Source organism: Limnoglobus sp. (genome assembly GCF_059499385.1).
The window spans coordinates 146,793-204,063 of record NZ_JCABYM010000106.1 but is presented as its reverse complement, the minus strand read 5'-3'; the positions used below and the strand labels follow the sequence as shown (position 1 = coordinate 204,063).

Genomic DNA, 57,271 nt, shown 5'->3' with positions numbered 1-57,271 from the left:
CCGCACGATGCTGGACGCATGCAAGTTCGTCACCTGCTCGAACCTCAACGCGGCCGCGCCGAAGGCCCTGGCCCGGTGGCTCCTGGAACGGGTCTCGCTGCCCCGGAAGGACGGCGGGTTCAGCCACCAGAGCGCCGACTTCTACCGGAAGGCCGCGAAGCGGTTCGTGTGGTGGCTCTCAGTCCGGAAGCGGCTCCCGGTCCGCGCCGACCTGTTCGATGACGTGGTGGGCTTCGACCCGAAGGCCAACCGCGTCCACCTCCGGCGGGTCGGGACGCCGGCGGAGCTGGCGGCCCTGTTGCTGGCGGCCCGCAACTCGAAGGAGGAGTGGCGGGGCCTGAGCGGGGCGGACCGATACCACGTCTACCTGCTCGGCTTCTCAACCGGGTTCCGGGCGTCGGAACTGGCGCGGCTCTCGAAGTGCCACCTAGCGATCGACGACCGGCCCCCGGTGGTCGTCCTGCCCGGCGACCCGCGGAAGAAGAACCGAAAGTTGGTCCGGCAGCCGATACCGCCCAACGTCGCCCAACAGTTCCGGGAGTACCTCGCCGGGAAGGAGGACGGTCCGCTTTGGCCGGGGACGTGGCGGTTTCAGCCGGTGAAGATGCTGCGGGCCGACCTCCGGGCCGCCGGCGTCGCGTACAAGGTGCAGACGGCCGAGGGCGTCAAGTGCCTCGACTTCCACGCCCTGCGGCACACGTTCGTCTCGTGCCTCGCGGCCGCGAAGATCGGCGTGAAGGAGCTTCAGTTGTTGGCCCGCCACTCGGACCCGACCCTGACGCTCGCGGTCTACACCCATGTGGGGGAAGGACAACTGGCCGAATCGGTGGGCAAGCTCCCGCTCATTGGCGACGGCGGGGCTGGGGACGAACTGCGAACACTAAGCCGAGAGGAACTGGAAAACAACCTCCGCCTCTGCGTCGAGATCATCAAGACCTTGACCGGTCAGGGTGTTCCGGAGGGTGTACCGCGACCGTTGAACGCGATGAATACGTGCCAAAAGTCATGAAGATGGCACGCTGCTTTTTATTCATGCTAACGCACAAAAAATCAGTTAACATGGTCTTCGGAACCGAGGGTTGGGGGTTCGAATCCCTCCGGGTGTACTGAACAAATAGTCCCGTCGCTACACCGAGCCGCAACTTGTTGCGGCTTGCATCTTTTGTGGCCCGAAGTCATTCCTGCGAGCCGCGGCTCACGTTCGCGAAAGTCATCGGGGCGGCGTCGTCCGGGGCCGGGGCGTCCGTGCGGCGGAACCACCCGCGAAGCCGGTCGTGATGGGGATGTGGTACGGATAACCCCTGGGCCTGTGACGGGCCACCATTTGAACACCGACCGTCCCCGCCGACAACGAAGACGCGGTCGATGATCTGCTTCACCGGCGACGAGCGCGGGGTGGACCGGCGGCGAAGTCGCGGCACGGTTCCACTGCCGGGCCTGCGCGCGGAACCCGTGGTCCCGGAAACCGGCGCGCGCCGGAGGAAATTGTTACTTCCCGTCGGGCACGGGTTCGCGCGGCGGCGGGGCGGGTTCTCGCCTCGCGGTCAACGACCGGAAGTCGGGCCGGTCGCGGAGCACGGCCAGGTCGTCGTCGGCCGCCATGCGCGCCAGGTCCGAGAACCCGCCCACCTTCGCCCGTCGGAGCAACTCGACCGCGCGGCCGGCGTACTCGTCCCGGCGGGCCGGGTCGGCGGCCGCCGCCAGGGCGACAACACACCCCAAGGCGTACAGCCGGTCGGCCGGGCAGCGCGGGTCGGCGGCGAGATCGTTCGTCTCGGCGACGGCGTCGGCCGACCGGCCGGCCCGTACGCGGGCGTAGGCCCGGAAGGTGCGAATCCTCGGCACCTCGGCCGGGGACGCCAGTTCCAGCGCCCGGTCCCACGCGGGCAGGGCGTCGGCGTGCCGGCCGAGTTTGCCGAGCGCCTCCGCCCGATTCCCGTTCGCGTTCCGCAGGTAGATCCGGACAGTCAGATCGTTGGGGGCGGTCGCGAACGCCGGGGCGAGGGCGTCGGCCGACCGGGTAAAGAGCGCGACGGCCTCGGCGTGGCGGCCGGTGGCGGAGAGCAGCACCCCGAGGTTGCTGAGCAGCCCCGCCACCCGCACGACCGACCCCGGATCGGCGGGCCGGGCGGCCGCCACCTTTTCGGCCGCGTCCAGGGCCGCCCGGTACGCTGCCTCCGCCCGATCGTACCGCCGCAGCCCCCGATGGCACTGGCCGAGGATGCTCTGAATCTCGGCGAACGAAATGAGCGCCGGCACGGACGCCGGGTTCGCCGACAGCGCCGCCTGACGGACCGCGGCTACCGCCTGGAGGAGTGGTTCGGCCTCGGCCGGTCGGTTCAGTTGAACCAACAGTTGGCCGAGGTTACTGTGGTACTTGGCCACATCCTGTCGGTACTCGTCTCTGGTTGGGTGGTCGGCGGCTAGTCGCTCGGCGGTGGCGACGGCGGCCCGAAACGGGGCCTCGGCGGCCGGCAACCGCCCGCCGAGCGCGTGCGCCCGCCCGGTCTCATTTTGTGCCGCGGCCAGCTGCTGCCGGTGGAGGGGGTCCGCGGGGAAGTCAGCGGCGAGCCGCTCGCGGGCGGCCGCTACCATCTGAAAGTCGGCTACCGCGTCCGCCGACCGCCCGAGGGCCAGCCGGACCGCACCGCAGGCGAATACGGCTTCCGCCAGCATCGACCGGGGGATGGCAGCCTCGGGCTGTTCGGCGACGAGCGCCTGAAGCACGGCGACCGCCTTCCCGGCCTCGGCCTCGGCCTCGGCCGCCCGGCCGAACCGGACGAGCACGTTCGCGAAGTTGGACAGGTTTACCCCCCGCTCGATACGGTAGTCGGCCTTGTTTGACGCAGACGCTCCGCTCAGCTCCGAGTCGGCCGAGCGGAAGGCGGCCACCGCGGCGTCCCGTCGGTTGAGGTCGCCCAACGCGCGGGCGAGCAGCGTCCGGGTCTTGGCCCGCCCCCAAGTCGGTTTCGGGTCGTCCGGGGCTTCCGCCACCATCCGGTCCCAGACGGGCAATCCCTCCTGGAGTACGACCTCCGCCTCCGCCGATCGACGGGCGTCGAGCAGGACGATGGCCAAGTTGCCCGCCGACCGACCGAGTAGACTACGGTACTCCAGACGATCCGGGTTCTCCTCCGCTAACCGCCGAAGCTCTTCCCGGCTGATGCGGAATGCTTCCTCCGCGAGGGCCGGTCGGCCGAGTCGATACTCGATCGTCCCAACTTGGAATCGGGCTTTTGCCACCCGCCACCGGGCGGCCTCGTCGTCGGCCTGTTCCTCCGCGAGCGCCCGATACCGGTCGAGCACGGTCGTCAGAAACTTCTGCTGCTCCGGGGTGACTGCCGCCTGACGGATTAGGGCGTCCCGTGCGGTATCAGACGTGACGGCGTCGAGGGCGTCGAGCGCCTGGTCGCGGGCAGCGGCCGCCTTGTCCCGCGCCGTCACGGCGGCCCGACGGGCGCGGTCGGCCCGCACGAGGCCGAACGCCGTCCCGACCACGCCGAGGGCAAGGACGGCGGCCACCGCCCCGGCCCACCGCTGGACGGCCCGCCGCCGGCGGGCCTGCTCGGCCGCCCGGATTTCGGCCGCGTGCCGGTCCCGCTCGGCCCGCTGCGCCCGCTCCTCGGTCGCCAGTCGGAACGCCGCCACGGCCGCCGCCACCTCCCCGCCGTCCGCCGGCCGGTCGGCGGGGTCCGCCGCCAGGCACCGCTTGCACAGCGCGACCAACTCGGGGTCGGCCCCACATTGATCGAGCCGGCCGACCGCGTCGGCCAAGTCTGCTCTGGCGGCCCGCTCGAGCGCCGCCTGCGGCGTTTGCGCGGCGAACGGCGGCTTCCCCGTGAGGATCGCGCACAGGACGCCGCCGAGGCCGAACACGTCGCTCCGCTCGCCCACGCCCGCCACCTCGCCGCGGGCCTGCTCCGGCGGCATGTACGCCGGCGACCCGAGGACGGTCCCGTCCCGCGTGGAATCGAACGTGGTCCCTTCCGCCCCGGCCGGCGTCCACTCCCCGGTCGTGGCCGACCCGTCCGACGCCGTCTCGGAACCGACCGCGGCCGTGGGCGGGGTCGCCGCGGCCGGTTGGCCCCGGCCGCGGGCCAGTACCTTCGCGAGGCCCCAGTCCATGACCTGGACTTCGCCGAACTCCCCGACCATGACGTTCGACGGCTTCAGGTCGCGGTGGACGACCCCCTCGCGGTGGGCGTACCCGACCGCCTGGCAGACCCCCTCGAACACCCCGACCCACCGGCCGCGGTCGCCTGGGCTGTCCTTCAACAGCGCGGCGAGCGTCCGGCCGCGGACGAGCTTCATCGCGAGGAACGAGCGGCCGTCGGCGAACGTGCCGAGGTCGTACACCGGCGGGATGCCGGGGTGCTGGAGTTGGCCGGTGACGTTCGCCTCCTCCAGGAACTGCCGCTCGGCCGCCGATCCGACCAACTGCGGGTGGAGGAGCTTGACGGCGACCTCGCGCTTGAGGACGTTGTCCCACCCGCGGACGACGACGCCCATGCCGCCGCGGGCGATCTCGTCGCGCAGCTGATACCGGTCGGCGGCGTCCACCCCGCCGGCGAGAGAGGAAAGGGCGGCGGACCGTTGCGCTTGCTGCGGGGTGGCGGCCTGGGTACCCGTGGAATCGGACATGGCGGTAACCCTCGGGGTCGCCCGAGGTTACTCGACATCGAGTGGGGCTGCAAGAATTTCCGGGACGATAGAAGGCACACGCCCCGCCGCGCGAACCGAGTTCCGGGAGCGGTCCTGGGCGAGCCTGGACAAAAGAGGGACGACCGGCTTGGAAGGGCACCCTACGTATGAAAAAGGCCCCTGGGTCACCAGGGGCTTTCGAGCAATGCCTCTTTCCATCTTGCAGGAACGGAGAGGGAGGGATTCGAAGCTTCCTTCTCAAGGCTTGCTTCGTATCGTCCTCACGCTGGTTTTGTGCTGAATCGCCGGCAATCACCGCGTTCTCGGCTGGAGCCGCGCTTCGCTCACATTGTAGCCGTGCTGCATTTAGAGGGGCAGTGCTGTCCCCATTTTGTCCCCAAACGTATCTGACGAACCGATGGTGCAGGAACTTGGATGAAGCGAGCCGCTTTCGATTCCGATTCGCCCGAGCGTCACGGGCTCGTGATGACGCCGAAGGGAACGCAGAAGGTTTCCATCAAGTAGTTCTCGGTGACGGCGAGAAGTTCGAGTTGCTCGGAAGTCATCTGGCTCTTTGACGCGCCGGGCTGAACGAGGAACACGCTGAGTACGACGCGTTGCGTGTCGGCCTTTTCGCGGATGCGGAGCAAGTCGTCCTTACCCCCACGCTGATACCGCGTGTACTGCGCGCCCCCACGGGCGGGGCGGTGACTTGCATAGTTGAGGGGCTCGTAGTCGCGCGGGGCAGCCTTTGGTCGGTGTCGAAGGGGATCCTCCCTCACGCAGTGCGGTGACTCCGCAGTCTCTCGCCGCGGTGGCCATAACGGCCAGTTCGTCTACGCATTCAGTCCTAGTATCGCACTTCCGACGCTGCGAAGTCGATGTCGGTAGCGAAGCGATTTTTTTCAGAGGGAAAGAGGTGTGTCGGGCGAAATGAAGTACAAGACCAGTGGGAGCTTACGTGAGCGGGCGGGGTGAACGGGCGTCCGGAAGAAGCCCCTCGTTCCGCACGCGAGTGAGTTCCTCGTGGCTGACGATCCACTCACTCGCAGGCCCCCGACCGCACTTTTTCTTCTCGGCCCGGACGCGGCCGAGTCGGCACCACTCCCTGACGGTGAACTCGGCCCGTCCGAGAAGTGTTGCTAGCTCCGCAGTCGAGTACCACTCCTTTACCGTGCGCTGCTCAACGAGCGCAGAAAGGAGCGTCTCGATCTTCTGTAACCGGACGAGTAGTTCGTCGTTCGGCGGGGTCATAGCTGTCGCCCACTCTCTCCGCCGCTGGCGGCCGTGTTGCTGCGTGGAAAGAAGTTACGTTGGGATCGGCTTAAGGTTCCACAGGCGGAAGGAAGCGGAACTCCGCCTCCGGCTCACAGTCGGGCCAGAGGGAGGAGGTCGGCGAAGGTCGTCCCGTCCCGCCAGAGGATCTCATAGCCCTGCCCGGTCCCGCTCCAGTGCCAGTTCGTCTCATACCGCTCGATGCTCTCCACGAGCGCGAAGAGGCCGAGCTTCTCAAGTCGCTGCTTGAAGCGTTCCGGCTCGGCGTTCGTTCGCACCCGAGACCGGAACCGTGGTGATTCGTTGCCGCCAGTCCTTGAGGCGTCTCGCTCTTCCCAGGTCGTGACTTCACTCGCAAGCGGCAAGGTCACTCCTCCGCGAGTGGATCAGAGGGCTTCCCGCGGATCGAGTTACGAAGTGCCTTCAGGCGCGCGGCGATGGCCTGGTCCACTGAGGGAGGCGGTGACTGAACAGGAAGTGGCTTGTTCGTGAGTGGGGCGTGCCGTGGGACTTTACGACCAGACTCCACCGTGATGCAGAGTGGGTGTTCCGCTGGGATCGGCGTCTCGTTGCGCTGGTTGTACTCGTCTTTGGTGATCGGGAATTCGCACTCGATTTCGACCCACTTCCCGGCATACTGGGTGAGGCCGCCGTCACTGCGGGAGCGAGCAAACGCCCGGAGCGGGTGGGCGCTGACGGCGAGAATCTGTTGCGCCGTCAGCACGGGCCGATACGTTTCTCCGACCGTAGCGAGCGGCGGCTCGAACTCGCCCCGCGGGTGAGCCAGGCGTGGTGAGAAGGCGTCGTCGTCGTTTTCCTTGAATCCGGGGTGGAGCCGTTGTGTGTAGGAGAGAGTCGGCACGCGCTCCTCGCCGCCGTACGCGATCATGCTCTGTAGTGCCGCAAGCGAGCTCGCCTCGAAGTTCAGCTTGAACGTGGTCGAACCTTCGACGACGCTCGCGATGTCCCAGTGTGCGGTCCGGAGTTGATCGACAGATTGGTGGGAGAGGATCAGGTGCACGCCCATCGATCGGGCCATTTCGAGGAGGATCTTGGTGTGCTGGCTGAGCACCTGCTGGGCCTCGTCAACGATCAGGTAGACCGGTACCAGTTTGCGAGTACGACTGACCGTCTTGGCCGCCTGCACCACGCCGAACATGGCGTGCCTCATCACGCTCTTCGCCGTGATCCTCTCCTCCAACGAAGGCAGATTGAAGTAAACCACCTGTTTCCTGGTGACGACATCAGCGAGATCGATCCCGTTCCGTAGAACTTCCGGACGCGCGGCCGGCCGGGATGACTCGCTGATGTTGAGCGGCGCTATCGCGGCGAGTTGCCGCAGCACCATTCGGAGGTGCCGCGCGCTATCCATGTCGGTGTTCGTAGCGATGTAACTGCCAGGCTCTTCGGCGTACCGCAAGAAGTCGGCGTAAGAGCGGATGTCAGGGAACCTCTCGAAAAAGGCGGTTATGATTTCGAGATGTCCAGCCGTGTACCAGCTTGCACCGTACTCGTCGCCGTGATCGAGACTCAATGATGCAAGCTCGCTCTGCGCGCTCGCATTCAAGGTGCGATCCTGGTCATAGGTCTGGGTGAGCGGATTGAAGGAGAAGCTCGCGCACCCCGGCTCGATGGTGAACCATCGAAACGGAAGCCCGGTTCGTGCGGCCTCGATGAATGAACTCCAGAAAAGGGAGCGGTCTCCCTTGGCATCAAGGACTACGACCGACGCATCACCCCGGGCGATGAGTTGAAGGGCGAGCGGCGTGAGACAGAGCGCTGTCTTCCCCGTCCCGCTGCCGCCGATTATGTGGCCGTGCGACGCGAGCAGTTCCAGAGCTAGCAGCCATGGGATGCCGTCGCGGACCGTCCTGCCGATGTAGAGGTGCGGGTCACGGAGGCCGTTTAACAGCCGCTCGACCTTTACGTCCCACGGCGTCGGCGGGCGGCCACCGTCGTGGAGTTGATGCAGGATGGCTCGGAGGCGTTCGGGGTGGATTGCCAGGGCCGCTTCGATTTCTCTACTGGTCATGTCGGGCTCCTTGAAGAGGTTGTGAGTGAAGCAGGAAACAGAGAACAAGCTTGGCGCGGGCGATGTCACTTGGCCGGTTCGCTGCTGGGGAGAGCCTCGTAGCGGTGGTGGTAGCGCGGGAGCGCCAACATCCCGAGCGTGAAGACCATCGCGTAGACGAGTGAGGGCGGGAACAGAAGAAGGATCAAAACACAGACGACGAAGGCCCCGGCGGACGAGGAGCCGGACTCTACCTCTGCGGGCGGCTGGACCCGCTCCGGGCCGGGGTTCGCGGCTGAAACGGCTGGGACGCTGTCACGATCGGAGTGCCATCTCTCGTACGGTGAGAGCCTATCTGGGGCGGAGAGCGGACGTGGGTAGCTCACCCCATGCGCTGGCGGTGCGACGGCGACTGCTTTGGGAGAGTGTGCCGCGCCGTCGGGCTTCCTGACGGAAACCAGGAGGGCGGTCGTCGAGGTCGAGAGCACGAGGCCGGTAAGAGCGAGCCTCACCCCCAGCGGCCTCAACCACTTCGCGCCGATCCGGTAAGAGAGCGGGTGCGTCGTGTTGGGGTAGGTCAGGAACACGACCAGAGCGTCCCAGGGGAGCCGGTAAGACACGCCCTTCTGGCGTGGCAAGCGGAGCGAACCCAGTGTGGCGTTCATGCCGAACAGGCCGAGAGAGAAGAACACCACACACCAGAGCCGAACGACGGCGGTGCCGTCGAGGAGCCCTCCTGAGAGCGCCGAGGGATCGGTCCACGGTGCCCGCTGTGGCGGCCAAATGACGAGAACGACAAAGAGCCCGTAGGAAAACCCAGTCACGAGGCCGCTTGCGAGCACGCGGACGCGGTGCCTGTCGCTTTCCGGTTTCGTCGCATCCGGCGTGTCCTCGTCCAGGCCCCGGGCCGGGTTCGCCCGCATCCAGGCCACGTGCTCGGCGACGACGAGGGCGGCGTAACCGCCCGCGAGCGTGAAGGCGAGAACGACGGCTGCTGACCGATCAAGCACCTGGCTCACCGCGACCAGTGCGAGTGCAACGAGGAGCCCCGCGGCCGCGAGGGCGAGGTCCCGGACCGGAATTTTCAGGGTGAGAGTCTGGTAGGCGGCGGCGAGCGGTTGGTAGAGGTTCCCCAAGACGGAGACCACGGCGATGACGATGAAGAACGTGCCGAAGAACTCGAAGCCGACCGCGTCCCTCTTCCAGGGTGAATCGCCGGCGAGGTAGAGGAGGCCGGCTCCGACCAGCACCAAGACGAGGAGAAGCGGGAGTTTCTGGAGAAGCTCTTCGAGGCCGAGCCGCTTTGCTACGGCGACTGCGGTGAGGGCGGCCGCGAGAGCGAGTGTGAGCAGGGCGGCGAGAACAAGCGAGCGGGCCGCGAGGAAGTACACCCCGACCTGTAACGGGAGGAAGATCAGCGTGTAGGCGACGAGCAGCCGGAGCACCAGCATTCTCGCGTCGGGCAGCGCGAGGCCTTCCCGCCAGAGCGCATAGGCGGCACGGAAGGCAGACGGGTTGATTGCGTCTTTGACGAGATGCGTCTTCTTGCGGGCAGACCATTCTCGGGCCATGGAGCTTACCTCCGGTTCACGAGGAAGAGTGATTCGAGTTCGGGGTGGGCCTCGACGGTCACGGCGACGGACCGGAGGGGCTTCCGGGCGAACGCGGCAGCCAGGTTCGCACGTTTGCCCTCGGTGGCGGTGAGCACAGAGACCGACAGGCCGCCGTTTAGAACGAGCTGGCGGAGAGCGGGTCGGTCCGTATCCATCATCCGGCCGATGCGCTGGCGGACTTTCTGGACGAGGCGGGAGCTCCGCTTGTCGTGATCGACGACGAAGAGACCCAGGCGGAACGGCACGACAGTCTCGTCAACGAAGAAGTTCTTCACCGACTGGCCCGGCTCGCAGAGGTCCGGGAACTCGGCGCGGAACTCGTCCTCGGTAATGACCCCGCACCCCCGCCGCGTGCAGGCGAGTAGGACCGCGTAGTGTTCGAGAAGAGCTTGTATGCCGAGCGCCCGAGTGGACCGGCGGAGTCCGAAGGCCGCTACAGCCTTGCTCCCCAGAACGAAGTACGGTTCGCCCTCGGGAAGCACGTGCCTGACGAGCCAGCCCCGCTCGACGAGTCGCGCGAGGAACTTTCGTGCTGCGTCGAGAGAAAGAGTTGGGCAGATTACCCGGCGCACAACGTCAGGCGTCGCGAGCCAGTGTCGGCAGACATGGTCAGCCGCAAGCTGCGCGTGTTCGGACAGGTTCGTGTACTCGTCTGCGGCGGTCATTTCCCACCCCCTTCAGGAACGGTCCACATCTCGTAAGGCAAGCCACGTTCTGAGCAATCTTTGTGAATCTCGCGGAGGCGCTCGCCATTCGAGGCGGCGTAGGATGCGCCTGCGATTTCAAGAGCTAGGGCGGGCGTTGAAGAGGAATCGACTATCAGGCAGTCAACTACCTTCTGCCCGTACCCGCGGGAATCGGCGACAACCTCTTCCGCAACCCAACCGCTCGCGAGTGTCGGAGCCGTGTGATGGAGTTGGGCAAAAAGTTGCCCGAGCAAGATCGCGTGAGGAATTGCCGAGGTCGATCGGAGTGGGTTCTGAACAGTTCGCCCGTAGCGGTTCGCGGCAGTTGCCGTCGCGGTGTAGAAGACCGTTCGGCGCGTTTCGAGCGACTGCCACCGTCGAGACAGTTGCCACGCGAGCGCACCGAAGTCAGGCTCCGGCATCCCGGGAACCCAGTGGTAGAACAGTTCGACTCGCGGTGCTGCTTGGACCGGCAGTGAGTAGCGGGCGAGAAGACCTGCCTCGCGGAGTTGCCAGAGGCGGCGGCTCATGTTGTCGCGGCTGGAGTCCGTGTCCTGCCACCACAGCGCGAGGGCTGCCTCCGAGAGAATGGGGACCTTGTGCAGAACCGCGAGGAGGATCGCGCGGTCGCGGTCGGTGATGGAGAACGATCTCTTCATTGCGGTGGCTCCTGGAATTTGCCGGGCCGCGCCCGACTTAATCTGGAAGTGCTCCGGGAGAGTTCGGAGCTGCGAGCTCGCGTGCAGCGGGCGTGTCGTCAGCGGAGGTGATCGGGTCGTCAGTATCCGGCCACCAAAGCGCGAGGACTGACTCTGAATGAGCAGGCACTTTGTGCAGGAGCGCGGGAACGATCTCGCGATCACGGGCGGTGAGAGAAATCTTGTTGTTCATTGCGGTGGCTCCTGGTGCTTTCTCGGACGGCCTGGGCCTCTCCTGACCTGGTCTGTCGCCTCTCCGGTGCCGCTCGGCGTCGGGCCGGTAAGTTGCGGTGGTGTCGGTGGACTCAGCTCTCCGGTTCCTGCCACTGCGGTCGGGTCGAGCGTGCGGGCGAGAGCGAGGAGCGCGAGCGTGGCTTGCTCGTTGGTCATGCCGGAGGGGTTAGCTCCGGACACGAGGGCGTCGTGAACACCGGCTTGGATCGCTTCAAAGGTCTTTCGGCGGAAGTAGGCCCAGAGCCAGTTCATCGAGACCTCCGGAGTCAGTGGTTGGTGAGGATGGGTTTCAGGAGTTCACGAACGCGCGGGGCAACTTCGTAAGGCATCCCCCGCTCTCGCGCTTCCTTTGCCTCCAGAATTTCGCACTGTGCCTCGGCGAGAAGTCGTCGGTACTCCGCGGCGAGGCGAAGGAGGTGATCGCGCCGGTCGGACGCTGCGCCCGCGAGCCGGGAGTGGCCTCGGGCTGTCGCTAGATGCCACTCCAGAAACTCGACGTCGGAACTGTCCTTGTTCTCGTCCGCGAGCTTCCGGTAATGGGCGGCCTCCTGGCGGTGCTCTCGCCAGTCCTTCAATTGCCGAGGGGCTTCGGCTTCGATCGCGTTTACGACGGCCCCGGCTTTGCGAAGGTCCGATTCGGCCCGCTCGAGGTCGGTCGGCCCGAAGAAGTGGGCGACGAGGCCGACGGCCGCCGCGGCGAGTCCGGCGAGGGCGATCGGGACGACGACCGCCCGGTTCTGCCACGTCCATCGGTCCAGGTAGCGGAGCCAGGCGACGAGGTCTGGATCGGAACGGTTCGACGAGCACATGCGTTGCCTCCTTGAAGGGGTCTCGCGGCCGATAGGCGCGTGGACGCCCCGACACGCCGGTTGGCGCGATCGCGAGTCGAGAGCCACCTTGCTGGGTAGCCCTACGCGGATCGGGCGGAGTTCATTGAGTGGCGGGAGAATCGCCGGCCACGAGGTCAGCATTGTCCCAACGCGGGCGCAGTTCAAGTAAATGGCTGTTTTCGGCGTTGCGCGGACATGCGCGGACTCGGCGCTGACGCTTCATTCGCGTTGAGGGCGCGGGTAGGATGGGCTGACCGACCAGGTGACTTACCGGAGTGGCACGCCATGACCGCGAGCCAGCAGTCGAAGAGCAGGCGATCTATCGTTCAAGGGGAGCGGGCACCACTTCACTTGGAGCGGCTCCTCGACCTACTGCGTAGGTTTGACTACGCCCCGAACAAATCTGGGCTTCAAGAGGCGATCACACACTGGAAGCGCCGCGGCGGGCGGTTGAAGAGCCCGCACACCGTGACAAAGTTATTCCGGACCGACAAGCGGGTAGCCGAGGACACGCGGAGAGACCTGTGCGAAATGTTCCTTGCCCTCGCTCGGGGGCACGAGAGCCAGCTTGAGATCGCTGAAGTGCTGCCCAAGCTCAAACCCGACTACTTCATTCTCCGGCACGAGGCCGACGAACTCCATTCGCGAGTGGACGAGCATCTCGAAACCCTGACGCGCGGCTTGGCTCGAAATTACTACGTCGTTCCGGGAGACGGGTGGGGAATCTGCGAATCACTCACGCGCGCACGCCGGCTGCTGCACGACCTAGCAGGGCACCTCGATCGCGGGAGTAGCGACAAACAGCGGCTCCGCGTCGCGAGCCTCGCCCACGCTTGGCTTGAGGCCGCGCATCTGGCGGGGACGGAATCGCCTGTGAACATGAAGGCGGTTCACACGATTGGGAAGCGAGCGCTGGGCCGGGCGGACGAGAGCGGCAAGACAGCGGTGCTCCTCGGTCTGCTCGGGCACTCTTCGCCCGTGGATGCTTCGGCGCGACGAGCCGTGAGCGGTGTGACGTGGCACCAGCCGTCGGACGCTTTCGACGACGAGAAGATCGAACTCAGCCTCCTGAAGCACGTCCGCGCGAGGGCTGATTACCTATTCGGGGTCCGCGGTAGAGAGGACGGCTTCTCGGTGCGCCAGATCGTTCTCGGCGCTCGGCTCAAACTCTGTAGCAATCTGGAATCAAGAACGAACGATGCCCAAAATGACCTGTCGAGGGCAAAGGAACTCTTGAGCGGTACGAACGACCGGACGCACGCGTACTACTACCTCGCAAGCCACTACTCACATTCCCGCCGCCTTGCGGGCATGTCTACCAAGTCTGGACTGCGGCGGAAACAACTCGATGACATTCGCCTCGCCCGGCACCACTACGCCGCCCAGTTCCGCTCCGAGCCGAACCTCTACACCGCCGCCTGTGACATCCGGCTTGCGGAGTTATCGCCCTCTTCGGTCACTCGTGAGGAACTGATCGAAGCCGTCACGACGATACTCGGGATGCCGTTCGATCGGTGCTGCGTCGCGGACCTCTCCGGCGTGTTTGACGGCAGATCGTCGATTTACAAGAGAATTGCATATGACGAAGAATCATTCCGGCAGCGGGCCGACCGGCAGAGGCGTGTGCGCCGTTCGAATTGAAAACCGAAGCGGTAAGTCGGTGTCGCGTGCGTGCTCAGAAAAAATCCGAAGCCGGGTTCAGGGCGGTGGCGTCCTGAACCCGGCGGTAACCAACCGTTCTCCATCAGACGACTCGTCCCGCGGCGATTCCTACAGCCCAGTAGCGTCCCTCTGCCTCGCTGATACTCAGTTCCACCACGGGAAGCGGCCAGAACTCCGGGTAGACCTCCTTGTCACCGACGAAGGTGTCGATCCATTCCTGGATGTGGACCAGGATGTCCCAGATGATGAACATCCTGCCTTCGTTAACGTTGATCGCGTCGTTCTCCCACGCGTCTTCGAGCCACTGTTGCGGCCTTCCCTCGTAGAACGGGTGTCCGTTGTCATGGAGGAAGCGGATGACCTCATCTCGCAACGGGTTCCACCACACACGACGCCACCGTTCCCGTTTTCTGTCGCGCGCGATCGTCCGCTCCCACTTCAACGCCCATTGGTCGTAGCGAGACGGCTTGACGATGGGGCGCTTCGGATCGAACGGAACGGGCGGAACGAGCGGGACACAGTCGGCGGGCCGCGGGTGCTTCGAGAACGCCTCGAAGAGCCGCTCAACGAGCGCCCGCTCTTGGCTACCCATCTCGTCCAAAGCGTACAGCACCGCCTCCGACTCGTTCTCGTAAAAGCGCGGCATACACGGCCCCAGGTGATCGGCCGGATGGAGCAGGTCTAAACCTCCTCAAAAACATCCAGTCGGGACCGCGGACACCACGGGTGTGGTACCTCCGGTCCCGACTGGTCGTTGGGCACGCACACGGGGGTTAATTACCACGAATCCTGGGAAATTGATAATCTTGCCCGCGACGCTGAGAGCCGAAGGGAGCTCACCGAGTTGTGTCGGAAAAGAGTAGCGACAGAGGGTCGGCGGCCGTAGCTCGACAGGTCTCGCGCTTCGACTCCGTGCAGGCTATAGTGGATGTCTTCACGTTCACTTGTGCGCGGGATCCTGAATCGGCTCCCGCCGCCCCCGGTCGGCAAATACTTGCCGGCCGGGTTTTTCGTTTCGAGTCCCGCGAACAATCGAAAAGCCGACACGCGGCCCAGCCCACCTCGGCGAGTCGTCGAGAAAAATCGGACTGCACGCGGAGTTGACCTGCCGACCTTCTGTAAGCACCGAGCCGAGCTGGAGAGCTCTAGCTCTTGCCCCGAAAGGGCTTACCGAAGAGGAGCGGTAGCGAGGTCTGTCCGGCTGGCAGTGTCCCGCCCGGACACGCTTGCGGGCCGGAAAACCGACGTGGTAATGCGACTTGGGATTAGAAAAGTGCAGAAGCCCGGCTGGGGCCGAGCTTCTGCGGGGATCTAAAAAAGTGTCCTAATCACCCGGCGGAGGATACCTCCTTCGAGGTGTCGCTTCGCCTTCTTATCAACCTTCTGGGCATCCTGAAGGCACTTGATGGCATTCGGGATTTGGTCTGTGGGTAGCCACTGTGGCACCTCGGGGCGATATCCCCGGTTCGCCATGAGGAACCGATAGCTGTTCCGGATGGGGCACTTCTCAACGTAGAGGACGACGCGCACGGCTCCGCGTTCGATCTTGTCCGTCCACGCGGGGGGCTTCGCCTCTGGCGGGAGTAAATACCCCACCCCCACCGACGTCACGACTACCTTCTGCGCTTCCTGTTGCCCTTTGCTGTGTTGTCTCATTGCAGTGTCTCCAACTTGTTCATTGCAGCGAATCCAAAAACCTCCTTCCGGCTGCTAGCGAATCCAGCCCTCCGTCCACGGCCACCGGGACCACCCCGGCGGAAGTCTACTGACCGTGAAAGCAGGACCTGGAACTTCGCCCGAGAGACAACCCGGGCCTTGGGTGTCGGGACGCGCCCTGCCGGGCGACGACAAAGGGAGGCCCAGACAGATGTCTGGGCCTCGGGGAACCATTCGTTGCAATGTGGTCAATGACGCGAAAGAAAGACTTCCCCCGGCCAGACCACTACGATCCTCGGTGAGCCGTACGAGTCGATGCCTGCAACCGCGTGAAGGTCTACGAGGTCCGGCCAACGCTTGGCAGGCAGGTCTAATGAGCGCTCGAAGTCAGTTACGTACTTTCCGACCTGGAAGCCGAACGCAGCCAGCAAACCAGTTTCAGGAGTGGCGAGCTGCCTGACCCCGTCCCAGAAGAAGCAAAGGAGATCCCAGAGACGACTCGTCTCGCTCTCCCCTTCGAGTCCTGCCGGTACCTTCACGCACTCGTCCCACACTCGCTGCGTTACCGCGACTTCCCATCCCGGAAAGTGCATAACCATTTCTCGTGCGCTGTCTGTCACGTCGATCAACTTAATCGTTTCCATCTTCCGTTGCCTTTTTCTTGGTTAGTAATCACCTCCTTTGAACCGGCGGGTGTCACGTTCACCGGCCGCGCCCCCCAAAATGGGAGCGCGGAAGCTGAACCGTGCTGAGCCGCGCACGCGAACTGAGGGCGACGAAAAGAAACGCTGCTGCCGTCGTCGATTTTTGGAACGCTGTTCGTGCCGACGACGGGGCACGGCGCACCCGGTCTTTTTGTGACCGTCTCCTGGGTGCCTAAGGAGAGGATGTGTCAAAGGGGCGATGCCCCTTATCGAGGGTGATTGTACGCCGCGAGAAATGCGGCAAGTGATGTCGGCGGCCTCGTTTTCAAGGCTTTTCGAGTGTGCAACGCAGTCCCGATGTGAACCACACGCTGTTGCCAACTGAGTGGCGCGAGTTTTTTCCGAGCATCGGCGGCGCTCCGAAGGAGCACCACGTGTCCTGTCGGTAGAGAGCGGCGGGTGACGGCTTACTCGTCCCCCGCCACCTCCGCCTCGAAGTGCATCGCGGCGATGCGCCGTACCTCGTCGAAGTCCTCCCCGTTTTGGTCGCACCAGTGCATGGCGTCCGCGATTAGATCGATCAGATTCGTGTATTCATCCTCGGGGTAGCGAGGCAGGAGTGCCGCGAATCGTTTTGCTCGGTCGTCGTTCGTAAACATCGTGTTTCCTCCATTCTCGCTCTGATTCGACTCCGGGTCAGTCTTCGTCGGGAAGCATCACGGTGATGCACGGGGATAGGTCGTCGTCCGGCCCGCAGAGGGCTTTGAGGCGGACCGGCTTCGGCGTCGTGTCGTCGTTAAAGACGAGCACGTCAAAATACCGGACACTTCCGTCTCCGCTCCGCGCGCGGCAGGCGTGGCCGAGCATTGTGAGCACGTCCCAAAGTCGGCCGGTTTCGTCCTGACCGGTAACGCCGGTGGGAACCGCCACGCACGTCGCCCAGACGGCAGAGGTGAGCGCGACCGGAAAGCGAAACCCGGCTTCTTTCGCCGTCTGCGTTGCGTCGATTAAACCCCCGTCCTCGATGGCCTCGCGGCGGGAATACGAATGGATCAGATAGCTGTCGTCGGTGGTCATTTTGATTTCTCCCAGAAAAGTGCCCGACCGCGTTCCTTATTGCGCTCGGGCGGTTGGTGCGGTGGTCAGGCTGCTTGTTTGATTGCTTGCGGTTGGAGGCTGTGCAGGTAGTCCGCGGCCCGTTGGGCGTAGGACGCCGCCTGGAAAATGGCTCGCTTGTCGTTCCGGAGAACTTGCAACCAGTTCCCGATGTAGTCCGCGTGATCAGGCCGGGGGGTGAGGTTTATCCCGAGATCCGCGCAGAGGAACGCCGCACCGAGTTCGGCAACGAGTTCTTCCCGTGCATAGGTTTGCGGGGTGTAAGCCGACTTCGGAAAGATCCGCGGGCTCCGCTTCGGGTGCCCGGTCCAGTGGGTGAGTTCGTGGGCGAGCGTCGAGTAGTATCGGTCCGCGTGTTCGAACGCCCGGAACGGCGGCATGTAGATGGTGTCTTCGAGCACGCTGTAGCGAGCGGATTCTCTGTCCTCGCGAATCGCAGCACCGGTGTTTGCGAAAAACTCGACGGCCGCTTTGTTCGGCTCGTGCTCGAACCCGTCCACGTCGGGACTTGCCTTCTCGGAGAACTTCGCGGGCAGGTTTTCGATTTGGTCGGCGTTAAAGACCGCGTAGGCCTTAAGAAACGGTATTCGCTTTTCTTCCGGCTCCCGTGCGTCGTCGTCTTCGGTCTTCTGGTAGAGGTTTGCGTAAAGGACCGGGGTTGATTTCTCTCCCCTTCGCACCTGCCCGCCGAGATCCTGCGCCTGACGGTAGGTGAACCAGTGCGGACTTTTGTAACCGGCTAAGTCGGCGGCTCGCCACAGACAGAGGACGTTAATTCCCCGGTAGGCCTCGCCGGTACTCCGGAGTGGTCGGCAGGCATTTTTCGCCCCGCTCACCCAGGGTTTCACCCAGGGGCGGATGCCCTTTTCGAGATCGGCAATTATCGCTTTCGTAATTTCAGTGCAGCAGTCCTTTCGGTTTGTCGTGGTCATGTGCGTTCGCGCTCCAGTGGTCCCGGCGGAATTACCGGGGAGTGTCTCGAACCCCGCTCCCCTCCCCGGAAAATGTTTCCGGAAGGAGGGGCGGTTCATGCCCTCCCGGTGGCGAACCGCCCCTCCTCCCGGAAACGATTTCGATTTCGAGGCGGCCGCAGGCGGACCTCGGCCGGTGGGGTTTGGGCGGGCGAAGCCGGGACGGGTACAAGGTGGAGAGGGAGCGAAGCGACCGGACCTTGACGCGGCCCGGAGCAGCGAACAGGTGGGGCCGGGGGCCGACGGAGGTGGCCGAGTCAACCAGCGGGGAGGCCGAGGAGAGAAGCGGAGCGGCCGAGTGGAGGTTGGGCATTAATTCAGACGAGAAGGTCTCGGCTGGGACTATCCGACGGCCGGGAAGGCCGTCAGTTCTCGGCGGCGCTGAGGTGTTCGGGCCGCTAATTCGACCTGGGCTCGCCGATTCGTATGGGAGCTTCCGGAATCGCCACGTGTTCGAGAAAAACCGTCTTGGCCCGAAGGCGGAATTTCCAAAGGCGGTAGGAGACGGGGTCGGACTTGGGAGTTGCAGACTGCTTTACCCCTCCGAGCGAAAGGTGGTAGCAGTCCGCGACGTGGCTTCAGAAGAGAGTTCGCTCAACAACTTCGGGCTGGTCATCGCCTACGTGTTGCCAGGTTTTACGGCACTCCAGGGCTTTCCACTTCTCGCGCCCGGACAGGCCGCCTGGGGAACCGGCGGAGATCCGAACCCTCCCCTCACCGCTTTTCTCTCCGGCACGGTGATGGCGCTCGCCGCGGGACTGACCGTGAGCGCGGTGCGATGGTTCGTCATCGATCGGCTGCACCACTGGACCGGGCTTCGTAAGTCGGAGCGGGATTTCGCCCGCCTGGAGAAGAACGTCGCCGCGTTCGAATTCCTCGTCCTCGTCCACTACCGCTATTACAAGTTCTACGCGAACATGGTCGTCGCCCTGGTCTGGTCCTACGCAACCCGGGATTATCTCCTCGGGTGGCGCGGGGCGCTTGATCTCCCGCTCGTGCTTCTCTTCTTCCTCGCCTCCCGCGACTCGCTCCGGAAGTATTACGAGCGGACCGGAGAACTCCTCGGGCGGCCCGTGGAGCCGCTCGTCGTTTCCGACTAGCTTTTCTTCTTTGGTTGTTTGGCGTCTTCGGGCATCAGGTCTCGCATGGAGACGCCGAGCGCGACTGCGAGCCGCTCGATGTTCTCGATCGAGATGTTCCGCTTCCCCCGCTCGACGCTTGAGACGTAAGTGCGGTGAAGCGTGGCAAGCTCGGCGAGTCTCTCCTGGGAGATCCCTGCTTCCTCGCGCACCTCCCTGAGTCGTTTTCCGAATCGAACCGCAACGTCAGACAAGCCGTGTCGCCCTCGCCAGGGTCAGAAGATCGGTCGGTTGATCTTTGACCCGACTCTAGGCGGTGCATACCATAGGTCTACATCCTTTAGGTCACGGTGACGTAAAGGATTCAGTCGCCCGACGTGTTCGAAGGAGGAGTCCGATGACGAACGGAGCCGACAAGCACTACGGTCCGAGCGAGAAGAAGAAGGCCGGGACGAAGAAGGCGAAGCCGAAGGACGTGAAGGCGACGCTGAAGCGGAAGAAGCTACTCCCGGCGAGTCTTGGCAGGGAAAAGAAAGCTTGACCTGATGCCGTTTCGCAAGCGACTGGTCGCCCACGAGTGTCCGTCTAAGCGGCCCGAGAGTTGTTCCCGGAGATTGTTTCATGCCTTGCCCCGTCCGGCGACTCTAGTCGCCGGATCGAGTTCCGGACTTGGTCGGACGGAGACCGGCGCACACAGCCTGAAACAGCTCCTCTTCCGTGTTCACGACTCCGACCGACCGAGAATCGAAGGAATCGAGCACGACTCTCAGTGCCACCCGCATCACCGTGTTCGCGGTGATGCGCTCCCCTTTGTCCGTCCTCCGCCGTTGAAGACTCTTTGCGAGAGCTTCCGCACCATCCCGGAGTTCCGCATCGAGAGGGACCGTGACCCGCTCGGTGTAGAGTTCTGACTTCTTCTCGTGACCGTTCGAAACAGGCGGCTGGCTCTGCTCCTCTCTCTTTACGGGTCGTGCTCGACGCGGCACTTCGGGTCTCGGGTCTCGAACCTGGGGGATTTTCTCCTCAGCCGCCGGTGCCGCAAGCGGCGGCGTTTCTGCCGGCGGCGACTTCACCACTTCTATCCGGGGAGTCGCCGCTTGGACTTCGGCGCGGGTGTCACGAAACGGATCTTCACGTCGCGGACGGCTGTTTGTCTCGCCGAGCGCGCCGAACCCGCCGAACGTTTTTAGTCCGGTCGCGAGTTCCTTGTCGGTGACCTGCCCTTTAGCCATTTGCGACCTTCAGCACGGGCTGCTCGCGGACCTCAAGTCGTGCGAGCACTTCCGCGGCCAGTTTCGTGAAGTCTTCCGTACCCCTTCCGCGGGGAGATTTCTCGTAGTCGAAGATCGTTTTTTGAACACTCGGTGCCGACTTGGCCTTGGTGTTCACCCGGATTCGGGCATCGAACACGCTGTCGCCGATCTCGGCCCGGAGCAGGCTTTCGACCTGACGGCAGATCCGTTCGTTGTGCGAGTAGAGCGTGAGAACGACCCCGAGGGCTTTGAGAGCCGGCGCGAGCTTGAACATCTTCGCGATCGAATCGGAGAGGAGCTGAAGGCCGACCATTGGCAGGTATTCGGCGCTACACGGAACGAGGAAGTAGTGGCTGGCAACGAGCGAGTTCATCACGACAAGCGAAATCGACGGCGGGTTGTCGAGAAAGACCAGGTCGTAGTCGGAGAGCGCCTTGGTCTTTGCGAGGCAGCTCTTCAAAATCGACTCTCGCCCGACGACGCTCACGAGACTCAAGTCTGCGCCCGCGAAATCCTCTGTCACCGGCACGATGTCTAGTCCCGGGGTCGGCGTTGGTAGGATCAGATCGTCTATCGAGGTCTCGTCGAGAATGGCGTCGTAAAGGGTTCGTCTCCCCTCCTCCATCGAAACTGGCCCGATAAGGCTCGCGGTCAAGTTCTGCTGAGCGTCGAGGTCAATGACCAGCACCTTCTTCCCCATCCGGGCAAGAGCCGCGCCGAGGTTCGCCGTGACGGTGGTCTTGAGGCATCCTCCCTTGTGGTTTACGACGCTGATGATTATCGGCTTTCTCATCGCGTCCGCCTCGCCTGCCGGTCTTCAAGCCACTCCTCCAGTTCCCGACGGCGGAATTTCCAGCGTCCGCCGGTCGTGAGACGAAACGCCGGGATCTCCCCCTCGTTGATGAGCTTGTAGAGCGTGTTACGGTGGACGTCGAGAAAGTTGCACGCCTCCGGCACGGACATGATGTCGCGGTCATCCGGAAGTCGAGCGGTCGAGGTTTCGATATCTGAGAGAGCGAAAGCTTTCATGGCAAAGTGCGTTGTTCAGTTACGAGTTCCGCATAGCATCTCCCAGTACGGCACACTAGATGTTATTTCTGCACATTCGAGCACAACGGCTCCCAAGTTCTGAAATTCAGAACTTCGCAACATTCAAAGTGCAGAACTTCACAGCGTCAGAACATCACGACTTCAGCACTTCTGAAGATCCGAAGCGCAGTAGTTCACAAGCTCAGAATTCCAGAGCTTCAGAAGTTACGAGAATCAGAATTTGCGATCTTCTGGACTTTGCAAGTTCTGCATTTCAGAGCTTTAGAAGTTCGGAGATTCTGAAGTTACGAGATTCGGAACTTGCGAAACTCTGCACCTCTGAAGTTCCAAACCTCGGAACTTCACATCATCCGAAGATCCGAAATTCACACACATAGCTGCTGCGAAATACTCCTTGCGAGATCGGGCGTCGCAAGTGTAAGAGGGGCTTTAATCGAGTTGAAGCTCGATTATCTAAGTGCTTGTAAACAGGAGAGTATTTGGCGGAACCAAGAAAATAGGGCACAAAAAAGCCAGCTTTGGCGAGCTGGCTGATTTGTCGGGCGGAGGCCCAAAACGACTTCGTGTGTTTCAACGCTCCCGAAGTTAATTCAACACCCTCCGATCCGTCAAGACGCTCTTTGAGCGTCACGGGTTTTTTGCGCCTTCGGCATTCAATTCCGCCTCCGAGCAGGGAGGAGTAGGGGACGTGTGTGTTCAAGATGGCTTCCGGCTTGTCCGGGCGAATCAACTTCTGGCCGCTCTCGCGATGTTAAACGCGGGAGAGATTAGCTTTCGAGCCTTGCGGGTTTACCTCGCTGCTCTGGAGTCCTTGGCTATTCGGGAAGCGGCGGATCGATCAAGGCGTCGAGGACGGAGTGCCCCGCGTCTCTTTCGTCCTTCGGAACTGGCCGCGAGGATCGGCCTCGAACCCGAGGCGTCCGTGTCTCGTGAGCTGTCGCTCCTCCGGAAGGCCGGTCTCTTGACGTTCTCTGAAGCCGCGATCGCGATCACCGATGGCACGCTTCCAGACGGCAACTCGGTAGCGCTTCTCTGCGGCCGCGGAGCACGGCGACTGGTGCCGGTCCCACGGCAAGTGCTCCGGTTTCTCTCAACCTCAACAAAGCCGGCTCTTGTGAAGACGGTCCTCGCCTATCTGCTCCGCGGCTTGTCGCTGGGAGCGGACGGAACGTTGAGAGGAAAGGGGACAGCGAAGATCTCCTGGATCTGTTCTCTCTGTCGGATCTCGGAGCGTGCCGCTCGTTCCGCCCGGGCGGAGCTGATTCGGCTGGGCTGGATTTCGAAGGACACCGGCTCGGTGCAGCGGAAGCTGAATCGTGACGGAGCGTATTTCGTCATCAACACCGCCTGGCGTCGCGCCACATCCTTTGCACCCCTCCGCAGGGGTTTTCGCCGTCAAATTGCACCCCCTACTGAAAGACAGGAAACTCCTTCGGATTCCAAAAACCAGAAACTCGCCGACGCCGTCGATGCTGGTTCCTGTGGGAAGAACAAACCGAACCTGAGAAACATCCGGGCCGAGGACATCCGAAAACCCTCCCGGCTTCGGGACCTCTTCGAGCAGGCTCTCCTGGAGGGCTGGATGGAGAGGAGCGAAGCCGCATGGCTGAACTTTGCCGCTGCCGCCGTGCGGGCCAACCGAGTTTCCGGCGACAGTGTGCGGATTTTCGTAGGGATTATTCGAAAGGGTCTCTGGCATCACATTTCGGCAAGCGACGAAGACCGGGCTCGGGCCGTCCTCGCTACGACCTTAATCCCTGGATGCCGCCGTGAGCCGGAGGCCCGAACAGAGCGAACAGCAAGCTCCGGGCAAATCAACCCGAGTGGTCATCAGCCCGAGGTTCGAACACTGCTGGAGCAGGTTCTTCGGAAAAGTCATCCACTCGCCGCTCGGGTCACACCCCGATCGATTCCGGACGGGGGTTCGAGGTTATGAAACGACCGCGAGTATGGGACGGGTTCATCACAGTGCGCTCCTCGCGCAGCCGAACGGCCCTTGGCGTGCGTGACGAGAATGACCGGAGTGCGGTCGGTTCTGCTAGCACACTTCGGTGAAAGCGGTCGATGTCACGGTCGTGATTCGACGGTCAGGTTCTGTGACCGGGATGTGAAGTTCTGTTTCGAGAGTCGCTCGGGCGTGCTATGCCGGCCTTGCTGTGGATCAACCACGGCGGGTCGTCAGGAACGGCAAACGTTGTTCATGGCGCTCATCGGATCGGCGGTGACTCCCGGTAAACTCGGCTACTACCGAGCTAAGGGGATGGGGTCGCACCTCGTCACGTCACGCCCGTAGAGCCGGATGCGTCGATAGGCGCTCGTCCGGTTCGACGGAGGCTGACCGAAGTAATCCCGTCTGCGGGCCATGCTTCCCTCGTAAGGAAGTGCCCGCCGCGGAGTAATCTCGGTCTTCTATCCGATAGGGATTCTTTTTGGCGTGAATCGACGGGCGACAGGGGAAACCCTCGATGCGTTCTGCGTCGAGGCCGCTGTGGGTCAAAGCGGGTGCGTGGTCTCTTTGCCACAAATCCCGTCGCGGGGGTCCGGGGCTACGGCGGCACTTGCCGCTACGCTCGCTCAACCGCGCTGGCGTGGGGAGTTCCTGTCGTGGCAACACGCGGGACCGGCTTTTACCGAAGCCGGCGTTCGGGCGAAACACCCGACGGCGAATAGCTCAACCACGAGAGGCCGGAAACGGCTTGCCAGTCAGTCCGACCGGGGACGGTGCCGAACCGGGAATAAGCCAATCACTGATGGGTAAGGGGACGCTTCTGTGTTCGTGCCCCTGAAATCGTCGCGCCTTGTCGGCGCGGCGGAAACTGCGACGCCCTGGGAGGGGCGAACGTGCGGTGATTTGCCCGTGGGGAAGCCCACTACCGACGTGACCGATCGGACGGAGACCACAACGAACCTGGGAAGCCTGATCGCGGCCGGGGTCGCGCCTCGGTGCCCGCGCGTGGTGCGCGGGTGATCGAAATGCGGTCGGGTGGGAGAGTGGCCTGAGTAGGAGCCGGCGGGAGCCGGGCCGAACCGCTGCAAGGCAGTGGCGGGGCGGTTTGTCCGCAGACGGGTGGTGCCGAGCGGAATCTTCGACGAAAGGGCCGACGGGCTTACGAAAGCCGATGATGTAGCGTGCCTGTGGATAACTTCCTTGAAGTTATCCACAGATCCCTGGGCGGGAGGAGCGGCGGTCGAGGAGAGCGCTCTTGGGTGAGCGTTCTCCTCGGCAGTGAACTTGCGACGTGCGCCCGAGGTGTGCCTCGGGCTCCGTTTCGGTTCGTGCGCCGCTACCGCTACGAATTGGGGCGTTGCAACTCACAGAACACAGCACGGCGGAGCCGTGCGGTGGGCGCGTGGGTGGTAGCGTGTCTCTTCGAAACGAGGAGCGAGAGTGCCCAGGGTTACGAGGCTTCTGGGGAGTGTGCCGTGAACACTCCCCGCTCATCGGTCGTTCTTTTAAGCGTTGGTAGGGTGGATGCGGTATCGTTGCGAGGCGGTGTCGGTGGAGGGTTTCATCCAGCAGCTTGCCGTGGCCTACGTCGCCCGCGGGTATCTCTTCTACGTGGCCGGGTGGATTCCGGAGACCAAAGACCCGCACCGGGTAGATGCGAAACTCGTCGAACGGTACGGCATCGATCTCACTCGCTGGTCCCGCGCCAGGCGGAAGCAACTCGGTCAGGCGAGTGTGCAGTACCTGCGGCACGAGGACTTCTTCGTCATCCTCGCGACGCACGGGAAGCACCGCTTCTTCGAGCTTGAGGGGGAGAACGTCCGGGACGTGAGACGCCGGGCGATCAAGTACGCCGGCTACGCCGTCGGGTTCCGCGGCGGGCACGTCCAGGTCCGGATCGACCTCCCGCAATACCGACTCCTCAAGGCATGGTTCGAGGAGGAGGCGACGCGGCGGAGCGTCGAGCGGCTTGCGAAGGCGTTTTACGATCTGCCGTTCGAGCCGTACTACCTGGTGAAGCGGCAAGAGTTTCATCTCCTCCGGGCGGTAAACCGGAGGCGACAGACCGCCGGCCTCCCCCTCGTCCCGAAAGAGTGCATCTGGCTTAAGCGGCGGCCGGTGAAGCCGTTTGGGGCCTGACGTCACCCGAGTGGCGCAAGAGGTCACCACCGGGCGGCCAGACTATTCGCTCAACGGACGTTGTTCCGTAGTCGAGGAACTGGCAGTATCTCTTCATAAAATGTCGGAACAACAGCACGGAACGCGGGTTCCGCGGACCGACGAGGTGTGCCGTCGATGTCTGATTCTCGCCTAACCCCCGGCCGTGTCGTCTCCGGACCACTGCTCAGCGAACCGCACCGGATAGAAACCGTCCAGCAGAACGCGGCGGCGTCGTGGACGCTCGGCTTGGTGGGTCTTCGGTCCGAGCGGTTTCGCCGTCTGAATCTGACCACGAGTGACTTGGCCACGCTTCGGTTCGAAGAGGCCGCCTGCAACTACGCCGGGAACCCGACCCGTCTTCGCCTCGGGGTGCAGGCGTACTCACTCGGCATCTCCTACGAGTTCGACCCGTACTTCGGTCTCTCCATATCCCGAGTCGATCCTCTGCCGCACCAGCTAGAAGCCGTCTACGACTACCTCCTCAAGGTGGCCCGTGTTCGGTTCCTCCTCGCAGACGACGCCGGGGCCGGGAAGACGGTCATGGCCGGGCTTCTCATCCGCGAACTAAAGCTCCGCGGTCTCGCCGAGCGCATCCTCGTCGTTTGCCCCGCGAACCTGGCCTTCCAGTGGCAGCGGGAACTGAAGGAAAAGTTCGATGAGAAGTTCGAGGTGCTCAGGGGGGACGTGATCCGGGAGCAGTTCGGCATCAACCAGTGGATGGAGCGGAACCACGTCATCACCTCGCTCGACTTGGCCAAACGGGAGGACATCCTGCCGGGGCTGAAGCAGGTCCACTGGGACCTCATCATCGTGGACGAAGCCCACCGCATGTCGTGGAGCCCGCCGGCGCGGAAGACCGCCCGGTACGCCCTCGGTGAGCTGCTCCGTGACTCCTCCGACCACCTGCTGCTCCTCACCGCGACGCCGCACAAGGGGGAGCCGGAGAACTTCTCCCTCTTTCTCCAACTCCTCGACACGGATGCCTACGCCGATGTGAAGTCCATCAAGGAGGCGATGGAGAAACGGCGAGCACCGTTCTACCTCCGCCGAACGAAGGAGGCGATGGTCTACTTCCCGGAGCGGCAGGAGGACGGCACCTGGGCGGCGAAGAAGATCTTCACGAAGCGTATCCCGAAGACGGCCGACTTCGGCATCGACGGGGACGAGTTCCAGCTCTACCAGGAAGTGACGCGATTCGTGAAGCGACAGAGCGCGAAGGCTGCGGCCCAAGGGGACAACCCCCGAGCGCGGGCCGTTGGGTTCCTGATGTCACTTTACCAGCGGCGGCTCGCGTCTAGCGCCTACGCCCTCCGCCGGTCGCTCGACAGCCGTGCCCGGAGGCTCGAAGAGGGGCTTAAGCGGGCGAACGAGCTGACTGCCGCTGCCCCGCCCCGGATGCCCGACACGGAAGACATCGAGGAGATGGACGATGTCGAGAAGGGGAAGTTCGAGGAGCTGATTGCCGCCATCACCCTGTCGCAGAACGCGGACCAGGTGAGGGAGGAGATTCTCGAACTAAAGGACTTGGCTCGCGACACGAAGAAGGTCGAGGACGACGACGGGGAGGCGAAGCTCTCCCACCTGAAGGACACCCTCAAGAAGGAGGGGTTTTTCGACAACCCCCAGCAGCGGCTCCTCCTCTTCACCGAGTTCAAGGACACGCTTGATTACCTGACGGGGAAGCTGGTCGCGTGGGGTTTTCGCGTCGGGAACATTCACGGTGGGATGGCCCCCGGGGACCGCGAGTCAAAGGGCACCCGCATCTACGTCGAGCAGCAGTTCCGGGACGGCGACATCCAGGTGTTGGTTGCGACCGAGGCGGCGGGTGAGGGGATTAACCTTCAGTGCTGCCACATCCTCTTCAACTACGACATCCCGTGGAACCCAAACCGGCTCGAACAGCGGATGGGCCGCATCCACCGCTACGGCCAGACGAAGGACTGCCTCATCTTCAACTTCGTGGCGACAAACACCATCGAAGGCCGGGTGCTGCACAAGCTCCTCGAAAAGCTCCAGGAGATCCGGGATGCGCTCGATGACGACGCCGTGTTCAACGTCGTCGGCGAGGTGCTCCCCGCGGCCCACATCGAGCGGGTACTCCGAGACTATTACGCCGGAAAACTCGGCGATGCCGACCTCGAAGACAACCTGCTCCGGGACGTGGACGAGGGACGGTTCCGGAACATCTGCAAGAACGCCCTCGAAGGGCTCGCGTCAAAGAAGCTCAACCTGAACATGCTCATCGAACGACGAGCCAAGGCACAGGAGCGCCGCGTCGTGCCGGAGACTATTGCCCGGTTCCTCGCGGACGGGGCCGAGCAGGTTGCGTTCGGGGTGAAGCCCGTGCCGCGGTTCGCCCACACCTACGACCCGCCGCGGACCCCGACCGCCCTCCGCCGTTACGACTCCGAACCGGACTGGAAGTTCGCCCGAGTCGCCGACAAGTACCCCCGCTATTCGACGGACCGGGAGACGGCGACTGCGAACAACTTCGAGTGGGTGACGCCCGGCCACCCGCTCTTCGAGTCGCTCCGGCGGCACATGCTCCACCTGGCTCAGCCGGAGTTCGCTACCGGTGCGTGCCTCTACTCCGTAAAGCACGACCAGCCCATGCGGCTTGACTTCTACCGCGCTCGCGTGGTGGACGGCCTCGGGAAGACGATTCACGAGCGTCTCTTTGCCCTCGAACTTCGTGCCGACGGAACGGTGTCGGCGCACGAGCCAGCGATCCTCGGCGACCTTAGCCCCGCTCCGACCCCGGCCGAACTCCCGCCAGTTGCGCACGCTCCGGAGGCCTCGGCGTGGCTTGACGAGAACGCCTTGCAGCCGTTTCTCGGAGAGGTGCGGGGCGAACGGTTGGAGGAGATAGACCGGATCGCAGCTCACGTTGAGCTGTCGCTGAACGAATTGGTGCAGAAAGCAGACGAGGAAGTCGGGAAGATTGGCCTTGAGATCGACCAGAAGGTGCCGGGGGCCGAGGGCCGGCTCGCGTCGGCCGAGAATCGGATGAGCGACTTGCTCCTCCGCCGAGAGCGCCGCCGCGACGAACTGGGGAGACAGCGGTCACTCTCCCTGCAAGCCGTAGAGCGACTGACCAGCGTGCTAATCCTCCCCCACCCGGAGCGGCAAGCACCAGAGCTGTCGAACCTGCGGCAGAACCCAGAAACGGAGCGGATCGCGATGGAGTTCGTCATGCGGCACGAGGAGGCACTCGGCCGAAAAGTGTTCGACGTGTCCGAAAAGAACCTCGGGTACGATGTAACTTCGCTCGATGTGACCTCGGGCGATCTTCGTCTCATCGAGGTGAAGGGAATCGGGGCAGCATCGGGGAGCGTCATCCTCACTCCGAACGAGCGGAAGACGGCTGAAGACCGGCCGGACTGCTACTGGCTCTACGTCGTCACGAACTGCAACACCACCCCGACGCTCGAACAGATCCCAAACCCCGCCCGGTTCGACTGGCACGAGGTGCAGAAAGTCGCACACTACTCCCTCAGCCTCGACGAGATGCGGAAGGCGAAGGGGGACGGGTCGTGATCCCGAAGGAATGCAAGCGGCTGGCCGAGGTGGACTTCCCGATCCGGGCAGTATCGCAGTATGCGCCGAGTGAGAAGTCTGCTCGCCACGGTCATCCCAGCACACTCCACCTCTGGTGGGCGAGACGTCCACTTGCAGCTTGTCGGGCCGTCCTGATGACCCTGCTCCTGCCGGACCCGTGTGACCCTCGTTGCCCGTCGGATTTCAAAGCAAAGGCACGAAAAGCCTTACTTCGCATCCAAGGCAACGTCCCTGCGGAAGACGCTGCTCTTCAATCGGCTTTGCTCAAGTTCATCGGAGAGGCATCGAACTGGCAGCTAGCGGCGCACCGTCCGACGCTGGAGGTGGCGCGGGAGTTGGTAGCTGCGGCTTTCCCGGACGACACTCCGCTTGTCGCAGATCCCTTCTCCGGAGGTGGATCGATCCCGTTGGAAGCACTTCGACTCGGCTGCGACGTTTTCTCAAGTGACCTGAATCCGGTCGCGCTCATGATTCTTCGAATCATGTTGCAACACATACCGCGCGACGGTGCGGAACTCAGCGACAAGCTTAGGAAGAAAGGCGAAGAACTCCTCCGCGAGACTGTGAAGCGTTTTGAGTCGCTCTACCCCAGTGGCGCGTCCGGCCGCCGACCAATGGCCTATCTCTGGGCAAGGACGGTGCGTTGCGAATCGCCGGATTGTGGTGCCGAAATCCCGATTTTCCGCTCACCCTGGCTCGCGAAGCGGGGCAGTACCAGAGCACGTTTCTTCAAAGAAGACTCCAAGGGCGACTGCACGGTCGTTCTAATCGACTCGGCACCGAAGGGTGGGCCGATCACGTTTCGGATCGCTCGTGGTTTCGGCAGTCAGGAGATGAAACCTGGTTACGAGCCGGCCATGGGGACAAAGGTTCCTGGCCGAACCGCAAGCGTCCTCTGCCCGTGTTGCAAAGTCGTCCTCCCGGGTAAGAGCAAGCAGAATCGGACGGCTGCTCAACTCTCCGCACAGAAAGGTGGGGCTGACGTCGTCTTCGACCCGAAGGGCAATCGGATAGGCGGGGCGTTTCTTCTCGCGGTCGCTGAGGCGGCACAGAGAGGAAAGACGTACCGGCTTGCGGAAGTCACCGATTATCAGGCCGTTCTCAAGGCACAGAAGGAATTGCAACGGCTCGAAGACGCCCGCCGGGAAGACGGTCAATCGGTGATTCCCGAGGAGACACTTCCTCTCATGAGCGGCACCTTTAACGTGCCGATCTACGGTGTCAATCGATGGGGGGACATGTTCTCTGCCCGCCAGAAATTGGCGATGCTCCACCTCTGCGGGGAGGTGGCAAAGATCTCAGATCCATCGCTGAAAGTAGTTATGGCTGCGGTGCTGGGTCGATGCGCGGATTACTGGAGTGCAGGAACTCGTTGGGTAGCGGCCGGGGAATTCATCGCGAATACTTTCGGAAGACAAGCCCTGGGAATGATCTGGGACTTTGCGGAAGCGTGTCCGTGGGGCGATTCTGGCGGCAATCTGGATGGAGCGATCGACTGGGTAGCTCGCGTCATTGATGCGTGGCCGGGCAACAACGGCAACTCGGCTGAGGTTCAACAAGAAGACTCGCAGGAACACCCGCTCCCCGACGAGAGTGTGTCAGTTTGGTTCACAGACCCGCCATACTACTTCGCGGTTCCGTACGCGGATCTCTCGGATTATTTCTTCGTGTGGCTTAAGCGCGCCTACTCGGTGGACGAGTTGGTGAAAGCACGTTTTCGGACTACCGAGGGGTTAGTGCCCAAAGATCAAGAACTTTGCGAGATGGCGCACTGGGACACGAAGCGGTACGCCCACAAGGATCAGGCTTACTTCGAGTCGGGGATGCGGAAAGCCTTTGCAGAGGGACGCAGGGTCCTTAAACCGGACGGGATCGGCTGTGTGGTATTCGCACACAAGACGACCGAAGGTTGGGAAGCCCTGTTGTCGGGTATTGTCGGTGGTGGATGGGTGATCACCGCGTCATGGCCAATCGCTACTGAACGACCGACTCGGCTACGTTCGAAAGATTCCGCCGCCCTCGCCACCAGCGTACACCTCGTCTGCCGTCCACGGCCTGAAGACGCTCCAATCGGCGACTGGACTCACGTCATCCGCGAACTCCCGAAACGTGTTTCAGAGTGGATAGAACGGCTCCAGAGCGAAGGCGTCCGCGGTGCCGACTTGGTGTTTGCCTGTATCGGCCCCGCGCTCGAAATCTACTCCCGCTACTCCAAAGTCGTGGACGCTGAGGACCGCGAGATACCCCTCGGCGGTGATCCTGAGGCGACGACTCCGCACGAGCGCGGCTACTTGGCCGCAGTGTGGGAGACTGTCGGCCGCGCAGCCCTTGAACAGGTGCTCGGCCGCGCCGGTTCCTCGTCTGGGGTGCTCGAAGAAGACGCCCGCCTTACTGCTCTCTTCTTATGGACACTGCAAGCGACAGAGGCAGAGGTGGACGAATCCGACACCGAAGAAGAAGAGAGTGAGGAGGACGAGACGGACGAAGAGGAGGAGGGCAGCGGCGGCAAGAAGAAGGGCGGGTTTAGCCTGGTCTACGACGTGGCGAGACGATTCGCTCAACCCCTCGGGATTCACCTCGAAGACTGGGAGAACCGCGTTATCGAGACGAAGAAAGGGACGGTGCGCCTGCTCCCCGTAAGCGAGCGGGCTGAGCAACTCTTCGGCAAGGATGGTGCGGAGGCGGTTGCCGACAGGCTCGACGCCGGGCCGAAGAAAGCCTCCGACCAGCAGTTGACACTCTTTGACATCCTCGAAGAGGTAGGTGAAGACCCGACCCCGAAGAAGGGGCGGAGAAAGAAGGGGGCAGGAGTCGCTGACGACGCGCTCAAGTCTAAGCGCGAGGCGACGACCCTTGACCGCGTTCACGCGGCAATGCTGCTCCAGACGAGCGGCCGCACCAACGCTCTACGCACTTTGCTCAAAGATGAAGTGGCCCGCGGCGGGGAGTTCCTGCGGCTGGCGAACGCCCTCTCCGCGCTCTACCCGCAGGGGTGCGAGGAGAAGCGGCTCCTGGATGCCATGTTGTTAGCGATGCCGAGGTAACGCCCGATGGAACCGTGGTACAAGCTGGTCACCCCCCGAAAGGAAGTCCGCGAGGGACGCTCGTTCAACCCAGACGAGTTCGCCATCCATCTCGAACAGGTGGTCGCGAAAACTGCCCCCGAGGACTACCGCGACCCGGCATCGTTCTTCAAACGGACGTGCTTCACCCGCGCGCTCCGCGAGCACACCGGCATGGTGCTACGCCGTCTCGCCGGACAAACGAATAACACGGCTCCAGTGATGACGCTCGTCACCCAGTTCGGTGGCGGTAAGACGCACACGCTCACCACGCTCTATCACTTGGCAAGTAACGGTTCAGTCGCCGGCAAGTTCGACGGCATCCAGCAACTCCTCTTCAACGAAGGGCTGCCCGAAGTCCCCAAGGCACAAGTCGGCGTGTTCGTCGGGAACGCTTGGGATCCTCAGCCAGGCCGAGAGACGCCGTGGATCGACCTCGCGCGGCAACTCGCCGGCGATCGCGGGGTGGAGATCCTCGGGCCGGCGGCGAAAGACTCTCCTCCCGGTACTGAGACGCTAAGCAAAGTGTTCGACGCCGCGGGCGGGTGCGTGCTCATCCTCTGCGACGAGGTGCTGAACTTCGTCAATCGGCACCGGAACATGGCCGAGCAGTTCCACGCCTTCATTCAGAACCTCTCGGTCGCCGTGACGGGCCTGACGCGCACCGCAGCCGTCATCAGCTTGCCGCGAAGCCAGGTCGAGATGACCGAGTGGGACCAGCAGTGGCAGGAGAAGCTCACGAAGGTCGTCCGGCGTGTGGCGAAAGATCTCATCGCAAACGACGAAAGCGAGATTGGAGAAGTTCTCCGCCGACGGCTTTTCGACGATCTCGGCAGTGACACAAAGCGGCGAAACATCGCGAAGGCGTTCGCTGACTGGGCATTCGACCGGCGAGCACAACTTCCACCGGAATGGACGGCGGTTGACTCGACGCTCACCGAGAAGAAGGGGAAGGAGTTTCTTCAGAAGCGGTTCGAGGACGCCTACCCGTTTCATCCGGCGACAATCTCTGTGTTCCAGCGAAAGTGGCAAGCCCTCAGTCAGTACCAGCAGACACGGGGCACGCTCGCGATGCTCGCGCAGTGGATCTCGAAGGCGATGGAGGACGGGTTTCGCCGGGCGCGGACGGAACCGCTCATCACGCTTGGGTCGGCACCTCTCGAAATCGTTGAGTTTCGGAGCGTGGTGCTCGGGCAAATCGGCGAGTCACGGCTGAACGCGGCAATTGATTGCGACATCTCCGGTGAGAACGCACACGCCCGTGCGCTCGACGCGGACTCGAAGGGTGAACTTCGAGATATCCACCGACGGGTGGCAACGGCGATCTTCTTCGAGTCCACTGGTGGGCAATCCGACAAGGTTGCTCACCTCCCCGAACTGCGGTTTGCACTCGGCGAACCTGGCATCGACACGACCTCCGTCGATAACGCTGCATTCGCTCTCGAAGGGAAGGGCTACTACGTCCGCAGGCAGGGGTCTGACGGTTTCCGCGTACACCACCAGCCGACTCTCAAGAAAGTGATGAGCGACCGGAAGGCCTCGCTTGACCCTGATACGGAGGTCCGCCCTCAACTCCGCTCACTCGTGCTGAAGCAATTCGAAAGGGCGGCGACGATCGCGCTCACGGCGTTCCCGTCGGATAGCGGAGATGTGGCGGACTCCCCGAAGCTGAGTCTAGTTTTGATGGATCCAGAGACAGAATGGACGGGTACCAGCGCACAACGAAGGACGGTTGCGGAGTGGATTTCGCAACGGAACGGCACGAACCGCCTTTATCCGGCGGCCGCTGTGTATTGCTTCCGAAAGCCAGGGCGGGAGTACCGCGAGAAGGTCGAGAACTGGCTCGCGTGGAAGCGGGTCGCTGATGAGGTGGCGAAGGGCCAACTCGCTGGAGAATTCGGTCCAGGCGAAAAGGCAGACCTCAAAGGTCGGGTCAAAGAAGCGGAAGAGATGGCGGAGGAGGAGGTGTGGGCGTGCTACTCATTCATCGTGTTTCACGATTCGTCTGAGGACGATCGCCTCAAGGTTGTCAACCTCGGGGCCGGACACAGTAGCTCCGGCGAATCGCTGGCCGGACGGGTCCTGACGGCCCTTCGCTCTGGGGGGCATCTGAACGAGGGAGTGAGCGCAGGGTTCCTTGACCGAAACTGGCCGCCAGCACTCAAGGCCGAGGGCGTGTGGCCACTCGTGTCGTTACGACAAAGTTTTCTGAACGGCTCACTGACCCGCCTCGTCGATCCGGACGCCACGCTCCGGCAGAAGCTTGTCGAGTTTGTCGAGAAGGGTGAGATGGCAGTTGGCTCCGGGCAAACCCCCGAGGGTGGATTCCAGCGTCTCTGGTACCGGGAGCCGATTTCACGTGACGAGATCACCTTCGACGCGGGCGTGTTCCTGGTCACGAAGGCGAAAGCCGAGGCGCTTCGCACAAAACCCGTTAAACCCCCTGAGACACAGACGACGCCTACCGCGGCGGTGGTTCAGGAACAAACGACGGTCGTGCAGCCGGGAACTGGTTCGGGCGGTGCCACTACACCTGCGGCAACGACCCCGGCCAAGCCCGGGAAGACGAGCGTCACGCTCTCGGGCCAGGTACCGAGCGATCAGTGGAACCGTATCGGCACGAAACTCCTGCCGAAGCTCCGGAGCGCGGGGGAGGTACAGGTGGAGATCGCGTTGTCGGTGACAGTGCCTTCGGACCAAGCCACCGGACTGACCGGCGAGGTGGCCCAAGTCCTTGCCGACCTCGGGCTCACGGATGCAGTGAAGGTGCGGACGAGTTGATCATGCCTCGACTACGTGTCGGTCGAGAGTTTGGTCAAAGGCAATGCCGCCATGAATTGATCCCCACTGTATCGGGGTCAGCTTGTCGAGGCTTGTAACCTTGAGGTCATGATGGACATCTCGCCCGACAAGCAGAACATCGACCGAGTGTTCTCGAACACGTCGTACTACATCGACTTCTACCAGCGCGACTACCGGTGGACGGACGAGCCGGTGCTGCGGCTTCTCGACGACTTGTTCCACAAGTTTCGCGAGCAGTATGCCCGTTCCAAAGGGCTGGACCCGAGCAAGGAGGCGATTGGCCGCTTCCCCTGGTACTATCTGAACACCTACGTGACGAACGTCGTGGACGGCCGGGTGTACGTGGTGGACGGGCAGCAGCGGCTAACCACTCTGTCGCTCATCCTCATCAAGCTTCACCATCTGGCCAAGCACTACTCGTCCAAGCTCGCCGGCTGGATCGATAGCAAGATCGCGGGTCAGTCCGGGTTCGAGCAAGAGTTCTGGATGAACCACGTGAAGCACAAGGCGGTGCAGCAGGCGCTCTTCGACGGCATCGACCCGAAGAGCATCGACACGAGCAGCGGCATCACCGCCCAGAACATGATCGCGAACTACGGCACGATAAGCGCGTTCCTCGACAAGGAGCTGAAGGACAAGCGAAGCTTCGAGATGTTCGTCTTCTACTTCCTCCACCGCCTGGTGCTCATCAACCTCGCCGTCGAGCAGACAGATGTGTCGATGGTGTTTGAGGTCATTAACGACCGCGGCGTGCGCCTCCGCCCCTACGAGATCCTGAAGGGCAAGCTTCTCGGCCAGATCGACAAGGTGGAGCTGGACAAGGACGACTTCAACGGCCTCTGGGAAGGCCGGGCGATGGCGATCAACGAGTTCAAAGAAGACGAGATGGACAGCTTCTTCCGCTTCTACCTGAAGGCGAAGTTCGCCGCCACGCGGAAGGAAGGGCAACGGTTCGACGGGGACTACCACCGGGCGATGTTCACGCCCGACATGGACGAGAAGCTCGGCCTGCTTCACAACCCGTCGAATGTGAAGGCGTTCCTGAAGGGCGAGTTCACGTACTTCACCGAGCTGTATATCAAGTTGTGGCAGGCCTACTCCACGGACCAGAAGCCACTTCGGTCCGTGTTCTACAATGCGCTCCTCGATCTCGACGCTCCGTTCCTGCTGGTGCTCTCCGCCTGCGTGCTGAATGACCCGGAGGAGACTGCAAAGATCAAGGCAGTTGCCTCCGAGATCGACCGGTACTTCTCGCTACTCCAGTTGCAGAGCGCTTACGACAGTAACGAGTTCGCCGACTCGCTCTTTAAAATCTCGGAGGCAATCCGGGGGAAGCCTGTAAGCGACTTCCGGTCGGCGTTCGACGCCCAGTTGACCGCAACCATCGCAGCGCGGCGGAACGTCAAGGAGGCTGAGCCGCTCAGTTACCCAGCCTTCCGGCAGACAGGCATCAACCTGAACCCCCGCTTCAAGCGTTACTTCTTCTCTCGCATCGACGAGTTCCTGGCGGTGGCGATGAACCTTAACCCGAAGCACCCGATTGCCGACCTGGTGACCAAGACCGGGGCGAAGACGGGCTTCCACGTCGAGCACATCCTGTCGTGGAATGACGAGAATCGCGCCTTGTTCGACGATGACGACGAGCGGTTCGAGCAGGAGCGGAACCGCCTCGGCGGAATCCTTCTCCTAAAGGGCAAGGACAACATTTCCAGTAGCAACGAACCGTACAGCGAGAAGCTGAAGTCCTACGCAAACACCCTTTACTGGAACGAGACGCTGAGAAGCGACAGCTACAAGTCGAAGCTCGACATGAAGGCGCTGAAGGAGAAGCACGGGCTGGATCTAGAGGCCCTCGACGAGTTCGGGCCGGAGCACCTCGAAGCGAGGCACAAGCTCCTTTTCAAGCTGGTAGGCATCATCTGGGGATAACAGGTGGCGACGACACCGGCCGGCGCACTGTGCGCCTCTCACTCGTCAGTGAGGAGTCGATATTGCCGGTGGAACCAGAGCCTTCCGAGCCGTTGCCGAAGCTTGTTCACGCTACGGTTGTGACAGCGACCCAACCTTTTTTCGCTTCCGCACGGACAGCGAGCCTTGTTCGCTCGCCTTCGCTTCAATGACGCCAAACGGACGAATTCTTGGGCCGCCATCCGGTCTGTGACCCTAAACAGACTCGCAAAGTGGTCTCGGAGCCCGTCTGGACCGTGGTCGAGTTCTTTGTACGGCATCACCCCGTATTTCTTGAAATATGAGTAGCCGTAGAGGTAGGGAATAGCGACGGCCTCCACAAACGTGATGAGCGTAGCGGAAGCGTGAAGATGCAGCCTGACCGCGGTCGGCGCGCCGAGACAGAGTGAGCCGCCTTTCAGCTTGTGAAAGTCCGGCGGAATGCGCCCGCCCGTCTCATAGACGTCCGGAATCTCGGCGGGGAAGCCGATCGGTACTTCGAGCGAAACCTCGTAGATGTCTTCGAGCGGCTCACCGAGCGGCCCCTGCACGCGGAACGCAAGCTCCCCCCGGATTTTCAGTCCCGCGTTCTGGGTTGGAGCCACCCGCAGTCCCGGATACCTCTGGAGAAGTTCGTCTAGCTCCCAGCGCCGGTAGCGTTCGCGGACGGTTTCAGTCATCAGCGCCGTCCCCAAGGGCGGGGTGCCGACGGGATGAAGATTGTCGGCGCGGCATTGACGATGACGGGAGCGGGCGTGACCTTTCGCTCGAATCTCTTTGCGTCCTCCTCCGTGAGATCTGCCGCGAAGAGCCTCTCTACTTTTTGGCGAAGCCCGGTGCCGCCAATAGTCGCCGCGAGGTCCGTCACGTCGCGTTTCACTGAGGCGTGCCACTGCCAGAAACTCTCTTCTAGCCTCGGGTCGTCCTTCCACTTGTCGGCGTAGTCCTCTGCCGGGTCGGCGGGATTTGGCACGCGCGGCCTCTGATCCCGCACGAAAGTCGGCATCCTCTCGATGATGTTCTTGAGGGCTGTGGCCAGGTCCGTCTCGCCGAAGTAGGCGTGTGCCGCGAGATTCGTGATGATCATCGAAATCGGCGCAAGCTCAGGTGACTCGCGGAACATCACGTCGCGGTGTCTCTTCAGCAACTGGATGCTCTGCTGAAGCGTCGTCTTCCATCCGTAAGGAGGCACTTCCTCGACCGAAGCCTTCGCATATCCTTCCACGATCGCGCGGGTACGTCCGAGTAAGGCACGCTCTTCGAACCACGCGGCGAACCCCCGGGGATTGCTGCTCGGCCAGAGCGGGGTGATTACGCGGTAGTACTTGTCGCGCTTGTCCGTGATCGCCACCGCCCGACGGGCCAGTTCGCGAGGCACGCCCAGCCCGGCGATTCGCTGGACGATCCTGTCGTCCTCCGGGACGCACGGCAGGGTGTCCAGGTGGAAGTTCACGTCGTCGGCGTACTCAAGCCGCCAGCACCGGTTCTTCTCGATGACGGGCGCAAGCATGTTGTGCGCCTTCGCGTAGCCCTTCACCTCGGCTCCGTAGAGTTCCTTGAGTTGCTGTTGGCTGAGGTCCGCCTTGCGGAGGTTCTTCAGCACGCAGACGTTGTCGAGATCGTAGACATCGTCGGCGTTGATTGGTCGGTTCACGGTGCCGAACCGGAACGATCCTTGCGGCCGCACGTCAGGGTCGAACGTCGCGAGCGCGGACTCCTCCCGGTGCAGCCACTCGGCGAGGGACAGGTGACGGTCGGCCGCTTTCTTGTAAAGCCACTCGGGGATGCTGATGCTCTCGACGATCAGTCCGAGGAGCCTGCTCAAATCGCTTCGCTGGTCAGTCATGTATGTTCTCCTAATGGAAGGTCTAAGGCGTGGACAAACCCACCCTGGTGGTTCACCTGGTCGTAGATGCGCCACGGCATTTCCGCTTTCGGCATCCGCACCCGGCCGAGTTCGATCGCAAGCGACACCGGCGCGACCGGGAAGATATTCAGGAGAGTCGTCTGGCCGTGTGCGGCCTTAATCCGGTCCAAGAGAGGCCTCATCAACTTCCGGAACTCGGAGAGTTGGTCACGGCTCTTGACGAAGTCGTTCCCGGGCTGAGGAACCGAGACTCTCCACACAGACGCCTTCGGGCCGAGCACTGCGGTGAGCCGGTCGTGGGTGACCGTCGCGCTGAGGGAGAGGAGTAGGGCCGGCTGGCCTTCCGTTGTCGGCGGCTCCGTCACCTCAAAGGGCTGCGCTACTCCGCCCGTCGGCCAAGTCCACGACGGTGGTTCGCGGTGCCTCTGATAAACGTCCGCCGAAGTAATGTCCCCGAGGAGGTCGCCAAGAAGAATGAGAAGTGGCTGTGGGGCGAGCGCGAAGACGGAGAGGTGGTGTAACTCTCCTCCGGCAATCCGTTCGCGGACTCTCTGGTCAAAGTGCTTCCGCAGGTGGGCGGACTCCACCCGCCAAAACTCCGGCGACTTGTCCTGTAGCGAGTTGTTCGCGGTCCCGAGGATGACCGGCCTCGGCTCCGTCGGGCGGCGATCCGGAAACATTGCGCCCGCGGTTTCGTTGAACGTGAAGGGCGAGCCGTGATCGCCCACGTTTGTGCCGTACACGAGCACATGGCTCCGCCGTTCGGGCGCGATCCCCGTAGCGATCTCAATGCGCTTCTCGTGCTCCTCTTTCCACGAGCGGAGCATTCCGGCGGTGTACTTCTTGCTACCCTGCGCCTGGTCGATTTTGGTGTGGCACTCGTGGCACACGAGCATCAGGTTCTCGACCTCGTTTAGTTCTTCGTCGGTGATCCCGGCGTGCCCGCGCGGACCACCAGCGCTGAACGCCCAGATGTGGGCCTTCTGGGCGATGTTTGCCTGCTCCTGCGTGACGGACGAGCGGGAGAGAATCCTGTTGCACCCGTCGAACTCGCAGCGACCAGCCGACCGGCCCCAGAGCATCGATTCGACGGGGCGGCGGATGTCGCGGGAAGGCGACGTCACCTCGGACGGGTTGGCCCGCGGAGTGGCGGACTGTTGTTTAGACCGCTGCTTGGGCTTCGTGACTTTCTTCTTCATTCTGGGCGAGTTCTCCTGGGTCCGAAGACACGTTCTCGTAGCCGTAACCACCAATTGGTCACCTCGCCAGTAGCGGGGGGCGCTGGCGGGAGTGGCATCGTGGGCGAGACGGGCGGGGCCGTATCATAGTGACGCTGCCTCTCCGACTTCTCCCGTCGCTGTGCCGCTGCGACCTGCGCGTCGCTCCACGGCAGCGCTTCTTGAACGCTTCCGTGGTCGATGACGTAATGCGATCGACAGGGGAGGGTCCAACTCCCGATCGACGGCCACAGCGAAACAGATTCCCCGTTGAAGGACATCTCCCAACCGACGGGGGATAGCGGAGTCACCACCTCCTCGCCGCAGCCGCAGCAGCAACTGTGCGTGGCCGTGCAGTACTCCACCGAAATGTAAAGGACGCCCGGCTCCAGCACCTCCGGGATGGTTTCTACGAATCGATGTTGGAGCCTTCGGCAGCGTATCATGCGAGGTCACCGTTCAAGAGCAGGTTGCCGTCGGTCGTGTACGTCGAGTGGTGCTCCCGCTCGGCATCGCGGTAGAAGCCGCGAATCTTCTTCCACTTCACGATGGCCAGCACGGCGTTCACGGCATTCAGGTCAGCGACCTGGATGTTCGACGCGTAGATATCGCCCGCGCCACCGCCGGCGAACGAGACTCGCCCGCCGTGAACGTGGTCTCGTTTCTCGGGCGTGCTCGCAGTCACGCGGAGGATACCGCCCAGGGATCCGTCCACGAGTTCCAGCCCCATCCCGACATCAATGAACGCGGCTCCGATGGCTTCGAGGCGGGCCACGACTGCCCGCTTGTCCTCGCCCGCATCCATGCTGAGAAACGCGAACGTCGTCCCATCAAGGAGGTGAAGGTTGTCGGCCTTGAGGAACGTCTTGTGCGCGACGATCCGCCGGTGCATCCGAGAGTAAATGCGCTTGAAGTACTCGACCTTCGGATGTATCTCGCGAAGCTCCTCGATCGAGGGTGCCCCTGGAGCACGAAACGCGTTGTGCTGGAGGAACTCGTCGCCGTCGAAGAGACGGATCTCTCGCACCGGTGTCTTCGCGATGAAATCCAGGATGTACGACCCGGTCCCGCCGACGCCGATGATGGACACGGTCTCGCTCGCCAAGCGATCGCTCAGCGCGCCGATCCCCGCCCGGGCGGACGCCGTGTCCAGGTAGTTAAAAACGCCTTCGCCCTCGTCCTCCGGTGTCCGGAAGACTCGTGGGGACGCGCCTGGCACCAGCACAGCGGCGGGACCGGAGATGACCCCGGCGTAGGTGGTCATCTTCTCGTGGTAATCGGCGTATCCGCCGTCCGGTTTACTCGACAGGTGGAACTTCGCGGTGATGCCGTTGCCGAGGTTGTGGTCGCCGGCACCGTTCCCGATCCCTTTGAGCGGCGTGCCGTCGGCGTTACACGGGAACACGCCGTCGAACCAAACTTGGTGAGAGTCGGGCTTCTGCGTCACGTCCCCAGCCATGTTCAGACTGGAAATGAGCGTCCCCTTCCGCACGCGCCTTTCGGCGGTGACGTAGGGGACCTCGCGCATGACGAGAAGCGCGCCCCGGATTTGGACGAAGTATCCGTCCGTCCGGAGGCGCTTCAGGTCCGGACTAAGATTGAACGGTGCGAGTGACATTGAATCGGGTTCCGTTTCGGACTTCGACAGTTCCGCCCTGGCCAAGCTCACCGGCGGGCGGCGCGGAAGCGGCGTGGCTGTAGGTCACGGAAAACACGACGTTCGGGTCGTGCGAGCCGGGGAATGCGAGTTCCACGACTTCGTCGAAGGTCAGCGGGCTGTGGTTGACCGTCTTGTGCCGCCCGTTCACGTTGATTTCGAACTTCTCGGCGGGGCGTCCTTCCGGACGCGCCGCCCCCGTCTCTTCGGTGGTTGTGTTCGTCTCGTTGCTCATCTCAATAGCCCTCCTTCTTTCCCGCGCACCGCGCCGGGGGTATAGAGGGCTAATCGCAGCGGCTGGAAGTGACCGGTAAGATCAGGACGAGATTTTTTTCGTGAGCGTTCCGGCGGGCAGCCGGCCGCAAATGAAGAAGGACGGGCAGCGCGGGCAGGTGATGGTTTCCTTGAGGGGGAAACGGCCTTCCCGGAGCGCGGTCGCCATTCCCTCAATGGAGGTCTGGCGGTTGCCAAGGACTTTCGTCGTCATCGAGACCGGCTTGATGTCGGCGTCGCCGAGAAAGACGAGTTCGACCGTGCAGCCGGGTGTGTGCGCGGTAGCCGCGAGATGAAATGCGGCGGCGGCGAGTTCGTCTTCCTCTTCGCCGACCCGGTGGCCAGTCTTCACGCGGCGCATGACGATCTTGTCTTTCGCATCGCTCACGACCTGGTCCGGCGTGATGACGATCTCGCCGCCGACGACCGGAAGCCGGAGACGGGGGACGGCTCGTGTTTCCAGTCCGGCAACACTTTCCGCTAGAAACTTGAGAAGCTCTGACCCGATTCGCTTGTACTCGGAGGAGTAGCCGTCGTCCGCCGGGCCGTGTTCGTCCCAGACTCCATCGAGCGACGACTCAAGCTCAGAGTGGGTCGGCCCGGATCCAACGCGGGATGCGGCACCGTCCACGACTTTCTGGACGGCAACGTGAAGTCGCATGAACGAGGTTTCAGTTCGACGTCCCCCGACCTGAAGAATGTGCGTGTAGAGAAACCGGCGCGGACAACGCTCGTAAAGACCGAGCTGGTTGTCGGTGAATGAAAACGACCCTTCGATTGTCAGGGAAACCGGTGCGCCGGCCTCGTCCGGCGGGAGCTTCAACTTGGGAGTAACCGTGCTCGACGAGACGTGCGCACCGAGTCGGTCGATGAATGGCGAGCGGGGCCGGGACCTTCCGTTGGATGTCTTTGTCGGGGAGTAAAGGCAGAGACGGTCGCGCGCACGCGAGAGGGCCACGAAGAACAAGCACTCCTGCTCCTCGCCGAGTGCGGCATACATCGCGTCGAGGCTCTTTCCGCCCGCTCCCTCGATAAGGCCGTCGGGCGGGATGATGCTCTTTGCGAGCGAACTCTTGGGTGATCGCGGGATGCTCGCACTGGTAAGGCCCGGAATGTGGACGACCTCGAACTCAAGACCTTTGGACCCGTGCATCGTCATGAGCCGAACGGCGTCGATTCCCTGGGCGCAAGCCGGGAGCTGCCGCAGCTCTCGGTCATCGGAGTGGAGAACCAGTTGGCGAATACGTTCGAGTAGACGCGTGATGGGGAATCCCGAGCCGCGCGTCGGGGTGCGAAGGAAGTTCATGAACTGCCAAATCGCAATGGCACGCGCCCTTTTTCGGACGTCAGGCGTGCCCGCGAGGTCAGCGGCAATTCGCGACCGATCGAGAAGGACCGTGATCAAAACTTGCCACGGGTTCGCGTCGCGCCCGAATCCGTCGAGGAGTGCCGCGATCCGCTGAAGGCCATTCCGACCCTCCGGAGAAAGCCCCTCCGCGCTGCCGATAGCAGCGACCCACGCATGCGGCTCGGCGTTCTGTTCCTTCAGATGCGAGATGAGCCGAGCGACATCGTCCAGCGGAACGGCGTATCCATGCATTGCCGCTACCCGGACGAGTCCCATTGCCCGCCCGTCTACCAAAAGCGAGAGAAGGCTGAGCAGATCCTTGATCTCCACGCGCTCGAAAAGGCTTCCGAGATAGAGGATGGGAATTCCGAGCCGCTCAAGTCCCTCGGCGAACCGCCCGAGCCGATCGTTTCCGGAACTCAAGATCGCTTGGTCGCGGTAGCTGTGACCCGCGGCCCGCATCTCCTCGATCGCTTCGGCGACGGCGGCTACTTCCTGGTCGTCGGTCTCAACCGAACGATACACGGCTTTGTTACCGGAACTGCCGCGATTCGCAGTGAGCGCGATTTCGCTCCCTTGGATGCTCGGCATCTGCGCGGCGAAGGTCAGAAACGAATCGATCACCTCCTGTGTGCTTCGATAGTTCGTCGTCAGTCGGTCGCGTTTTGCACCCGGGAAGTCCTCACGGTCAAAGCGGACCATGTTGTAGGCCGACGCGCCACGGAAGCGGTAGATGGACTGCTTGTTGTCACCCACTGCCCACAGGTTGCGGCCATCGCCCGCGATCGCCTTAATCAACCGGACGCTGCTCCGGTTCACGTCCTGGAACTCGTCAACGAGGATGTGCTGGTAGCGAGACGCGAGGTGCGATCGGACGTCTTCGTGCGATTCACACAGCTTCACCGGCATCGCCACGAGGTCACCAAAGTCCACGCACCCGTTCGCCAGTTTCAGTTTCTCGAACGCCTCGAAGACGGTTGCCACTTCAAGGCAGCGATCAGTGGATTCGAAGTCCTCGCCGGTCGCACGCATCGCCTCCGCGCGGGCACGGTAGGTGGCAGCGTCGGCCGCCTCGTCGCTCGCACGCGAGATCGCGGACAGGATTCTTCCGAGAGCGTCGGAGGGATCCCAAAGGTTTTTGAAATGGACGAGGTTGAACTTCGGATATTCCTTCAGGAGCAGCTCTACCGCCTCAGCCCGGTCGAGTAGGCGTGGGTCAGCCGGAAGCCCCAAGCGGTCATGGAATCGCCTGATGATGTCGAGACCGAAACTGTGAAAGGTCCCCGACCAGATCTTTGCAGCGGCCTCGGGGTTCTTCGCCGCGACCCTCTCGGCCAGTTCGCCGGCCGCTTTGTTCGAGAACGTGAGAATCAGGATCGTCTCTGGATCGACGCCCCGGCTCAGCAGGTGTTCGACCCGGCCGACAAGAGTTTGAGTCTTTCCGGTTCCCGGTCCGGCTTCGAGCAGAAACGGGGTTCCTTCGTGTCGGGCCACTTCGGCTTGCTTGGGTGTCAACGGCTTCGCTGACGGATCTTCCTTCGGAGCAAGCACGACCTGGGGAAGGAGAAGGGCATCGAGAAGTTGCTGTGCAATTACCGAGAGAGGTGCTCCGAGGCTTCCGGCAATCTCAGCGGCAGACGCACCGTCCAGGTAGAGCTTTCGCAACCACGAGCGCGGCAGAAGAAACTCACGAGCAAAAAGATCCATCTGAACTTCACGTCGTTGCCGCCGGCTGTAATCGACGACACGCTCTACCCCCACGGGCGCGGCCTCAGCGGGGCGAAGGAAATCTATCTCGGTCGTGATCAACGACTCCGACTGACCGCCGAATTCGACGTGTCCGATTTCATGGACGATCAAGAATGCGTCGGTGAAGTCGTCGCCGCTGGCTTCGTGCAGGATGAGAAGTGCGTCCGGATCATAGACCGCACGCCCCCCGTGCAGACGAACGTCACGCTTTGGCACGCGCTCGACGACGAGCTGTCGCCTCGCGGCCTCGGCACGGGCGAAAGCATATGGCTTCCGTGGATCGTGCTGTGCGGCGATCGCGGCAGCGTGAAGTTCCTCGGCCCTCTGCCTGCTGACCTCAAGGGAGTTCATCTTCGTCGCACTCCTTGAGGAGGAGGAGGCGCTGCTCGTCGGTCATCTCGGTATCCAGGACGAGCTGCCGAAAAGTCGTCCGCCGCTGTGGCCCCGGCTTTTCATCCGACTTGAACGCCAGTGCCGCCGGCGTTTCCTGTGTTCGAGAGAGCGACGATAAGACAGTCTCGAAGGGCTCGCTCGCCGCTGAAGCGATTCGACGAATAGTGGCTTTTGGAATCGGTGGATCAACCAGTCCGTCTCGGAGAGCCACTAGGATCGAGCGTGGGATTTTCACGGCTGTGGCGAGACTTGCGAACGCCTGCCCGCGATAGCGGGAGAAGAAATCAGCGGCCCCAGCGGCGGCGGTTTTCTCGGGCGTACAGCCGAGGAATTCTGTCCAAGCGGCCTCTAGTCCAGGGTCAGCCTGGTCGGTGGCGGGCTCGGCAGTGATCGCGTCGTTGAGCCGAAGTTCTGACGATAGGTCGATGAGTTCTTCGGCGAGTTCGGGATACTGTCTGAGATAGCGCTCCAGAGTCGCCCGATCGTGGCTCGCTTCGACTGCGAAGGCGTAGAGGATGGCTTCCGAATCCGTTGGCTTTTTCATACCTCTTCCTCCTCTTTCAGGGCGTCGCGGAGTTTCTTGAACGCCCGGTCCCGCCGGTTTCGCACCGTTTTCTCGGAACACTTGAGGATTTTCACGATGGTGATCTCCTCGTCCTTCGGGTCGATCGGGATCTCCTGGAGGAGCAACTCGACCACCCGCCGCTCGTCATCTGGCAGTACACTAATCGCTCGAAGTAGCTTCGACCGGTAAAGGAAATCGAGGCCATCCTCCTGAGGAGACCCTAGCTTCGAGAGGGCAAACTCGACCTCTGGTGAGGGCTCGCCAGGTTCGCTCTCTGACTCCAGAGGTTCGTTGCGAGATGTCTTGCGCCGAACGGAGCGCTGGACGGTAGTCCGAAGCGCTGCCACCGCCGCGTTGAACCGGCACTCATAAAAGTCGAGTCGCTCGTCGTACCCCCGCCGGTCCTCGCAGAGCATCACCTGAAACTTGTGCAGGACACCATCATGGATCTCGCGTTCGACCGAGTTTTCGGCCTGCTTTTGCGTTCCCGGCATCCGCCTCTCAGCCACAGGAACAGCCGACATGACCCTCCGTCTCAAGATGGCGAAGAGTTCGCGGTGTGCCGCTTCATCGTTCAGAGAAGAGGGCCTGCGGACAAAGTAGAGCACGCACTCCGAGGGAATGAAGTTCGGGTCATTCTTCTCGCCTTTGCGGGCTTCTTTGATGCGGGCTCGCTCGACCAGCTCCGTCGGACTAAGGAGCAGGAGGCGAGCGTGGACCGACTCAATTTCAGGCGGCCGGCAGTAGAGGTCGCCGTTCTCGTGCTTTTTTCGAAGGGGGGCAGTGGGCATGGCTTGTCTCTCGCTCTCAGCAGCCTGAGTCATCGCTGTCTGGTCATACTCTGGTCCAGCCCGTTTGAAGGCGATCAGTAAAGCGTAGCTTCGACAGAGACTCAAACAAGCCGATTTAGCTGCGGAATGCCAGCGGTTTCGGGAAAACCGCGGCTGGTGCGCACGTTGTGGCATACCCCATACGATCGCTTCAGGCCGTCGAAGCAGCAGGCCGCAAGCTCACGAAGGACAGACAGTCTTCGGTTCGGAAATTCGATGGCGCGATTTCCACGCCTGCGTTATATGTCGCGAAACTCACTTTGCGCGACATAAGAATGAGCCTCAAAAACGCCCGTGACGGCACCGCTCTGGTGCAGGTTTCGCACCCGGCGGACGCTGCTCCCGCGTTCTCGGAGCGTGCCACGGTCGAGAACTCTAAGTTACGGCAGCAACTGGGCGAAGCCTGCGCCGCATGGCTGATGAAGTCACAGTCCGGAGAGACCCGGAACGGCTACTCGCGAGATCTTGCCCAGTTTTTGCGGTTTAGCGGCATGCCGCGCGGCGCTTGGGAGTTTCTAGCCGCCATTCGCCCAAGCCACGTTGCGAGCTGGCGAGATCACCTTCTTGAGCGAGGTCAGACGAACACGACCGTAAGCCGCAAGTTAAGTGTCGTCCGGTCGCTGTTCAGTTACCTTCGGGAGTATGGCTACACCGGGGCTAACCCCGCGGACACATCCTTCGTTTCGGCTCCCGTTCCTCCCCGCGACGGGAAGACTGTCGCCCTTACGCCGCAGGATTGCCGACGGTTGCTGGACGCCCCCACTACTGACTCTCCTGAAGGCATTCGCGATCGAGCAGTTCTTGCGACACTTGCTTTCACCGGATGCCGCGTTGGTGAGCTGATGCGGCTTCGCGTCTCCGATTTCAAATCGACTGGCGGCCACCGTATCTTGGAAGTCCGCGGTAAGGGCGGGAAGGAACGACGTGTGCCGCTGCACCCGGAGGTCGCCGAACGGCTGGAGACATGGATCAGCGTGATCGCAAACGCTGAGGAGGCAGCGCCGCTGTTTCGGCCAGTGAAGTCACCACGCGGGAAAGGAGAAGATGGATTCCTCGATGCGGCGCTGACACGACGTGGGGTACAGTATCTGGTTGAGCGGTACGTCAAGAAGCTCGGACTCGATCCGAACGTGACGGTTCACTCGTTCCGGGTGACGGCGCTAACGACTGCTCGCGAGCGTGGAGCCGATCTCGTGGATCTCCAAGACTTCGCGGGGCACGCAGATCCGCGAACGACCTTGACCTACATTCGCAACAGGGATCGACTGAGTCGGAGTCCAGCCTACGTTTTAAAGTACTGAGGCTGCACCATAACGTCCTTTATGGTGCAGCGTGCGGGAGTATGCAAGACGCGTGTAACGCCACCCGCTCCAAACCGCGGGCTATCGTTGAGGCAGGAAGTCTTTTTATTTAGTTGTGCGCCGAGTGCTGCACCGCTTACCCTGGGTCGCAGCTTCATTCGTCCAAAACTCGGATTCCCGCTGTCGGAGAGGCAAATTCGGCCCTCCATATAACAACACTGCTGCAAGTCCACATTGAGCATTAACGTCACCATACTCAGCACCCTTCCAGAGCCAGTACAAATGAGTTGGCGTGTCGCCAATGGCCCCAAAGTGGATTCTTAGTGCCCTTGCCGCCTCAATGTCGCCCTGAGTTGCGAGTCGGAGCGATTCATCTAACTGTATCACGTTCAGAGTGTTGCCCTTGTTGAGAGGCGTCCACTCTGTATAGGGATCGTCAGTCTTTTGAGATCCCGACAAAACTCCAGAATCGACCTGAATTTGAGCGTTTTTGGGGGGTATGTCAGGTTCTTTTACTGTTGAGCAGCCGAATATGCACAACCCGAGAGTCGCAATTAATTTGTGCCATCTCATTCGAATATCAGGCCTATTTCTGTGGGTAAAACGTAACCCAGTTACCGGTGTTACTCAAATCCGGACGCGGAGAAGCCCACGGTCCCGGTTTTGGATCGGCAATGACATGCCGACCCCAGCGATCAAGCCAAAGTAGCCGGCTAGGCGCTATGACAGGAACTCCTAATTCGGATGCCAACGCTTGTGCAAAGCCGTTCGGGAGGCTGCCGGTGCCACAGGAATATAGCAAGACATGACCTCCTGGGCGCTTGATCTTATTCGCAGTCACCGAATCTCCTGTGATAATTGTAGCAAGGTCACTTGGATATAAGTCAACCGCTGGCTGTCTACGTTCATCGAGCACGCTTGAGCCGCCCCCATGAACCAAGACGCTAGCCTCGTTAGCGGGCGAATCGGGCAGGTTTGATGTAAACGGCACATATCGCGGGTCGCGCTTGTTCGTAGGTTGCAAACTCATGTCTGGTGCGAGGCCAAGTTCATCAACGTATCGAATTGGTTGTTGATCAACATATCCGTACAGGTTGTCTCCTCCTCGATAGTCGATTGGATCTCGTGACAGCCAGCGGCTCAGCTGCGGCGCGTACCATCGGAAAGTCGCCAACATCGCCCCTGCTACCCCGTCGCGGTAATAACCAACTTGCCCTCCGTATCGGAACGGATTGACATCACTCCCACTGGAGTAAGTCTCCTTCCCATACCCATCATATCGGTAGGAATCCACGACAGCTCCTATGTCGTCCGTCATCTGCCTCGTCTCGGCTTGCGGGCCAAAATGATACCAAAACGACTCATTTGAGCCGATATAGCGCTGTGAGATCAGCCCTGCTGGTCCCCACGTGTAGGAATAATTCGGCGACGCGGACGCCACCTCGCCAATCAACGTGCTTCCCGAGAACACGTAAAACGTCTTCGCCGAGCTAGTCGAAGTGGGATACCGCATCACCCGCTTCCCGCCAGCGTCGTATCCGTAGGTCAAATCATCCGTCGAAGTCTGCTGCCGCTTCAGCTTGTTCCGGACATCCCAAGTTAGTGTCGTACTTGGCATGCCTCCGCCCGACACCGCCGTCATGTTTCCGTCGGCGTCGTAGCTAGCGCTCCCGCCAGAGAGAGACGAGATCTTGTTCGCGTCGTCGTAGCTCGCGAACGTGGAGCCGTTGTAGTCTGTCATGTTTCCGGCAAGGTCGTAGACGTAGCTCCTTGTGTACGCTCCGGTTCCGGTGCGGGCTTCTGCGGTCAGGCGGTACAGCGCATCGTAGGTGTACGTGACAACAGAGCTATCAAGCTCCGTCACCTCCGTGATGTTCCCGACCGTGTCATTCCCGCCGTCGTACTCAAGGTCGTAGCTCGCAAACGGCGTGGTTCCGAGCTTGTAGAGAATCTGCGTCGGCCAGCCCCGGTCCTGGTTCCAGGTGTAGGTCAGGTTCGTGCCGTTCTCGTTCGCTTGGGTCTTGAGCTTCCCAACCCCGTCAAACGTAAAGGTCGTCGTCTCCCCGAAGCTGTTCACGACCTCGGTCATCCGCCCCGCTCCGTCGTAGTCGTATGTCCAGCTTGCGACAGTCGTCGTTCCGTCCTTCCACTCTAGCGAGAGGAGCGTGTTGTCCGGGTTGTAGTCGTATTCGAGAACCTGGGCGTTCGTGAGCCCCGAGGCGCTCCAGTCGTAGGACACCGTCTCGACTTTCCGGCCTGCGGTGTAGGTGTAGCTCGTGGTTCCCACTTCGTCCGTCACCGAGGAAACCGTTCCATCGTCCCGGTAGACGTAGGAAATGGGCGTGCCGCTTCCGCCGTAGGGGACAAGGTTTATCTCATCAACCCGTCCCGAGGCGTCGTAGGAGTACTCCTTCACGTTTCCGCGGGTGTCCTCGGTATCGGCGAGCCTGCCGTAGTCGTCGTAACGGTAGAGGATGTAGGAGCTGTCTGGGTAGAGCGTCTTCTTAAGCTCCCCGGCAAGCCCGTACTCGTACTCCGTGTCCTTGCTCCGGGCGTCGGTAAAGACCGTGGTCCGGTGATCCGCGTCCTGGGTCCACGAGAGGCTCTTCGAGAGCGGCATATCCACCCCGGTCAACTTTCCGCAGACCGCGCAGAAATCGTACGCCGTCACCGCTCCCGCTTCGTCCGTCACAGACTGGAGCTTCCGGTAGTTGTAGGCATAGTCCCGGTACTTCCCGTCGGGGAGCGTTTCCCTCGTCGTTCTTCCCGCCCCGTCGTAGGCGAACTGAAAGGCGATGTCCGTTCCCGTTTCGGGGGTCTGGACGATCTCGGTGACATTCCCGGCCCCGGTGTAGGTCGTAAACTGGGTCTCGTTCCCCGCCCCGTTCGTTACCTTCTTCAGGAACCCGTAGTTCGGAGAAGAGCTACTCGTCTCGTACTCGTAGGTTGTGGTCCCTGTCGGAGAACCGGTCGGGGGAACTACGGTCAAGACTTGCCCGTATGAATTGTAAGTCTTCGTCCAAGTGTTCCCGTCGCCGTCGGTGATCGAGGTCGGGAGGTGCGGCGTCGAGGAGCTTCCGTACACGAGCTCGACCAAGGTTCCAAGAGTGTCCGAGATCTCGGTTACGTCAATGCCGTTTGAGGCGTAGGTGAATGTCCAGACCCCGCCGTTGTTGTCGTCAATCTCCGTGACTTTGCCTTTCGAGTTGTAGGTAAAGTCGGTCGTGACTGCGCCGTCCGAGACCTGGGTTACGTTGTGGCTTGTATCGTATTGAAAAGTGTAGACCGCTCCGGCGCTCGCCCCGTTCATCGTCGGCAGCGTGGTTCGTATCAGCCTTCCTTCCGTGTCGTAGTCCTGTTTGGTGACTCCGCCTTTAGAGTTCGTTATCTCCGAGCGGTAAAAGGCTCCTGAGCCGGGAGTCGCGAAGTAGTTGATGTTTGAAGACCCGCCCGTCCAGGACATGTTCGCTAAGTGAATGATGTAGCCGTAAAGGCTTCCTTGGGCGATGTAGCTGTAGGTGATGGTCGAAGCAGTGTCTCCGTCCTTCGTCACGTCCTTTATCAGGTGCTGCTCGCCGCTCGCCGTGTAGTACGTGAGGTCAACCTTCTCGATCACTGTTCCCGAGCTGTTTTTCCGCTGGATAGAAGAGATTCGGTCGTTCGAGTTGTAGTCGATAGTCGTGTAGTGTCCCGTCTCGTCTTCCGTCACCTGGGTGAGACGGGGGTGGGTACTGTAGGTGAACGACATCGTTCTTCCGGTGCTCACCTCTTCCACTTGTACCGGAGCCGGTTTCATAACCGTGCGAGGGCGATGAACGCACAGGCAAGTGACACGAACCCGTCGTACAGGTGGCACTCTCGCTCGTACCGGGTGGCGACCCGGCGGAACGACTTCAACCAGGCGAACGACCGCTCCACCACCCACCGCCGCTTGAGCCGCCGCAACCGCCGGCCGTCGTTGACCGGGGGCTTCGTCCGGTTCCTGCGGTGCCTCGCCAGCAGCCGGAACCCGTCGAGGTCGAGCTGCTCCCGCAGCGGGTCCGAGTCGTACGCCCGGTCGGCCAGAACCGGGACGCCCCACGGGACGTCGACCGTGAGGGGGATGTCGGCCAACGCCGCCGGGGCCAGGTTCACCTCGTGGACGCTCGCTCCGTCCGTCGCCGCCCCGAGCGGGGTACCGTTCCGGTCGGTGGCGAGTTCGACCGTCGTCCCCTGCCCGAGCCGGCACGGGCTGACCCCGGCACCCCCCTTTTGGCCTCGACGAACGTGCCGTCCACGACCAACTCGGACGTGTCCAGCCGCCCGGCGGCGTCCAACTCGGCCAGCACGAGCTTCCACACCCGGTGCCACACCCCGGCCTCGGTCCACTGCTTGTGCCGCCGCCAGCAGGTCACGCCGGACGGGTAGCAGGCGGGCATCTGCCGCCACCGCAGGCCGTTCCGCAGCAGGTACACGATCCCCTCGAAGCACGCCCGGTCGTCGGCGAACGGGCGGCCCCCCTTGGGGTGCGGTGACGGGGGCGGGAGCAGGGCCCGGACCCGGTCCCACAGCCGGTCGTTCAACTCTCGTTCGGTCTTGGCGTCGGGCATGGCGAACCTCCGTGTCCGCCGACATCCTCGGGGCGGTCGGAGGTTACGTCAACCGGGGGTTACGAAACAGGCTCCGGATGCAACTGGCCGCCTGTCTGTGTTGCCCAGGTAATCACCTGCGCATTCCCGGCTGGGTCAGTAATCTTCGTCAGGTTCTTCCCGGTAAACTCATACTCCCAATTCCCGGCAGCCCAGATCTCTCCCGGAGGACCTGCGTTCGTGAGCTTGTGCCCGCCGGAGATCGTCTGAAAAGTTCCCATAAACCCTGCGGGGTTCGTGATCGAGCCCGACCAGGAGCCGAGGTAGAACTCGCTCCCGTCCGCATCGAGGAAGTAGCGAGAGGAGCCGTATTGGTAGAAGCCGATCGAGTAAGTGAAGTTCCCGTTCCTGATGCTGGTCTGCCGCGCACCGACGAGCGTGAGTTGGGAGTTCACCGTGATGTCGACGTCCATCGGAGCACCACGGCCTCGCTGCCCGGAGACGCTGACGGTCACTTTGGCGTTCCCGGTCGCGGGAGCGACTGCTCCTTGGGCGCTCATCGTGCGGTAGGGCGATGGGCTGCTCGTCGACGCTGCGCTCGCGCCGTCACCCGCTCCGCCGCAGCTTTGAGTTATCTCTCCGCTGCTCCTCGGAGTAGTTCCCGGCTCGTAGAACGTTCCCGGCCGGCAAAAGATGCTCGCCGTGGTATTTGCCGTCATCCCTTCGTTGTCGGTGACGGTGAGGCTTGCGTTGTACGTTCCTGCATCAGTCGGGCTGAAGCCTACTGAGCCGTTGGTCGAGGCGGACATCCCGAAGCTGTTTGGCCCCGTAACGGACCAGGCCGCCGAGCAAGTTGCCTGGGAGCCGCTCGGGTTATCGGGATCGTAGGACGCGTTGTAGAACAGGGTGGACGAGAGATTCTGCGAGCAGTACGAAGCAGGGTTTGCGACCGCGACGGGAGTGCTCGTTGCGTAGCTCGCCGTTACTGACTGAGATCCGGTTACGGTAACAGTTCCCGCGCCGGTTCCTTCGATGCGGGAAGTTCCACCAACTCCGTACGTGTTCGTGGGCGGTGCCACCCTGTAGTAGGTAGTTCCCAAGAACGTCTTCGTCGATCCTCCGCCGCATCCGAGATGGGCTTCGCTGCTTCCGGATTGCGACGACGAGCCGCTTTCCGTGATTCCACCGCTCCCCTGCGTTGCGGAAAATGTCCCCGAGCCGAAGACATAACCGCCGTAGCCGATACGGCTCCCGTTCGGTCCCGAGATGCTGTAGCTGGCACTTCCTGCCGACGAAAGAGAGATGTCTCCAGGATACTTTGCCCATATTTTGAATCGGTACTCGCTGCTTTGCTCGTGCACCCCGCTTCCGGAGCTTCGAGTGACCATCATTTGGGTATCGAGCGTTAAGGAGTTGCTCGATGCACTCGCCGATGAGGTCTCTGCGTAAGTACTATCGCTTGAGTTGTCGTTCTGGCTGGTGATCTGGTGGTCGCTACTGCTCGGGATTCCGGCAAAGTAGTGAGTTCCCTCGAAGATGAAATCAGGCGCGGATTGAGCGCGAGCCTCAAATCCGTGAAGGCTTAGGCTCATCACGATCAGCGCCAGGAGGGACCTCGGTCGATGCAATTTAGCGATCATGGGGGACCTCCGTGATGATGAGATGCCATGATCTCTATCACGTTCAAAAACGCCAATAAACCAGCGTGGCCTTGCGGATTATCCTCCCCTTGCCCCGCGTGGGTCTTTGCCGCCCCGAGAAGGAGGCCCGGTGGTGCGGGCCTAAACAAAAAACCGGTCAGTAGTCGTCCGGCAGAAGCACGGTCGTGACGGAGCGGTCGGCCTCGGTGATCACCCAGAACTTTGTTCCGTTTGTCGCCGTGTAAGCCGACAAGAGCCGTGTCCCGTCTCGTAGCGCTTCGTCGTTTGCCGCCTGGTCGTCGGCGTCAACCTCGCCCCAGTCCCCTGAGACGTGTCGACGGAGTGCGGTGACGATGTCTGGCTGCGTGACGGCACCGAGCGCCGCCGGCGTTGCCACGATCTGCCCGAGCGGGACCGGCAGCAGGTGCGGAGGGACCATCGTGTCACCTCCTTCGTTACTTCTCGGACCCGGCCGGGTTCTCGTAGATCCAGACCATCGCCATGTCTGCGACCTTCGCGACAAGCGGGAGGTCTTCTCGGCCGAAGCTGGTCGAGTCCTTCCACTTGTCCTTCTGGTCCTTGTAGAGGCGGGTGATCTGGACGTTGTACCTCGGGCCGTTCTCGGTGTCGTTCAGCCAGACGGCGGCGCGGATTCTTCCGAGCCGCACCTCGTGAACGGGCTTGTTGCCTGCCTTCTCGTCGCGGACTTGGGGTCCAGGCGGCGCATCACTGCGCGAGGCCGCCTTGTCGGGACCTTGTCTCGTAGCCATGGCTACGCCCTCGAAAGGAAGCGAATCGGGCGAAGTGGCAGCGTGTGGTTCCCCGCTGCGCGGTAGGACCGCGAATCGTTCGCGATGGTTTCGGGCCGGCGAATCCCGTTTCGCAGGCAGCCCGCAGGTTCCCCTGCGGGCATGGTCGTTGTCTTGTCCGTCGAACTACGTCAGCACGCATCGGTTGTGAAAACCGAACTGCACCACCGGTCTCCGCGTGCCGGGGGGCGGCGCGCGGAGTCGGCGTTTGTTGCTTCAGAGCCGCGGTTACGACGAAAAGAGCTGGTGAACTTGGGCTGCCGTTAGCACCGTCCGGCAGGGATAGCAATCACTCAGACCGCCTCGATGCCGCCTCACCTGTTGTCATTCGCACGGCGTGCGTGATACGCCTCGGCCCGTCCGGAGGGCGGTATCCCGGCTCGCTCTTTAAGCGGTCCCACTTCGATAGATGCACACCCCGACCTCGCGGCCGTCCGCGTCCCGCACGGCCCAACCGAGAGGCCGGTGGTGCAACCGATTTGGTTTCTCAACTCGCCCATCCCCGATCCCTTCCGAGGACATCCCGTGACAAGACACCTGACCCGCGCGAGCGGGGAGCTGTTCCGCCGCGCGCCGGACGAACGCTTCTCCGATCTCGACACCCTCCTCGCCCACTGTAGGCGGGAGAAGGAGGAGTCTGCCGACCGCTGGCACCCGCCGCAAGCTCTCGCCCCCGAACCGACCCCGGACGGACGGCTCGGGGTGCGGGCCGGCACAGACGGCATGTTCGCGCTAAACGACTGGAGCTTCGGACAGCTCTGCGGCCTCGCCCACGTCAGCAAGGACACCGTAAACCGACTCGCACCGGCTACGGCCGCGCAAGTCTTCCGCGAGACACTCCCGGGCGGAACCAAGCCGCTCCAACTCCTCACCCAGGGAGAAGGCGTTCGGTCCGTTCACGGAACGGCCTACACGCGACTCCACAACGCGGACCTCGTCTCGGTGCTCAAGGACTACGCGACCGACTTCGGCCCGCCGCAGGTAGGCGTGAACGGCGGGACCGGTCTCTACTGCGGAGAGCAGGATCTCTTCGCCTTCCTCATCGATCCTCTCGGCTGGGCCGAGATCGACGGGCAGGCGTTCGCGCCTGGGTTCTTCGTCTGGAACTCCGAGGTCGGGAAGCGCTCGGTCGGCATCCAGACGTTCTGGTTCCAGAAGGTGTGCGCGAACCACATCGTCTGGGACGCGGTCGAGGTCATCGACTTCAGCCGCAAACACACGGCGAAAGTCGGTGACGCGCTCGGCGAGATCCGAAGGCACGTCGAGGCTCTCGTCCGGAAGCGTGACGAGCGGCGGGAGGGGTTCCTGCGGGTGATCCGGAAGGCGATGGAGCAGACCCTCGGGGACGACGCCGAGGTGGTGATGAAGGAACTCGCGAAGCACGGACTTTCGCGGAGCCTCGCGAAGCAGGCGCTAGAGTCCGTTTCCGGCGGCCGGTTCACGATCTTCGCAGTGGTCGATGCGCTCACGCGGCTCGCGCAGAAGGCGGAGTACGCGGGCGACCGCACGGCCCTTGACGTCCAGGCGGCTGCAATCTTCGCACTCGCTGCGTGAGGTGACGCCTTGCGAGAGGTGGGTCCACGCACCACCGCCCTCTCGCCTCGCAGGTCGCAGCTATCCGTTGCGGCCTCTCCGACTCACCACAGGATGCGACGATGAAGACGTACACCGGAATCCGGACCGAGCAGGGCTGCGCCGTGACCGTCACCGACGGGGACAGTAGCCGGGGACTTGATCCGCGGTTTGATCTCCGCACGCACTCGCCCGACGGGTTCGAGTGGGGATACGGCGGGAGCGGCCCGGCCCAACTCGCGCTCGCCCTTGCCGCGGACGTGCTGGGGGATGACGAGGCCGCGCTCGACATCTACCAGCGGCTCAAGTTCCGCGTCGTCGGGAGACTGACGACAGAGTCTTGGTCGCTCACCGCGGGCGAACTGGCCGACGCCATTCGTGCGCTCCAAGCGACGGGCAGTGAGTGAAGCATGCTGCACACGCAGCGTAGGTTCGACCGGTGGAGGTTTCCCTTGCACCACCGGCCGGCCACGTTTGCCGTGCGTCTTTTCTCCTCGGAAAGATCTTCCCTTATTCGTCTGCCGTCGCCGTCGGGGGGGGTAGGGGGGGTGGGGGTGGTGGCCCCCCCGTCGACCCCCCCCCGGGG

At 62.6% G+C, this 57,271-nt stretch carries 46 protein-coding genes and 1 pseudogene (1 of these 47 running past the window's edge); 13 read left to right on the top strand and 34 right to left on the bottom strand.

Features of this window, described 5'->3' with window-relative positions; all coding sequences use genetic code 11:
• On the top strand, positions 1–1,009 hold the 3' portion of the coding sequence (locus tag AC5JJ2_RS18865) for a tyrosine-type recombinase/integrase (RefSeq protein ID WP_495859571.1). The gene continues 377 nt to the left of window position 1, outside the view; the window shows 1,009 of its 1,386 coding nt (coding positions 378–1,386); its start codon lies off the left edge, out of view; its stop codon occupies positions 1,007–1,009.
• A gap of 479 nt (positions 1,010–1,488) precedes the next feature.
• Here AC5JJ2_RS18865 and AC5JJ2_RS18860 read toward each other — a convergent pair whose 3' ends face one another.
• The 9 genes from AC5JJ2_RS18860 to AC5JJ2_RS18820 form a co-directional block, all read right to left on the bottom strand.
• Positions 1,489–4,641 (bottom strand): protein kinase domain-containing protein, encoded by a 3,153-nt coding sequence (locus AC5JJ2_RS18860; protein WP_495859570.1) that lies wholly within the window; start codon positions 4,639–4,641, stop codon positions 1,489–1,491.
• Between the two features lie 473 nt (positions 4,642–5,114).
• The gene (locus AC5JJ2_RS18855; RefSeq protein WP_495859569.1) at positions 5,115–5,291 is read right to left on the bottom strand and encodes a hypothetical protein; all 177 of its coding nucleotides are present in this window, start codon (positions 5,289–5,291) and stop codon (positions 5,115–5,117) included.
• Between the two features lie 307 nt (positions 5,292–5,598).
• On the bottom strand, positions 5,599–5,895 hold the full coding sequence (locus tag AC5JJ2_RS18850) for a hypothetical protein (protein WP_495859568.1): 297 nt from the start codon (positions 5,893–5,895) through the stop codon (positions 5,599–5,601).
• A 113-nt stretch (positions 5,896–6,008) separates the two neighbouring features.
• A complete protein-coding gene (locus AC5JJ2_RS18845; protein WP_495859567.1) occupies positions 6,009–6,281 on the bottom strand; it encodes a hypothetical protein in 273 nt (90 codons plus the stop codon).
• A gap of 2 nt (positions 6,282–6,283) precedes the next feature.
• Positions 6,284–7,948 carry a TraM recognition domain-containing protein gene (locus tag AC5JJ2_RS18840; RefSeq protein WP_495859566.1) on the bottom strand — a complete coding sequence of 555 codons (1,665 nt, stop codon included), beginning with the start codon at positions 7,946–7,948 and terminating at the stop codon, positions 6,284–6,286.
• 65 nt (positions 7,949–8,013) lie between these two features.
• Positions 8,014–9,498 (bottom strand): hypothetical protein, encoded by a 1,485-nt coding sequence (locus AC5JJ2_RS18835; RefSeq protein WP_495859565.1) that lies wholly within the window; start codon positions 9,496–9,498, stop codon positions 8,014–8,016.
• Between the two features lie 5 nt (positions 9,499–9,503).
• Positions 9,504–10,205, bottom strand: coding sequence for a hypothetical protein (locus tag AC5JJ2_RS18830; protein WP_495859564.1), 702 nt, complete (start codon positions 10,203–10,205; stop codon positions 9,504–9,506).
• Positions 10,202–10,885, bottom strand: coding sequence for a hypothetical protein (locus AC5JJ2_RS18825; RefSeq protein ID WP_495859563.1), 684 nt, complete (start codon positions 10,883–10,885; stop codon positions 10,202–10,204). The genes AC5JJ2_RS18830 and AC5JJ2_RS18825 overlap by 4 nt, the downstream gene beginning before the upstream one ends.
• Before the next feature lie 539 nt (positions 10,886–11,424).
• Positions 11,425–11,967, bottom strand: coding sequence for a hypothetical protein (locus AC5JJ2_RS18820; RefSeq protein WP_495859562.1), 543 nt, complete (start codon positions 11,965–11,967; stop codon positions 11,425–11,427).
• Positions 11,968–12,273: 306 nt separating this feature from the next.
• Here AC5JJ2_RS18820 and AC5JJ2_RS18815 point away from each other — a divergent pair, with 306 nt between their 5' ends.
• The gene (locus tag AC5JJ2_RS18815) at positions 12,274–13,629 is read left to right on the top strand and encodes a hypothetical protein (protein ID WP_495859561.1); all 1,356 of its coding nucleotides are present in this window, start codon (positions 12,274–12,276) and stop codon (positions 13,627–13,629) included.
• Positions 13,630–13,732: 103 nt separating this feature from the next.
• Here AC5JJ2_RS18815 and AC5JJ2_RS18810 read toward each other — a convergent pair whose 3' ends face one another.
• The 6 genes from AC5JJ2_RS18810 to AC5JJ2_RS18785 form a co-directional block, all read right to left on the bottom strand.
• Positions 13,733–14,296, bottom strand: a complete 564-nt coding sequence (locus tag AC5JJ2_RS18810; RefSeq protein ID WP_495859560.1) for a hypothetical protein — start codon at positions 14,294–14,296, stop codon at positions 13,733–13,735.
• Between the two features lie 665 nt (positions 14,297–14,961).
• The gene (locus AC5JJ2_RS18805; protein ID WP_495859559.1) at positions 14,962–15,306 is read right to left on the bottom strand and encodes a hypothetical protein; all 345 of its coding nucleotides are present in this window, start codon (positions 15,304–15,306) and stop codon (positions 14,962–14,964) included.
• A gap of 248 nt (positions 15,307–15,554) precedes the next feature.
• Positions 15,555–15,950, bottom strand: a complete 396-nt coding sequence (locus AC5JJ2_RS18800; RefSeq protein WP_495859558.1) for a hypothetical protein — start codon at positions 15,948–15,950, stop codon at positions 15,555–15,557.
• Between the two features lie 467 nt (positions 15,951–16,417).
• The gene (locus AC5JJ2_RS18795; RefSeq protein ID WP_495859557.1) at positions 16,418–16,609 is read right to left on the bottom strand and encodes a hypothetical protein; all 192 of its coding nucleotides are present in this window, start codon (positions 16,607–16,609) and stop codon (positions 16,418–16,420) included.
• A gap of 37 nt (positions 16,610–16,646) precedes the next feature.
• Positions 16,647–17,027: a DUF6573 family protein gene (locus AC5JJ2_RS18790; protein ID WP_495859556.1), complete on the bottom strand. Its 381-nt coding sequence runs from the start codon at positions 17,025–17,027 to the stop codon at positions 16,647–16,649.
• 65 nt (positions 17,028–17,092) lie between these two features.
• Positions 17,093–17,998, bottom strand: a complete 906-nt coding sequence (locus AC5JJ2_RS18785; RefSeq protein ID WP_495859555.1) for an ArdC family protein — start codon at positions 17,996–17,998, stop codon at positions 17,093–17,095.
• 287 nt (positions 17,999–18,285) lie between these two features.
• Here AC5JJ2_RS18785 and AC5JJ2_RS18780 point away from each other — a divergent pair, with 287 nt between their 5' ends.
• A complete protein-coding gene (locus AC5JJ2_RS18780) occupies positions 18,286–19,137 on the top strand; it encodes a hypothetical protein (protein WP_495859554.1) in 852 nt (283 codons plus the stop codon).
• Here AC5JJ2_RS18780 and AC5JJ2_RS18775 read toward each other — a convergent pair.
• A complete protein-coding gene (locus AC5JJ2_RS18775) occupies positions 19,134–19,370 on the bottom strand; it encodes a helix-turn-helix domain-containing protein (RefSeq protein WP_495859553.1) in 237 nt (78 codons plus the stop codon). The genes AC5JJ2_RS18780 and AC5JJ2_RS18775 overlap by 4 nt on opposite strands.
• A 143-nt stretch (positions 19,371–19,513) precedes the next feature.
• Between AC5JJ2_RS18775 and AC5JJ2_RS18770 the strand changes: the two genes are divergently transcribed.
• Entirely contained in the window at positions 19,514–19,657 is a 144-nt protein-coding gene (locus AC5JJ2_RS18770; RefSeq protein ID WP_495859552.1) for a hypothetical protein, read from the top strand.
• Between the two features lie 103 nt (positions 19,658–19,760).
• Here AC5JJ2_RS18770 and AC5JJ2_RS18765 read toward each other — a convergent pair whose 3' ends face one another.
• Genes AC5JJ2_RS18765 through AC5JJ2_RS18755 form a run of 3 tightly spaced genes read right to left on the bottom strand, consistent with a single transcriptional unit; the run spans position 19,761 to position 21,398 of the window.
• On the bottom strand, positions 19,761–20,348 hold the full coding sequence (locus AC5JJ2_RS18765) for a hypothetical protein (protein WP_495859551.1): 588 nt from the start codon (positions 20,346–20,348) through the stop codon (positions 19,761–19,763).
• A complete protein-coding gene (locus tag AC5JJ2_RS18760; protein ID WP_495859550.1) occupies positions 20,341–21,162 on the bottom strand; it encodes a ParA family protein in 822 nt (273 codons plus the stop codon). The genes AC5JJ2_RS18765 and AC5JJ2_RS18760 overlap by 8 nt, the downstream gene beginning before the upstream one ends.
• Positions 21,159–21,398 (bottom strand): helix-turn-helix domain-containing protein, encoded by a 240-nt coding sequence (locus tag AC5JJ2_RS18755; protein WP_495859549.1) that lies wholly within the window; start codon positions 21,396–21,398, stop codon positions 21,159–21,161. The genes AC5JJ2_RS18760 and AC5JJ2_RS18755 overlap by 4 nt, the downstream gene beginning before the upstream one ends.
• A 943-nt stretch (positions 21,399–22,341) precedes the next feature.
• Here AC5JJ2_RS18755 and AC5JJ2_RS18750 point away from each other — a divergent pair.
• From AC5JJ2_RS18750 to AC5JJ2_RS18725, 6 genes are all read left to right on the top strand, one after another.
• Positions 22,342–23,355 (top strand): hypothetical protein, encoded by a 1,014-nt coding sequence (locus AC5JJ2_RS18750; protein ID WP_495859548.1) that lies wholly within the window; start codon positions 22,342–22,344, stop codon positions 23,353–23,355.
• Between the two features lie 1,536 nt (positions 23,356–24,891).
• Positions 24,892–25,506 carry a hypothetical protein gene (locus AC5JJ2_RS18745; protein ID WP_495859547.1) on the top strand — a complete coding sequence of 205 codons (615 nt, stop codon included), beginning with the start codon at positions 24,892–24,894 and terminating at the stop codon, positions 25,504–25,506.
• A gap of 156 nt (positions 25,507–25,662) precedes the next feature.
• Positions 25,663–29,064, top strand: coding sequence for a helicase-related protein (locus tag AC5JJ2_RS18740; RefSeq protein ID WP_495859546.1), 3,402 nt, complete (start codon positions 25,663–25,665; stop codon positions 29,062–29,064).
• Positions 29,061–32,129 (top strand): DUF1156 domain-containing protein, encoded by a 3,069-nt coding sequence (locus tag AC5JJ2_RS18735; protein ID WP_495859545.1) that lies wholly within the window; start codon positions 29,061–29,063, stop codon positions 32,127–32,129. Before AC5JJ2_RS18740 ends, AC5JJ2_RS18735 begins: the two co-directional genes overlap by 4 nt.
• Before the next feature lie 6 nt (positions 32,130–32,135).
• Positions 32,136–34,928 (top strand): DUF499 family protein, encoded by a 2,793-nt coding sequence (locus tag AC5JJ2_RS18730; RefSeq protein WP_495859544.1) that lies wholly within the window; start codon positions 32,136–32,138, stop codon positions 34,926–34,928.
• Between the two features lie 111 nt (positions 34,929–35,039).
• Positions 35,040–36,878, top strand: a complete 1,839-nt coding sequence (locus tag AC5JJ2_RS18725; protein ID WP_495859543.1) for a DUF262 domain-containing protein — start codon at positions 35,040–35,042, stop codon at positions 36,876–36,878.
• 38 nt (positions 36,879–36,916) lie between these two features.
• Here the strand turns inward: AC5JJ2_RS18725 and AC5JJ2_RS18720 are convergent, their stop codons facing one another.
• The 9 genes from AC5JJ2_RS18720 to AC5JJ2_RS18680 form a co-directional block, all read right to left on the bottom strand.
• Positions 36,917–37,576: a ubiquitin-conjugating enzyme family protein gene (locus AC5JJ2_RS18720; protein ID WP_495859542.1), complete on the bottom strand. Its 660-nt coding sequence runs from the start codon at positions 37,574–37,576 to the stop codon at positions 36,917–36,919.
• On the bottom strand, positions 37,576–38,742 hold the full coding sequence (locus tag AC5JJ2_RS18715; protein ID WP_495859541.1) for a nucleotidyltransferase domain-containing protein: 1,167 nt from the start codon (positions 38,740–38,742) through the stop codon (positions 37,576–37,578). The genes AC5JJ2_RS18720 and AC5JJ2_RS18715 overlap by 1 nt, the downstream gene beginning before the upstream one ends.
• A complete protein-coding gene (locus AC5JJ2_RS18710; RefSeq protein ID WP_495859540.1) occupies positions 38,739–39,962 on the bottom strand; it encodes an SAVED domain-containing protein in 1,224 nt (407 codons plus the stop codon). The genes AC5JJ2_RS18715 and AC5JJ2_RS18710 overlap by 4 nt, the downstream gene beginning before the upstream one ends.
• Positions 39,959–40,426 (bottom strand): ubiquitination-like system serine protease family protein, encoded by a 468-nt coding sequence (locus AC5JJ2_RS18705; protein WP_495859539.1) that lies wholly within the window; start codon positions 40,424–40,426, stop codon positions 39,959–39,961. Before AC5JJ2_RS18705 ends, AC5JJ2_RS18710 begins: the two co-directional genes overlap by 4 nt.
• The gene (locus AC5JJ2_RS18700) at positions 40,423–41,598 is read right to left on the bottom strand and encodes a ThiF family adenylyltransferase (protein ID WP_495859538.1); all 1,176 of its coding nucleotides are present in this window, start codon (positions 41,596–41,598) and stop codon (positions 40,423–40,425) included. Before AC5JJ2_RS18700 ends, AC5JJ2_RS18705 begins: the two co-directional genes overlap by 4 nt.
• Positions 41,573–41,872, bottom strand: a complete 300-nt coding sequence (locus AC5JJ2_RS18695) for a multiubiquitin domain-containing protein (RefSeq protein WP_495859537.1) — start codon at positions 41,870–41,872, stop codon at positions 41,573–41,575. The genes AC5JJ2_RS18700 and AC5JJ2_RS18695 overlap by 26 nt, the downstream gene beginning before the upstream one ends.
• A gap of 81 nt (positions 41,873–41,953) precedes the next feature.
• Positions 41,954–45,358: an ATP-dependent helicase gene (locus AC5JJ2_RS18690; RefSeq protein WP_495859536.1), complete on the bottom strand. Its 3,405-nt coding sequence runs from the start codon at positions 45,356–45,358 to the stop codon at positions 41,954–41,956.
• Complete coding sequence (locus AC5JJ2_RS18685; RefSeq protein ID WP_495859535.1) at positions 45,345–45,944, bottom strand: hypothetical protein; 600 nt, start codon at positions 45,942–45,944, stop codon at positions 45,345–45,347. Before AC5JJ2_RS18685 ends, AC5JJ2_RS18690 begins: the two co-directional genes overlap by 14 nt.
• A complete protein-coding gene (locus AC5JJ2_RS18680) occupies positions 45,941–46,756 on the bottom strand; it encodes an RNA polymerase sigma factor (RefSeq protein ID WP_495859534.1) in 816 nt (271 codons plus the stop codon). Before AC5JJ2_RS18680 ends, AC5JJ2_RS18685 begins: the two co-directional genes overlap by 4 nt.
• A 314-nt stretch (positions 46,757–47,070) precedes the next feature.
• Between AC5JJ2_RS18680 and AC5JJ2_RS18675 the strand changes: the two genes are divergently transcribed.
• Complete coding sequence (locus AC5JJ2_RS18675) at positions 47,071–48,096, top strand: tyrosine-type recombinase/integrase (RefSeq protein WP_495859533.1); 1,026 nt, start codon at positions 47,071–47,073, stop codon at positions 48,094–48,096.
• A 586-nt stretch (positions 48,097–48,682) separates the two neighbouring features.
• Here AC5JJ2_RS18675 and AC5JJ2_RS18670 read toward each other — a convergent pair.
• The 6 genes and pseudogenes from AC5JJ2_RS18670 to AC5JJ2_RS18645 form a co-directional block, all read right to left on the bottom strand.
• Entirely contained in the window at positions 48,683–51,844 is a 3,162-nt protein-coding gene (locus AC5JJ2_RS18670) for an RHS repeat domain-containing protein (protein ID WP_495859532.1), read from the bottom strand.
• 44 nt (positions 51,845–51,888) lie between these two features.
• Positions 51,889–52,434: an IS5 family transposase gene (locus AC5JJ2_RS18665; RefSeq protein WP_495859531.1), complete on the bottom strand. Its 546-nt coding sequence runs from the start codon at positions 52,432–52,434 to the stop codon at positions 51,889–51,891.
• Between the two features lie 8 nt (positions 52,435–52,442).
• Positions 52,443–52,685, bottom strand: a pseudogene (locus AC5JJ2_RS18660) (transposase); the annotation flags it as partial.
• A 59-nt stretch (positions 52,686–52,744) separates the two neighbouring features.
• Entirely contained in the window at positions 52,745–54,304 is a 1,560-nt protein-coding gene (locus AC5JJ2_RS18655) for a hypothetical protein (RefSeq protein ID WP_495859530.1), read from the bottom strand.
• A 157-nt stretch (positions 54,305–54,461) separates the two neighbouring features.
• Positions 54,462–54,743 carry a hypothetical protein gene (locus AC5JJ2_RS18650; RefSeq protein WP_495859529.1) on the bottom strand — a complete coding sequence of 94 codons (282 nt, stop codon included), beginning with the start codon at positions 54,741–54,743 and terminating at the stop codon, positions 54,462–54,464.
• 16 nt (positions 54,744–54,759) lie between these two features.
• Positions 54,760–55,074: a hypothetical protein gene (locus AC5JJ2_RS18645; RefSeq protein ID WP_495859528.1), complete on the bottom strand. Its 315-nt coding sequence runs from the start codon at positions 55,072–55,074 to the stop codon at positions 54,760–54,762.
• A 564-nt stretch (positions 55,075–55,638) separates the two neighbouring features.
• Here AC5JJ2_RS18645 and AC5JJ2_RS18640 point away from each other — a divergent pair.
• A complete protein-coding gene (locus AC5JJ2_RS18640) occupies positions 55,639–56,667 on the top strand; it encodes a DUF932 domain-containing protein (protein ID WP_495859527.1) in 1,029 nt (342 codons plus the stop codon).
• A 101-nt stretch (positions 56,668–56,768) separates the two neighbouring features.
• A complete protein-coding gene (locus AC5JJ2_RS18635) occupies positions 56,769–57,092 on the top strand; it encodes a DUF6166 domain-containing protein (RefSeq protein WP_495859526.1) in 324 nt (107 codons plus the stop codon).
• Positions 57,093–57,271 lie beyond the last annotated feature (179 nt).

What these genes read in the sequence shown, in the direction of transcription:
- AC5JJ2_RS18860 (WP_495859570.1), bottom strand. Translation starts at nt 4,641, where the DNA reads ATGTCCGATTCCACGGGTACCCAGGCCGCCACCCCGCAGCAAGCGCAA.
- AC5JJ2_RS18850 (WP_495859568.1), bottom strand. Translation starts at nt 5,895, where the DNA reads ATGACCCCGCCGAACGACGAACTACTCGTCCGGTTACAGAAGATCGAG.
- AC5JJ2_RS18840 (WP_495859566.1), bottom strand. Translation starts at nt 7,948, where the DNA reads ATGACCAGTAGAGAAATCGAAGCGGCCCTGGCAATCCACCCCGAACGC.
- AC5JJ2_RS18835 (WP_495859565.1), bottom strand. Translation starts at nt 9,498, where the DNA reads ATGGCCCGAGAATGGTCTGCCCGCAAGAAGACGCATCTCGTCAAAGAC.
- AC5JJ2_RS18830 (WP_495859564.1), bottom strand. Translation starts at nt 10,205, where the DNA reads ATGACCGCCGCAGACGAGTACACGAACCTGTCCGAACACGCGCAGCTT.
- AC5JJ2_RS18825 (WP_495859563.1), bottom strand. Translation starts at nt 10,885, where the DNA reads ATGAAGAGATCGTTCTCCATCACCGACCGCGACCGCGCGATCCTCCTC.
- AC5JJ2_RS18820 (WP_495859562.1), bottom strand. Translation starts at nt 11,967, where the DNA reads ATGTGCTCGTCGAACCGTTCCGATCCAGACCTCGTCGCCTGGCTCCGC.
- AC5JJ2_RS18815 (WP_495859561.1), top strand. Translation starts at nt 12,274, where the DNA reads ATGACCGCGAGCCAGCAGTCGAAGAGCAGGCGATCTATCGTTCAAGGG.
- AC5JJ2_RS18810 (WP_495859560.1), bottom strand. Translation starts at nt 14,296, where the DNA reads ATGCCGCGCTTTTACGAGAACGAGTCGGAGGCGGTGCTGTACGCTTTG.
- AC5JJ2_RS18805 (WP_495859559.1), bottom strand. Translation starts at nt 15,306, where the DNA reads ATGAGACAACACAGCAAAGGGCAACAGGAAGCGCAGAAGGTAGTCGTG.
- AC5JJ2_RS18800 (WP_495859558.1), bottom strand. Translation starts at nt 15,950, where the DNA reads ATGGAAACGATTAAGTTGATCGACGTGACAGACAGCGCACGAGAAATG.
- AC5JJ2_RS18795 (WP_495859557.1), bottom strand. Translation starts at nt 16,609, where the DNA reads ATGTTTACGAACGACGACCGAGCAAAACGATTCGCGGCACTCCTGCCT.
- AC5JJ2_RS18790 (WP_495859556.1), bottom strand. Translation starts at nt 17,027, where the DNA reads ATGACCACCGACGACAGCTATCTGATCCATTCGTATTCCCGCCGCGAG.
- AC5JJ2_RS18785 (WP_495859555.1), bottom strand. Translation starts at nt 17,998, where the DNA reads ATGACCACGACAAACCGAAAGGACTGCTGCACTGAAATTACGAAAGCG.
- AC5JJ2_RS18770 (WP_495859552.1), top strand. Translation starts at nt 19,514, where the DNA reads ATGACGAACGGAGCCGACAAGCACTACGGTCCGAGCGAGAAGAAGAAG.
- AC5JJ2_RS18765 (WP_495859551.1), bottom strand. Translation starts at nt 20,348, where the DNA reads ATGGCTAAAGGGCAGGTCACCGACAAGGAACTCGCGACCGGACTAAAA.
- AC5JJ2_RS18760 (WP_495859550.1), bottom strand. Translation starts at nt 21,162, where the DNA reads ATGAGAAAGCCGATAATCATCAGCGTCGTAAACCACAAGGGAGGATGC.
- AC5JJ2_RS18755 (WP_495859549.1), bottom strand. Translation starts at nt 21,398, where the DNA reads ATGAAAGCTTTCGCTCTCTCAGATATCGAAACCTCGACCGCTCGACTT.
- AC5JJ2_RS18745 (WP_495859547.1), top strand. Translation starts at nt 24,892, where the DNA reads ATGCGGTATCGTTGCGAGGCGGTGTCGGTGGAGGGTTTCATCCAGCAG.
- AC5JJ2_RS18740 (WP_495859546.1), top strand. Translation starts at nt 25,663, where the DNA reads ATGTCTGATTCTCGCCTAACCCCCGGCCGTGTCGTCTCCGGACCACTG.
- AC5JJ2_RS18730 (WP_495859544.1), top strand. Translation starts at nt 32,136, where the DNA reads ATGGAACCGTGGTACAAGCTGGTCACCCCCCGAAAGGAAGTCCGCGAG.
- AC5JJ2_RS18725 (WP_495859543.1), top strand. Translation starts at nt 35,040, where the DNA reads ATGGACATCTCGCCCGACAAGCAGAACATCGACCGAGTGTTCTCGAAC.
- AC5JJ2_RS18720 (WP_495859542.1), bottom strand. Translation starts at nt 37,576, where the DNA reads ATGACTGAAACCGTCCGCGAACGCTACCGGCGCTGGGAGCTAGACGAA.
- AC5JJ2_RS18715 (WP_495859541.1), bottom strand. Translation starts at nt 38,742, where the DNA reads ATGACTGACCAGCGAAGCGATTTGAGCAGGCTCCTCGGACTGATCGTC.
- AC5JJ2_RS18710 (WP_495859540.1), bottom strand. Translation starts at nt 39,962, where the DNA reads ATGAAGAAGAAAGTCACGAAGCCCAAGCAGCGGTCTAAACAACAGTCC.
- AC5JJ2_RS18705 (WP_495859539.1), bottom strand. Translation starts at nt 40,426, where the DNA reads ATGATACGCTGCCGAAGGCTCCAACATCGATTCGTAGAAACCATCCCG.
- AC5JJ2_RS18700 (WP_495859538.1), bottom strand. Translation starts at nt 41,598, where the DNA reads ATGTCACTCGCACCGTTCAATCTTAGTCCGGACCTGAAGCGCCTCCGG.
- AC5JJ2_RS18695 (WP_495859537.1), bottom strand. Translation starts at nt 41,872, where the DNA reads ATGAGCAACGAGACGAACACAACCACCGAAGAGACGGGGGCGGCGCGT.
- AC5JJ2_RS18690 (WP_495859536.1), bottom strand. Translation starts at nt 45,358, where the DNA reads ATGAACTCCCTTGAGGTCAGCAGGCAGAGGGCCGAGGAACTTCACGCT.
- AC5JJ2_RS18685 (WP_495859535.1), bottom strand. Translation starts at nt 45,944, where the DNA reads ATGAAAAAGCCAACGGATTCGGAAGCCATCCTCTACGCCTTCGCAGTC.
- AC5JJ2_RS18680 (WP_495859534.1), bottom strand. Translation starts at nt 46,756, where the DNA reads ATGCCCACTGCCCCCCTTCGAAAAAAGCACGAGAACGGCGACCTCTAC.
- AC5JJ2_RS18675 (WP_495859533.1), top strand. Translation starts at nt 47,071, where the DNA reads ATGAGCCTCAAAAACGCCCGTGACGGCACCGCTCTGGTGCAGGTTTCG.
- AC5JJ2_RS18670 (WP_495859532.1), bottom strand. Translation starts at nt 51,844, where the DNA reads ATGTCGTTCACCTACAGTACCCACCCCCGTCTCACCCAGGTGACGGAA.
- AC5JJ2_RS18655 (WP_495859530.1), bottom strand. Translation starts at nt 54,304, where the DNA reads ATGATCGCTAAATTGCATCGACCGAGGTCCCTCCTGGCGCTGATCGTG.
- AC5JJ2_RS18650 (WP_495859529.1), bottom strand. Translation starts at nt 54,743, where the DNA reads ATGGTCCCTCCGCACCTGCTGCCGGTCCCGCTCGGGCAGATCGTGGCA.
- AC5JJ2_RS18645 (WP_495859528.1), bottom strand. Translation starts at nt 55,074, where the DNA reads ATGGCTACGAGACAAGGTCCCGACAAGGCGGCCTCGCGCAGTGATGCG.
- AC5JJ2_RS18635 (WP_495859526.1), top strand. Translation starts at nt 56,769, where the DNA reads ATGAAGACGTACACCGGAATCCGGACCGAGCAGGGCTGCGCCGTGACC.